Below are 45,513 nucleotides of genomic sequence, written 5' to 3' on the forward strand. Positions count from 1 at the left end.
GACCGCCAGTCGACATTCACGGCGCCACGCGGTGCAAGTCTCGTTGGGGTGATCTGGATGGAAAGCTGATCGTTGTCTGCGGCGCGTGAGTTGCGGCCAGACACGAAAACTACGCGGGTTAGTTGACTTCGGCGATGCGAGGCAGCATGCAGATGTGGGCGCACCTGGCGGCGACGCACGAAGTGCGGAGTCGGATGAATGAGCCCTGTGTCACGAGCGGTGCTGCGCGAGAGATCGGATCGTGCGCGGACCCATGCCGTGTGAAGCGCGGGGGCGACCCTTCATGGGGTGCCATTCCCCGGCAGCGACACACTCCGGAACGGACGAGTTTTCGGCGCCTTTCTTTTGCCTACTTTTCTTTGGCAAGGACAAAGAAAAGTAGGTGCCGCCCCGCACAGGGGCGACGCCAATAGACCGACATGAATACAAGGAAAGGCCAAAGAGAAAGGCCAACGAGAAAGGCCAAAGAGAAAGCCCAACAAGAAAAGGCAAAAAAAACCAACCCTCACTCGCGACTAGCGAGCGCCCCCTTCTCGTCAGAATCAGAAGACCCAGAAGCCGTCTGCGACCCGGCAGGGTCCTTCCAGACAACGGCATCATTCACAGCATAAAGCCGGCAAGCATCGGCACTATGCTTCTGACAGTTTGCGACTGCCACCGACATAGGATCATCGCCACCCTCGGCCCACGACCACGATCCGGAATCCGAAACAGCAAACGCCCGGCTTGGATACTGGTGCAAAAAGTTCCGATACCCAGTCCGTCCCGCTTCATCGAGAAACGGCACAGCGTCCACTGCATCGATAGCAGCAAAACCCGTCGGCTTCGGCGGCGCCGGATCCGCGACCCGATACTGGATGCCCGTCGGCATCCCGACCCGTGCAAGGAACGCCTCGACCGCCGGCCACCACACCCGCACGCCGTCGCGATCGCCCACCAGTCGGTGCGCGTCATTCTTGTACGCGCCGAAATCGATCATCTTCGCGCTCGCGCCATGCTCCACGTACGCGGTGTACATCTTCCCGACCAGCGCCGACGGCCAGATCGAATCGTTGTCACCATACAGCCACAGCGAAGGCACACGCGTCTTCTCCGCGTAATCGCCGAACGCCTGCGTGAGGTTGCCCTGCCAGTCGGTGCACGAATCCTGCCGCAATCCACCCGAAAAATTGATCAGCGCCCGCACACCGGACGCCGCTTCCGGCCCGTATGCAATCGTCGCCAGCCCGCCGTGCGATGTGCCGGACACCGCAATATGCGTCGCGTCGACGTACGGCATCTTCGACATGAAGCTCACGGTCGCCGCGACGTCGGCTGCCTGACCGAGCCCATTGCGCGCGACGTCGCAGCCGTCCTGCTCGTAGGTGCCGCCCGATCCGGCAAAACCGCGGCGGTTCGGCGCCACGACGACATAGCCGCGTCGCACGAATTCGCGGGCGAGCGGCAGCGGATCGCTGCGCTCCTGGGTGCGCGGATCGCCGTGGATCTTGCCGTGGTTGAAGACGATCATCGGGAACGGGCCCGCGCCGTCCGGCTTGTAGATCGTCGTTTCGAGTGCGATCGAGCCCGATGCATCCGCTGGAATGCTGATGATCTGCTCATTCAGACTGGCGGGAACCGTGGGAAGGTATGCGTCATCGAGGGCAATGCGCGGCACGTGAGCGCTTGCAAGCGGTCCAGCCGGGGTGTCGTGAAGCGGATCGGCGCAGACCGGCGATGCGGCAAGCGTCGCACACGCCATGACGATCCATCCGGTCAAAATGTTCCTGAACACCATCCGCTCTGCCCACCTGCCTTAGACGCCACCTGAGAACTGCCACGCTTGCGGCCCGACCTGACGAATCCATTTCAACGCCCTTTTGAGCGCAAAAGAGTCTCACGTATGTGGCGCAAAGGCGCTCGCACACGGTTTGATTTCGTACGGGATGAACCGAAAGCCGGCCGGCGCGCAGACCGCTCACGCCGTTATTCAAGCGCCAGCGAAAAGCCGACGCTGCAAGATCCACAGGGGCATCCTGGCACGACAAATTATCTTTGTGCAATGCAGGAGAACCCCCGGACCAGGGTGGTACATCCGCCCAGGCAGGTCACGCAAATGCGGAAAACGAGGAGGGGCGCGGCCCGCAGCCGCTCTGGCCCCGCCAGATGATGTGGTGCGGGGCCCACAGGAAATATCGGCGAATTTGAGGGCCACGAAGGAATGCGCCAACCTCGTCAGAAATATCCGTAAGCTGACCGAAATCAGCGTTCGCTTACATCGCCGTCGACATAGCGCCACCGGCCATCGTCGCCACGCAGAAAGCGGCTGAGTTCGTGCAACCGGTGCGCCCTTCCGCCAACCTTGTAACGCGCGATAAATTCGACCTCCGCGTGATCGGCGTCGATGGGCGCGAAACGTTTGATCTGCAGTCCGAGCCAGCGGGGCGCATCGGCGGCGTCGGGGTTGGCGTCGAGGTCCGCGGGGCAGGTTTGCGGTGCCCACGTCGCGCGCAGATACGCCGTTTCGCCGAGCACGTACGCGCTATAGCGCGAGCGCATCAGTTCGAGCGCGGTCGGTGCGGTTTCGCCGCCGTCGATGAAACGGCCGCAACACTGAGTAAAACGCGGCGGCTTCGCGTCGCTGCGCGCATTGGGTGCGGCGCCGCCGCAAGGGCAATCTGACGGTCTTTCAGTCGTCGAGGCAGGGAGCGTCATCGAAGGATCAGGTCAGCCCGCGCGCGATCAGGATCTTCTGGATATCGCTCGTGCCTTCGTAGATCTGGCACACGCGTACGTCACGATAGATCCGCTCGACAGGGAAGTCGCTCAGGTAACCGTAGCCGCCATGAATCTGCAACGCGGCGGAACAGATGCGCTCCGCGGCTTCCGAAGCGAACAGCTTCGCCATCGCCGCTTCGGTGAGGCACGGCTGGCCGGCGTCCTTCAACGCGGCCGCGTGCCAGATCAGTTGCCGCGCGGCTTCGAGTTGCGTCGCCATGTCGGCGAGGCGAAACTGCACCGCCTGGTGCGAAAAGAGCGGCTGGCCGAAGCTCTCGCGCTCCTTCGCATACGCGAGCGCCGCTTCGAACGCCGCGCGTGCCATGCCGACGCTTTGCGCAGCGATGCCGATGCGTCCGCCTTCGAGGCCCGATAGCGCGATCCGGTAGCCTTCACCTTCGGCGCCGATGAGGTTCGCAGCCGGCACGCGGCAGTTCTCGAAGATGATCTGTGCAGTGTCCGACGAGTGTTGCCCGAGCTTCTCCTCGATGCGCGCAACTACGTAGCCCGGCGTCGATGTCGGCACGATAAACGCGCTGATGCCGCGCTTGCCCGCGTTTTTATCGGTGACGGCCATCACGATCGCGACGTCGCCATGCTTCCCGCTCGTAATGAACTGTTTGACGCCGTTCAGCACGTACGCGTCGCCGTCGCGCGTGGCCGTGGTGCGCAGTGCCGAAGCATCCGAGCCGGCCTGCGGCTCCGTCAGGCAGAACGCGCCGAGCATCTCGCCGCGCGCGAGCGGCGTGAGCCAGTCACGTTTCTGCGTGTCGTTGCCGTACGTGAGCAGGATGCTGCAGACCGGGCAGTTGTTGACCGAGATCGCCGTCGATGTGCCCCCGTCGCCCGCCGCGATCTCTTCGAGGATCACCGCGAGCGCGAGTGCGTCGAGCCCCGCGCCACCGTATTCCTCCGGCACGAGCACGCCGTATGCGCCCAGCCCCGCGAGCTGGCGATGCACGTCCTTCGGAAACGTGCGGTCGCGATCCCATTGCGCGGCGTGCGGTGTCACGGCTTCGCGCACGAAGGTACGAACCGCGTCGCGGATCATCTGATGGTCCTGATCAAGCACCATGGTTGTTTCGTCTCCTCACCACTCGAGTGGCGTGCCGTCGTACTGGTAGAAGCGGCCATTGAACGCAGCGCGTGCGCCGGCGGCCTGCGCCAGCACGTCGCGCATGCCGGCGACGCTGCGTTCCGGATCGATCGCCGCCTGCGCGCCGCCCATGTCGGTGCGCACCCAGCCAGGATGCAGCGCCAGACACGTGGCGCGGGTGGTTTCGAGCGAGGCGATCTTGAGCGCGTCGTTAAGTGCCGCCTTGCTCGCGCGATACAGCCAGCCCGTCGTGCCGCTCGCGTCGCTGATGCTGCCCATCTTGCTCGACAGCACCGCGAGCACGCCGCCCGCATCCTCCACGAGCGGCAGCAGGATCGGGATCAGCTGCATCGGTCCGCGCACGTTGGTGGTCATCACGTGATTGAAATCTTCGGCGGTGAACGTTTCGACGCCTTCCGTACGCGGACCGTACACCCCCGCGACGATCACCGCCGCGTTGAGCGGTTCGCCATCGAGCTTCCAGCCGAGTGCGGCGATCTCTTCAGGCTCGGTGATGTCGAGCGGGAAGGTCTGCGCGCCCAGGCCGGCCAGCGCGTCGAGCGCGGCATCGTCGCGTGCGGTGGCCAGCACGCGCCAGCCCGCACGTTTGTACTGCCGGGCGAACTCGCGACCGATGCCGCGCGACGCACCCACGATCAACGCTGTTTTCATCTGCTGACCTCTTTCGCGTTTGCGTTTCCAGTTTCAGTCCCACGCGGGTCCGTGCCGACGTCGCCATCACGTTGCACGCGCAACGACCCTTACACCAGTTCGACGCCCATCGCTGTCGCTTCGCCACCGCCGATGCACAGGCTCGCGACGCCGCGCTTCAGCCCGCGCTGCTTCAGCGCGCCGATCAGCGTGACGAGAATGCGTGCGCCCGACGCGCCGATCGGATGACCCAGCGCGCACGCCCCGCCGTTCACGTTGACCTTGTCGTGCGGCAGGTTGTGTTCCTTCATCGCGGCCATCGTGACGACCGCGAACGCTTCGTTGATCTCGTACAGATCGACGTCGTCCGCGCGCCAGCCGTTCTTCTCGAACAGTTTGCGGATCGCGCCGACGGGCGCCGTCGTGAACTTCGCCGGCTCCTGCGCAAACGTCGTATGACCGACGACGCGCGCAAGCGGCGTCACGCCCAGCTGTTTCGCGGTCGATTCGCGCATCATCACGAGCGCCGCCGCGCCGTCCGAGATCGACGATGAATTCGCCGCCGTCACCGTGCCGGTTTTGCTGAACGCGGGCTTGAGCGTCGGAATCTTGTCGAGGTTGGCCTTGAATGGCTGCTCGTCGCGCCCGATTGTCACGTCGCCTTTGCGGCTTTCCACTTTGACCGGCGCGATTTCCCATGCGAACGAGCCGTCTTCATTCGCACGCTTCGCGCGTTGCAGCGATTCGATCGCGAACGCGTCCTGCTTCTCGCGCGAAAAGTCGAACGAGCCCGCGCATTCCTCGGCGAAGGTGCCCATCAGACGGCCCTTTTCGTAGGCGTCTTCGAGGCCGTCGAGGAACATGTGATCGAGCACCTGACCGTGGCCCATGCGCATGCCGCCGCGCGCCTTCGGTAGCAGATACGGCGCGTTCGTCATGCTCTCCATGCCGCCCGCGACGATGACGTCGACCGAACCTGCCGCCAGCATGTCATGCGCGAACATCGCCGCGCGCATGCCGGAGCCGCACATCTTGTTGACGGTCGTGCTGCCGGTGGCGAGTGGCAGGCCCGCGCCGAGCGCGGCCTGCCGCGCCGGCGCCTGACCCTGGCCCGCGGGCAGCACGCAGCCCATCACCACTTCCTCGACCTGCCCGGGCTTCAATCCGGCGCGTTCGACGGCGGCCCTGATCGCGACCGCGCCGAGCTGCGGCGCCGTCAACGCGGCGAAATCGCCCTGAAATGCGGCCATCGGCGTACGCGCCACCGAAACGATCACGACCGGATCGCGTTGTGTCTCACTCATGTTTCAGCTCCTTGATCACGCCTTCGACGATCGCCGGCACATCGCCGAGCTTCGCAGCATCGGCGGCGACGACGTCGTTGTCGGCTTCGTGCGCGCGGCTCGCCGATACAGCGGCCACGCAATGTTCGTACGTTGCAGCGAGCGTTTCCGGCGCGCTGGTCGTCATGCCGAGATTGCGCACGCGACCATCGTGCACGCCGTACGCCCAGCCGTGTACGGTGAGTTCCTGACCGCGCGCCCACGCGTCGTTGACGATCGTCGTGCGGCATACGTTGACGACCTGCTCGATGGTGTTCAATTCGACGAGGCGCCGGTGACGCGCTTCACCCATCGGCCATTCCTCGAGCAGCGCCGCGTGTTTGGCACGCACGTCCTGCACGTGATGCAGCCAGTTGTCGGCGAGGCCGATGCGTCGTCCGTGCAGTGCCGCGCCGACGCCCGAGCATCCGTAGTGACCGACGACCATGATGTGCTTGACCTTCAGCAGATCGACGGCAAACTGGATCACCGACAGACAGTTCAGGTCCGTATGCACGACGACGTTCGCAATATTCCGATGCACGAACACTTCGCCCGGCGGCAGGCCGATGATCTGGTTCGCCGGCACGCGCGAATCGGAGCAGCCGATCCACAGGTATTCAGGCGTCTGCTGATGCGCGAGTCGCGAGAAATATTCCGGATCCTCGGAGAGCTTGCGTGCAACCCACACCTCGTTGTTGTCGAACAGATGCGAGAGCGGGTTGGCAGGAGGTTGTACGGTCGTATTCATATGCGTCGGGTCAGGTTCAGGGCAGCTCAGGCGCCCAGTGTCATAACAGCATGGACGGGCGAAGCGGATTGCGCGTGAAGTTCATGCGACACGCGCGACTCGCTCGCCGTCAGCGTTCTGCAGCTTTGTGTCCGGGACGCAGAAGCGGTCCGGATAGCGGTTGCAGAATCGCATGCTCGGGTCATAAGGGAAGAAGTCGGGCAGTTCGCCCGCGAGCAGATGCTCCTTGTGGGTTTGCCATAGCGCAGGGTCGAAGAAATCGGCGTGGTGCTTCATGAAGCTCTCGCGCACGCGCAGATCGCCGAGCAGGAACGTGCCGTACGTCTCCGGGAAAATGTCGTGCGGGCCGACGGAGTACCACGGCTCGGCCGACAGTTCGTCTTCCTCGTTGCGCGGCGCCGGCACGGCGCGCACGTTGCAGTCCGTCAGATATTCGATTTCATCGTAGTCGTAAAACACGACGCGCCCGTGGCGCGTCACGCCGAAGTTCTTGTACAGCATATCGCCAGGGAAGATGTTCGCCTGCATCAGTTCCTTCACCGCGTTGCCGTATTCCTTGATGCCGTGATCGACGTCGGCATCCGTGCCGTTCTGCAAGTAAAGGTTTAGCGGCACCATCCGGCGCTCGATATACAGATGCTTGATGACGAGATTGCCGTCTTCGTATTCGAGCATCGACGGCACTTCCTTTTCGAGCTCACGGATCAGCGCGTCGTCGAGACGCGACAGCGGCAGTGCGACGCTCGAATATTCGAGCGTGTCGGCCATGCGACCCACCCGGTCGTGTCGTTTGACGAGCTGATACTTCTGCTGGATCTTCTCGCGCGTGGTTTCCTTGGGCGGCGGAAAATTGTCCTTGATCAGCTTGAACACGTAGGGAAACGACTGCAGCGTGAACACCAGCATCACGAGCCCCTTGATACCGGGCGCGATGATGAACCGGTCGCTCGAATGCTTCAGGTGATGCAGCAGGTCGCGATAGAACAGGTTCTTGCCCTGCTTCTGCAAACCGACCGACGTATAGATTTCGGCTTTCGGCTTGCCTTGCATGATCGTGCGGAGAAAGGCCACGTACGCCGACGGCACTTCCATATCGACGAGAAAGTACGAGTGCGAAAAGCTGAAGATGATCAGCAGCTGGTCGCGCTTGAGCAGGACTGTGTCGAGCGCCAGCACGCCTGGCTGTGTATGACGTATCGGCAACGCGAACGGCAGCACCGCCTCGCCGTTGATGATGCGCCCCACGATATACGCCGCCTTGTTACGGAAAAACAGCGACGACAGCACATGAATCTGGAAGTTGGCCGCTTCTTCGAAGTTGCCGAACGCGTCGCGAATGGCCTGCATCACGCAGCTGACGTCGCGTGTCAGATCCTCGAACGGCGGCTCCAGCTGGAAGTTCGTGACGATGCGTTCGAGCGTCGCGTGGAGGCCATCCTTGCCCGGGTAATACGCGCGATACGTCGGCTTTGCGGCGGGTTCGTCGTTCTCGAGATATTCGGTCGAGATGGCCGGCCGCACAAAGATGAAATCGTTGTTGAAATACGAGCGATGCAGGATCTTGCAGCACACGGAATTGAAGAACGTCTCCGCGCACTCGGGCTGACGATGCCGCGTCAACAGGCCGATGAAATGCAGCTTGATCTGCTGCCAGACTTCATCGTCGATGTTTTCGGCGTCGTATTCGTCTTCGAGCAGGACGACGCATTCCTCGACGCGTTCGTCATACGACGTGATGCGCTCGCGGGCGAGCTTCTGCAGCCCGAGCCAGTCGCCGGCCTCGAACAGCGTTTTTGCGTGGATGGCCGCCTCGCGAAAGATCCGGTAATGACGATCAAATCCCTCGAGCATGGTCTGCGCGACATCGAAGCCGATCTGCGACGAAAGCAGTTTGGGAAATTGATTCATACCGACTGTGCGTGCGTTTTAATGTCGTGGAGACACCTGTAATTGTATCGTTCGGGCAGCGTCGCCGAAGCTAGTGCGCCGCTTTCTGGCCGGATTGCCGGGCCGCCGGATACCCGGCGGTGTCCGCTTCCCGGGCAACCGGACGTGCGCCGCCTTCCAGCAGCGCGCGCGCCTGCGCTTCGTACTGCGCGAGATCTTCGAGCGTCGCGTTCAGGTCTTCCAGCTGGCGTTCGAGCACTTCGCGATGGCTTGTCACCGTCGCGAGAAACGCGTTCAGTTGCGGCACGGTATCGGTCGGCGATTCGTACAGATCGAGCAGGGCGCGGATTTCCGACAGCGTGAAGCCGAGCCGCTTGCCGCGCAACGTGAGCTTCAGACGCGTGCGGTCGCGCCCGGAATAGACGCGGCGCAGGCCGCCCGAACCTTCACGGCTCGGCGAGAGTAAACCCTGGTCTTCGTAGAAGCGGATCGCGCGCGGTGTGACGTCGAATTCGCGCGCCAGTTCAGTGATGGTGTATTGCGTGTTCATCGTGGCTGTTCCGTGAGTGACCGGCCTAAAGCGAAAAGCGGATTGGACGTAAGCTGGACGTTTACGTTATCGTCAACCTCGACAAAGCGCAACACCGCCGCGAACGGCGAGCGCGCCATCACGTATGACACCCAGGAAAGCCCCAGGACAGATACCCACGATGAACGCTCTCGAACACCAGCTCGACTATCCCTTCCGCGACACGCTTCCCGAACCCGGCCACGCCCTCGACGTCGCGCCTGGCGTGCGCTGGTTGCGCATGCCACTGCCGTTCGCGCTCGACCACATCAATCTGTGGCTGCTGCGCGATGAAATCGACGGTCGTGAGGGCTGGACGGTCGTCGATTGCGGCGTCGCCAGCGAGACGATCAAGGCGAACTGGGAAAAGGTGTTCGACACAGCGCTGGAAGGCCTGCCCGTGCTCCGCGTGATCGTCACGCATTGCCATCCGGATCACCTTGGGCTTGCCAACTGGATCTGCACAGGCGGCGACCAGAAACGCTGGGACGTGCGGCTGTGGATCTCGCTCGGCGAATACATGCTCGGCCGTGTGATGGCGGCCGGCGACGGCTCGAACGCCGGTGGCGAGCGCGCGGCTGCGCATTTCGCGCGCCACGGTCTGACGGACGAAGCGTCGATCGACCAGTTGCGCAATCGCACGAGCTATTACTCGAATCTGGTGCCTTCCATGCCGGCGCAATATCGACGGATGCGCGAAGGCGATGCGCTGGCGATCGGTGGCCGCACGTGGCGCGTCGTGACCGGTTTGGGGCATTCGCCGGAACATTGCGCGCTGCATTGCGAGGAAACCGGCGCGCTGATTTCCGGCGACATGGTGTTGCCGCGTATTTCGACGAACGTGTCGGTGTTCGACATCGAGCCGGAAGGCAATCCGCTTGCGCTGTATCTGGAATCGCTCGGCCGCTACGAGACGATGGCGCCCGATACGCTCGTACTGCCGTCGCACGGCAAGCCGTTTCGCGGCGTGCACACGCGGATTGGACAGCTGCGTGACCATCACGACGCGCGGCTTGCCGAAGTGCGCGCCGCCTGCGCAGAAAAGCCGCACAGCGCGGCGGATATCGTGCCGTTGATGTTCAGGCGTCAACTCGACATCCATCAGCTCACGTTCGCGATGGGCGAGGCGCTCGCGCATCTGCATTTGCTGTGGCTTGCGGGTGAACTGAAGCGACAGCACGATCAGGATGGTGTGATCCGTTTTTCGGCTTAACGCCATGACGCCGTGACAAATAGCAGCCCATAAAAAAACCAGGCCCAACGACGGGCCTGGTTTTTTTGCGCCTTGCTAAAGCGTTCTTGCAGGATTACTGCACGACGACCGTCGCAAAGTTCTGCCGGCCAAACGGACTCACGCTATAACCGCTCACGTTCGTGCGCGTCAGCGCAGCTGCGGTTGGATACCCGAGCGGAATCCACAGCGCCTGATCGTGGATGATCTTCTGCGCGGCTTCATACGCCTTCGCGCGCTTCACCTGATCTGGCGTCGCTTTGCCTTCCTCGATCAGCTTGTCGAGTTGCGGATCGCAATAGCGCGCGAAGTTGATCCCCGATTTCACCGCGTCGCAGCTGAAGAGCGGCGACAGGTAATTGTCCGGGTCGCCGTTGTCGCCGGCCCAGCCCATGAAGAGCGTATCGTGCTGGCCCTGCTTCGCCTGCTTGATCAGCTCGCCCCATTCGATCACCTTCACGTCCGCCTTCACGCCGATCTTCGCGAAGTCGGCCTGCAACAGTTCCGCCCCCGCCTTCGGATTCGGGTTCAGCACGCTGCCGTTCGGGCGCACCCAGATCGTCGTCTCGAAGCCGTTCGCGACACCTGCATCGGCGAGCAGCTTCTTCGCTTTCGCGACGTCGTACGGATAGGGCTGGATCGCCTTGTCGTAGCTCCACGTGTTCGGCGGATACGGATTCACGGCGGGCAATGCCGTGTTGTCGAACACAGTCTTCAGATACGTCGTGCGATCGAACGCCATGTTCAGCGCCTGACGCACCTTCGGATTGTCGAGCGGCTTCTTCTGCGTGTTCAGCGCGACGAACGCCGTCATGAAGGCGGGCGTCTGCACGACCTTCAACGACTTGTCGGTCTTCGCATCGGCGACGTCCTGCGGCTTCGGCGACAGCGCGATCTGGCATTCACCCGCCTTGATCTTCTGTGCACGCACGGAGGCGTCCGGCGTGATCGCGTAGATCAGGCGATCGACTTTCGGTTTCGCGCCCCAGTACGACGGGTTCACGTCATAGCGGATCACGGCGTCTTTCGTGTAGCTCTTCAGCACGAACGGGCCCGTGCCGATCGGCTTCGCGTTCAGGTCGACCTGCTTGTCGGACTTCAGCAACTGGTCGGCGTATTCGGCGGAATAGATCGACGCGAAACCCATCGAGAGAATCGGCACGAAAGTCGCGTTCGGCTCATTGAGCTCGAACTTGACTGTGTTGTCATCGACCTTCGTGACGGCTTTCACCAGCTTCACGAGACCCATCGACTGCGCATGCGGGAAGCCACTTGCGCCCGCCACCTTGTGCCACGGATTGTTGTCGTCGAGCATGCGCCCGAACGTGAAGACGACGTCGTCGGCGTTCAGTGCGTGCGACGGCTTGAAGTAGTCGGTGGTCTGGAACTGGACGTTCGGGCGCAGATGGAACGTATAGGTGAGGCCGTCGGCGCTCACATCCCACCTGTCGGCGAGCGCGGGCACGATTTTCTTCGCGGCTTCGTCGTACGACACGAGCGTGTTGAAGATCACATCGGCCGACGCGTTGGTCGTCACGAGCGAGTTGAACTGGACGACGTCGAAGCCGTCCGGGCTCGATTCCGTGCAGACAGTCAGCGGCTTCGCGAGGACGAGCGCGGGCGCTGTAGCGAGCAGGGCGGCAGCGAGCAGTTTGAAGCGCATAGGATCTCCGATAACAAACGTGGTCAGGCAGTGCGTCTGATTCGTTGCAATGGCGCTGCGATGAAATAGATGGCAGCTGATGCAGGCCGCTTTATTGTGAATCTTTTTCGCTGCGGGCGCGTGGTGCGACTGGGTGCGACGAGGCGTGCCCGCCTGGGAGAAAGCTTAAACGTTGGGTGGTTGTGCCGACAACAACTTAATCGGCATACCGATATGAGGCCGCCCCGCGCTTGACGCCCGATGCTCGATGTCTAACGCCCCGGCGGCGCAGATGCGAGCGTCGCCAGATACACGATGCCATGAATGGCACGAGCGCCGTACCACGACACGAGCTCACCATCGATCAGCTCGATGCGTTTACCCGCCAGAGCCGGGTCACTTTCAAGTGCGCGCCGATGCGCTTCGGTGAAACGATAAGGTTCGCTGGAAAGCAGCACGCGGTCGACATCGGCGATCCACGGCGCTGTCAGGTCAAACGTCGGGTACCGGTCTGCGCCAGCGTTTCCGCCTTTCATGGCTGGCAGTGTCTGCCAGTTGACCGCGTCGAGCATCGCCGAAATATAAGTGTCGCGCGCGACCGTCATCCATGGACCACGCCAGATCACATAGAGCACGCGCTGCGCCGGCCACGTGCGCTGTTCGATATCCCGTAGCTGCGTTTCGAGCGCCTGTGACAGTCGCTGCGCTTCCTCTTCGCGATCGAACACCGCGCCGAGCAGCGCGTAAAGCGTGAGGTTATCGCGCGGCGTCAAAGGATGCGTCACGACGACATGCGGCACGAACGTGCGCAACAGATCAACCGTACCGGCTTCGTTTTCGTCGATATTGACGATCAGATGGGTGGGTTGCAGCGCGCGTATCGCATCGATATTGACGGCCTTTGTGCCGCCGACTTTCGGCACATTGCGCACGCGTTCGCGCGGATGCACGCAAAAGCCGGTACGCCCGACGATCTGCCGGTCAAGCCCCAGGGCAAACAGCGTTTCGGTGATGCTCGGCACGAGCGAGACAATCCGGGCATCGGGGGAGGCCCGTTCGTGCGCGACACCGGCTGCATCGACCGCACGCGTGTTCATCGGCTACTCCGACGAGCGGGGTTTGCGCGGCGCCTTCTCGAAGGCGAAGTCGTACAGCCAGCGTGGCAGCACGTGCAGCATGGCGCCTGCGACACGCATCTGCCATGGAAAAGTAGCGAATGCTGTCTTCCGAGCAATCGCATTCGCGACCTTCACGGCGAAGCGGTCCGCATCCATCAGGAACGGCATCGGATACGGATTGCGCTCGGTCATTGGCGTGCGGATATAGCCGGGCGCGATCGTCACGACGGAGACGCCCAGCGGCCGCATCTCGACGCGCAGCGCTTCGAGATACTTCTGCGCCGCCGACTTCGACGCGCTATACGCGCCGGAACCCGGCAGCCCGCGCACGCCAGCGACGCTCGCCACGCCGACCAGCGTGCCTGTGCGTGCAGCGATCATCGCGCGCGCGAACGGCTCGAACGTCGCGACCATGCCGAAGTAGTTCACGTCCATTACGTCGCGAAAGGCGCGCAGATCGCCGTGCCCGGTCACCGCGCCGCGGCTGATGCCCGCATTCGCGATCACGACATCGGGACAGCCATACTGCGCGATGAACGCTTCGGCGGCGGACGCAAGCGCGTCGGCATCGCGAACGTCGACGGGATAAATGGAGATGGGGTGCTGCGGATGGGCTTGCGCGAACGCGGCGAGTGCTTCGCCACGCCGGGCGACGAGCCCGAGAATCGCACCGCGCCGCGCGTATTCGGCGGCGAGTGCCTGACCAATACCGCTCGATGCGCCGGTAATGAAAACCTTCAACGGTGAATTCATACCGGCGCCCAGGCGTTACATCTTCTTCGCGCGGACCTGTGCGACGAGGTAATCCAGCACCTGGATCGTGCCCGGCAGGCTGTCGGTCGCGGCGGGGCCGGTTTCATACTTGCCCTGCACGGCGAGCGTCGGCACGCCTTCGATCTTGTACGCGTCGAGCAGCTTCTTGTCACGTTGCAGTTCGCTTTGCGTCGAGAACGAGTTGTACGCGTCCATGAACTTCTTCGGATCGACGCCGTTCTTCGCGAGGAATTTGGCCTGATCTTCCGGCGTCAGCAGGTAGTTCTTGTTGACGTGAATTTCGTTGAAGATCTTCGGCGTGAGTTGCTGCGCGAGGCCGAGTGCGTCGACGGCGTGATACAGCTTCGAATGCGGGATGAAGTCGTCGCGGAAGGCGACCGGCACGCGCTTGAAGACGACGTCCGGGCCCTGCTTCTTGACCCATGCTTCGAGGAACGGGTCGAATTCATTGCAGTGCGGGCAGCCGTACCAGAAGAATTCGGTGACTTCGATCTTGCCGGCCGGCACTTCAACCGGCTGCGCCGACGCGAGGACGGTGTAGTCCTTACCCGAGACCGGTGCGGTGGGCGTTGCCTGCGCCGCGCCTGCGACGAGACCGAGCGAGAGGAAAAGAATGCTTAGCAGCTTTTTCATGTTCTGTTGACCTGTTTAGGCGGAAAAACGTTGGCCTGTGGTTACTGTTTGGTGAAGCGGATCACGGCGGTGTCCACTCCTGCATCAGACAGCCGCTGGCGCGTTGTGTTCATATCCTCGAATTTCGAGAAAGGCCCGATGCGCACGCGATAGTACGTGACGCCGCCCGCATCGCGCTGCGTGACCTTCGATTCGAAGCCCTGGAAGCCCAGACGCGCGCGTTGCTGTTCGGCATCGGCAGCGGTCTTGTAGGCGCCGACCTGCAGGAAATAGCCCGTGTTGGCATCCGCGGCGGGAGGCGTGGCGGGCGCAGGCACGGAGCCCGGCCTCGCGTTCGCTTCAAGTACCGGTTTCGGCGCCGACGTCGCATTGCTCGCAGTTGCGCTGGAAGGCTGCGGCTTCTTCTCGGGCGTGGCGCTGCTGCCGTTATCGGTAGCGGCCTTCGGCGGCACGGCGACACCGTTCGCGTTCGACGGCGGCACTTCGACGATCTGCGGCTCTTCGAGCATGCCCGACGATTGCGTCTGACTGGTCGTCTGACCGGGCGCGGTGTTCGGCGGCGCGGGTTGCGCAGCCTGCGGCACGGGCTGACCCGGCGTCTTGCCTTGCAGCGGACGGTTTGGATCGTATTGCGGCTGGCTTGCGCCGGCATCCGACGCGGCGGGCGGCGCGACTTTCGAGACAAATGGCGTAGGCGCACGCGTGATATAGAGCGCCACCACCACCGCGATCGCGAGACCTACGATGAGGCCCAGCACGATACCGAGAAAAGTGCCCCCGGACTGTTTTGACTGCTTCGTTGTGCGGCGTGGTTTTGCCATCGTCTGAATCACCTGCCAGTTAATAAGAGTCTGGAACGACCGTCGATTATAACGACGGCCGCACGCAAGGCGCACCGCGGGAATTACATCTTTTCGGGAGCCGAAACGCCGATCGTCGCGAGACCGTTCGCCAGCACCTGACGGGTCGCCGCGAGGAGCGCCGCGCGCGCATTGCGGGCCGCTTCGTCATCGACCAGCACACGCTCAGCGCGGTCATTGTAGAACGAGTGAAATTCCCCGGCGAGGTCGCGCAGATAGAACGCGACCGCGTGCGGCGCGAGTTCATTGGCGGCGTGTTCGAGCATGTCCGGGTACTCGGCGATCTTTTGCAGCAGCGCGAGCGAGCGCTCCGTGACGAGCGGCGAGAGATCGGCCGTTGGCAGGACGGCTTCGTCGGCGTTGTAGCGCGACTTCCATTCGTTCAGCACCGAGCAGATCCGCGCATGCGCGTACTGCACGTAGTACACGGGGTTTTCGTCGCTCTGCTTCAGCGCGAGGTCGACGTCGAACACGAATTCCGTGTCGGCCTTGCGCGAGATCAGGAAGAAGCGAACGGCGTCGCGGCCGCGGCGGATCGTCTCTTCATCGAGCAGTTCCGGCGACACTTCCGTGCCCGGCGTCGCGCCGCCCGACCATTCGATCAGGTCGCGCACCGTCACATAGCTGCCCGCGCGCTTCGAGATCTTCACCTCGGCGCCGTCACGCATCACGGTGACCATCTTGTGCAGGATGTAGTCGGGATAGCCCTTCGGAATACCGATGCCGAGCCCCTGCAGGCCGGCGCGCACCCGCGCGATCGTGCCGTGGTGGTCCGAGCCCTGAACGTTGATGACCTTCGTGAAGCCGCGTTCCCACTTCGCGACGTGATAGGCAACGTCCGGCACGAAGTACGTGTACGTGCCGTCGGTCTTGCGCATCACGCGGTCCTTGTCGTCGCCGTCGTCGGTCGTGCGCAGCCACAGCGCGCCTTCCTGATCGTACGTCTTGCCGGCAGCGACGAGCGCCGCCACGGTCTTCTCGACGCGGCCTTCCTTGTACAGCGACGATTCCAGATAGTACTGGTCGAACTTCACACCGAACGCCTGCAGGTCCATGTCCTGCTCGTGGCGCAGATACGCCACTGCGAAGCGGCGGATCGCGTCGAGATTCTCGACGTCGCCTTCGCCCTTGACCGGCTCGCCATCTTTGGCGGCGACGGTTTCGCCCGCCAGATAATCGCGCGCGATATCGGCGATGTACTCGCCGTTGTATGCGGATTCCGGCCAGCCGGCGTCGCCGGGCTTGATGCCGCGGGCGCGCGCCTGGGTCGACAGCGCGAGCGTCTGGATCTGCACGCCGGCGTCGTTGTAGTAGAACTCGCGATGGACCGCATAGCCCTGCGAGGCCAGCACGTTCGACAACGCATCGCCGAGCGCCGCCTGACGGCCGTGGCCGACGTGCAGCGGACCCGTCGGATTCGCCGACACGAATTCGACCAGCACGCGCTTGCCCGCTTCGCGTGTCGAGCGGCCGAACGCGTCTTTTTCAGCGAACACGGCAGCAACCGCAGCCTGCTTCGACGTCGCGGCGAGACGCAGGTTGATGAATCCCGGGCCAGCCACTTCCGCACCTTCGACGAGCCCTTGCGCTTGCGGATGCGCGAGCACGACATCGACGATCTGCTGCGCGAGCTGGCGTGGATTCGCGCGCAGCGGCTTGGCAAGCTGCATGGCGACATTGCACGCGACGTCGCCATGCGCTGCGACCTTGGGTCGTTCGAGCGTGATCACCGGCTCGACGAAGGTGGCTTCGGACGCGCCCTGGGTCGTCTGGGTGACCTGCTTCACGGCATCGGCGAACAGGGTTTCGAGAGTTTGTTTATGTGCAGGCAGCATGCTTGTTGCGAGTCCAGTGAGACAGTCCGTGTGTTCGGGCGCGGCGCCGGCCTTGCGTGACGCGTGCGGCCGGTCCGTCGAATGAGGTGGAAAGCGGGCGCCGCGTCTGCGCAGGGACGGCCGCATCGGCGTCACCGGACATCGCGTTGCGTTGCCATGCCGGCCGCAGCGCTTCGTCGGGCGACACGCGTCGTTCTGGCAATGGCCTGTCCGGCGCACCAGCCGGCGCTTTTCCGTTCAGACGGATTTTAGCAGGTGCTAATATGTCCAATGAGTTACCCGGCTTGAGCCGGGCCGCCGGCACGCGCGAAAGCGCCGGTGGGACCAGCGCGGAAGCGTCCTGACCGGCGCCGCGCGCGCGGATCCAACATAACGAAAAGGGAACTGTCATGTTGATTACGTTCAAATGCCACGCCTGCCCGGACGTGGTGATGCTGGAGAATCTCGCCCAGTATCTCGTCGGTATCGTCGGCAAGCGGTTGGGTGAGCGCGGTGTCATTACGCACGATGAACTCGCCACCGCGATCACGAAACTCGAAGCCGCCATTCACGTCGACAAGAAGGAGCGTGCCGAGCACGACGGCCACTTCCACGAAGGGGAGGAAGGCCACGAGCACCACGAGATTCCGATCGGCCTCGCGCAACGCGCGTTCCCGTTCCTCGACATGCTGCGCGCAGCGCAGAAGGAAAACACGGACGTCCTCTGGGGCCTCTGACCTGATTGTCGGGGCGCGGCGGCGTCAGCGTAAGCGCCAGACGGGCGCATTTCAGCCTGCGCGCGGCGGCTCGTCGGCTCGCGCAGATCAACCCCCCGTCCGCAGATAAAAAAAGAGCCCGCTACGGGCTCTTTCTTTTCCTGCTGCCGGATGGCCGGTACGCTTACTGGCTGGCGGCGTCTGCCGGTGCGGCCGCGGGCGCCGAAGCACCCTTCTTCACCTTGGCCTTCTTCGGCTTCTTCACGTGCTTTTCCGTCGGCGGCGAGTACGAGCTGACCGCGCTCGACTGCGCCGGGGCCGCCGGCTGTTGCGCCAGCGTCACCGAGGCGCCGCAGGCAAGTGAAAGTCCAGTCAACATCAGCGTCAACTTCTTCATACGATTTTTCTCCGTGACGGTTGCAAGTCATTGAACCGACGCGTTTTTTGGCCGCGTCTGGTAGAGGTCAAGCTACCGCAGTCTACAAAGACGAAAAATAAGGTGCCTGAAATATTCAGTTTATATGCGCATCGATATAGTCCGCCGTCACGTGACCGTCCTCACAGTTGTGGCGCCAGCGCCCGCTGGGCGTCCGCCTTCGACAGGCTGGCGCGCCGCGCGTAGTCCTCCAGCTGGTCTTCGCCAATCTTGCCGACCGAGAAATACGTGCTGTCCGGGTGGGCCAGATAGAAGCCCGACACGCTCGCCGCCGGCAGCATCGCGAGCGATTCGGTCACGCTCATGCCTACGTCGCCGGCTTGCAGGTAGTTGAACATGTCGCGCTTCACCAGGTGATCCGGGCAGGCCGGATAGCCTGGCGCCGGACGGATACCCTTGTACTTTTCACCGATGAGGTCGTCGTTCGACAGCGTTTCACTCGCCGCGTAGCCCCACAGGTCGCGGCGCACACGGGCGTGCATCGCTTCGGCGAACGCTTCCGCGAAGCGGTCGGCCAGCGCCTTCAGCATGATCGCGCTGTAGTCGTCGAGATCCTTCTCGAACTGCTTTTCCTTCACGTCGACGCCAATGCCCGCCGTGACCGCGAACATGCCGATGTAGTCGGCGACGCCCGAATCCTTCGGCGCGATGAAGTCGGCCAGCGACCGGTTCGGCCGCATCACGCCGTCGACGACCGGACGCACGCTCTGCTGGCGCAGATTGCGCCAGGTCAACGCGACTTCCGAGCGCGAATCATCGGTGTAGATCTCGATGTCGTCGTCGTTTACCGTGTTGGCCGGCAGCAACGCGATGACGCCGTTGGCCTGCAACCATCGGCCCTGGATCAGGCGCGCGAGCATCGACTTGCCGTCTGAGAACACCTTGCGCGCCGATTCACCGACGATCTCGTCATTCAGGATCGCGGGATACGGACCGGCGAGATCCCATGTCTGGAAGAACGGGCCCCAGTCGATGTAGTTCGCCAGATCGTTCAGATCGAAGTTCTTGAAGATGCGCCGGCCAATGAACTTCGGCTTCACGGGTTGATAGCCGCTCCAGTCGATCTTCGTCTTGTTCGCGCGCGCTTCGGCGAGCGTGACCATCGGCAGCGCCTTCCTGTTGGCGTGCTGGTCGCGGATGCGGTCGTAGTCGGTCTTGAGCTCTTCGAGGTATCTGGCCGCGCCCTGATCCGACAGCAGGCTCGACGCCACCGATACCGAACGCGAAGCATCGGGCACATAAACGACCGGCCCTTCGTAATGCGGTGCGATCTTCACGGCCGTGTGTACGCGCGAAGTCGTCGCGCCGCCGATCAGGAGCGGAATCTTCTTCACGCGGAAGTAGTCGTCGCGCTGCATTTCAGACGCGACGTAGGCCATCTCTTCGAGGCTCGGCGTAATGAGGCCCGACAAACCGATGATGTCCGCGCCCTCGACCTTTGCTTTTGCGAGGATGTCGTTGCACGACACCATCACGCCCATGTTGACCACTTCGAAGTTATTGCACTGAAGCACCACCGACACGATGTTCTTGCCGATATCGTGCACGTCGCCCTTCACGGTCGCGATGACGATCTTGCCCTTCGCGCGCACGTCGGCGCCGGCTTCGGCGAGCAGCTTCTTTTCTTCTTCGATGAACGGGATCAGATGCGCAACGGCCTGCTTCATCACGCGCGCCGATTTCACGACCTGCGGCAGGAACATCTTGCCCTGACCGAACAGGTCGCCGACGATGTTCATGCCGTCCATCAACGGGCCTTCGATCACGTTGATCGGACGGCCACCTTCGGCGGCGATCTTCGCGCGCGCTTCTTCGGTGTCTTCGACGATGAAGTTCGTGATGCCAAGCACGAGCGCGTGAGCCAGACGTTTCTCGACCGGCTGGTTACGCCATTCGAGGTTCTCTTCCTTCTTCGCGGCGCCGGTTTTGAACCGGTCGGCGATTTCGAGCAGACGGTCGGTGCCATCTTCGCGACGATTCAGCACGACGTCCTCGACGCGCTCACGCAGTTCCGGATCGAGGTCGGCGTACACGCCGAGCTGGCCGGCGTTGACGATGCCCATGTCCATGCCCGCCTGAATCGCGTAATACAGGAACACGGTGTGAATCGCCTCGCGCACCGGATCGTTGCCGCGGAACGAGAACGACACGTTCGACACGCCGCCGCTCACCTTCGCAAACGGCAGGTTTTCCTTGATCCAGCGCGTCGCGTTGATGAAGTCGACCGCGTAGTTGTTGTGCTCTTCGATGCCGGTCGCGATCGCGAAGATGTTCGGATCGAAGATGATGTCTTCCGGCGGGAAGCCGACTTCGTTCACGAGGAAGTCGTACGAGCGCTTGCAGATCTGTGTCTTGCGCTCGAACGTATCGGCCTGCCCCTGCTCGTCGAACGCCATCACGACAGCCGCCGCGCCATAACGGCGAATCAGGTTCGCGTGATGGCGGAACGCTTCTTCGCCTTCCTTCAGCGAGATCGAGTTGACGATCGCCTTGCCCTGCACGCACTTCAGGCCGGCTTCGATCACTTCCCACTTCGACGAGTCGATCATGATCGGCACGCGCGCGATGTCCGGCTCGGATGCGATCAGATTCATGAAGCGGACCATCGCCGCTTTCGAATCGAGCATCGCTTCGTCCATGTTGACGTCGATGACCTGCGCGCCGTTCTCGACCTGGTGCCGCGCAACGGCGAGCGCTTCGTCGAACTGGCCGTTGAGAATCATGCGGGCAAACGCCTTCGAGCCCGTCACGTTGGCCCGTTCGCCGACGTTGATGAAGAGCGAGCCAGAAGTGACGTTGAACGGCTCGAGGCCGGAGAGGCGCATGGTGTGATCGGTCATGTCTTGTGCCTGATTCGGTTGCGTGCTGCGGTTGCCTGCATCAGATGCGTGCCGCTGATGCTGTATTGAAGAGGAACGGCGGGCGCGGCCGTTCAGGCCGCGTCGCGGTATTGCGTCGGCCACTTGCGCGGCTTGATGTCGGCCAGCGCCTTCGCGATCGCGGCGATGTGATCCGGCGTCGTGCCGCAGCAGCCTCCCGCGATGTTCACGAGCCCCGCCTGCGCAAATTCCTTCAGCAGGCCCGACGTATCGGCGGGCAGTTCGTCGAAGCCGGTGTCGCTCATCGGATTCGGCAAGCCGGCGTTCGGATAGCACGACACATACGTATCGCAGAGCCTCGACAGCTCCGCGATGTACGGACGCATCAGCGCCGCGCCGAGTGCGCAGTTCAGGCCAAACGTGAGCGGCTTCGCGTGACGCAGCGAATTCCAGAACGCCTCGACCGTCTGACCCGACAGAATGCGGCCCGAGGCATCGGTCACCGTGCCGGAAATCATGATCGGCAGGCGTTCGCCGGTGTTCTCGAACAGTTCGTCGAGTGCGAAGAGCGCCGCCTTTGCATTCAGCGTATCGAAGATCGTCTCGACGAGGAACAGGTCGACGCCACCGTCCAGCAGCGCTTTCGCCTGATCGTAATACGCGGTGCGCAACTCGTCGAACGTGACGTTGCGCGCACCTGGGTCGTTTACGTCTGGAGAAATACTGGCGGTCTTCGGCGTCGGTCCAATGGCGCCGGCGACGAAGCGCGGCTTGTCGGGTGTCGAATATTTATCGCAGGCTGCGCGCGCGAGCTTCGCCGATTCGAGATTCATCTCGACGGCAAGGCTCTCCATGCCGTAGTCGGCCTGCGCAACACGGGTCGCGCCGAATGTGTTGGTTTCCAGAATGTCCGCGCCCGCTGCGAGGTACTGCTCGTGAATCTCGCTGATGACCTGCGGCTGCGTGATCGACAGCAACTCGTTGTTGCCCTTGATGTCGCGACCATAGTCTTTGAAGCGCTCACCGCGATAACCCGCTTCATCGAGTTTGTAGCGCTGGATCATCGTGCCCATCGCGCCGTCCAGGATCAGGATGCGGGACTTCAGGAGATCGGGCAGCGCGGTGCCGCGCGTATAGGCAACGGCGGTGCGTTCTGGAGCGACGGTTTGAGCAGGCTGGTTCATGACGGGCAAGGCTTGCGCCTGAATTTGCGGTAAACGCATCATTGTAGCCGGAGCGGCACGGCTTCGCCCTTGAGGGACTTGCGCCGCGTGGCTTGACGGGGGATTTCGCGCCGGGAAAAGAAAAACCCCGTCCGGCATGCCGGACGGGGTTTTAAGAGGGTGTCGCCCGAGCGACGTTTCAGTGGAGGATCACCGGCTGATGCATCAGGCTGTCGAACTGGCCGAGGAATTCGTCCACTTCGTCGAGCGACGGTTCTTCTTCGATCAGTTTCTGTACGTGTTCACGAAAGCGTGCCGCCATTGCACCATCAATGTAGATTTCGCGCTGCATCGTCTTGTCAACAATCTCGTAGCCACCTGAACGCATGGCGAGATGGCCGTCTTCCGGCGGGAACTCGACAACACAATAGTTGGGGCTGTTGTAGATCATCTGCATGGCGACACTCCTTATATTTCCGTTGGCTCCAGGCCGTTCCTGCGCTGTAAATGGAGCATATGGTGTGGAATTCAAGGGGTGGACCCGGAGTAACGCGCGTGAAAGGTCCGGATCTACAGTTTAGACCCGGGTTGCCAGAAACGTTTCAAGTAACGCCGCAAATCGGTGCGATTGTTCGACCGGCGCAAGATGGGCGGCCTCCAGCAGCTCAAAACGGCAACCGGGAATGGCATTTGCGCGTGGCCTGCGTCGCGGCCGGTGGTGTGCCCGTAGCGCAGCGCCCAGCAACGGTCAGCGCCGGTTTGTCGATGCGTTTTACCGGCGGCGCGCACATCGAAATCGCGCAAGGCTGCGCACGCGAGCGCATATTCCTCAGTGTGTGTGCGCAACAACACTTCGTTGATCTGTTCGACATGCCGACGCGATGCGTATGCGGCGCATCGAACACTTCGCCGGCGTCAGGGCTTTTCGATGGCGCCGCCGGGGTCGGCAGAAGGCTCGGGCGAATCGCTTGTGCCGTCGTTGCTGCTGGCGGGCGAGGTGTCGCTGTTTGAATCAGGCGCTGCGAGCTTGCCGCGCCAGACGAGTTCGATCTGCGTGCCGTTCGGTTCGGTCTGCACGAGTCGCGCCGGTAACCATCCGAGCGATGGCGCAAGCCATACGTCGATGCGCCGGCGATCGCCTTCGCGTCGTGGCAGGCGCATGAAGTGGCGTGCTTCGACGAAGCCGCCCGGTATGCGCACGCCTTCGTCACCGATTGTCTCGATGGGCCAGATTTCGCCGCTGTCGCTGTCGGCAACGTAGAACTCGCGCGTGACCCCCGGTGTGTACGCCGCGGGATCGCCGCGCACGAGGCTCGCCAGTTGCATGACCATGCTGAAACGATCCTGCGCGCCGTCGGGCAGCGCGAGCGTCGTGGGTGTGCGCGTGAACGCGATCTGTTTCGCTTCGCGGTTGAAGATCGTCATGTCTTCGGGACGACGGCCGCGCTTTTCGATGTACTGGTCGGGCGCGATGCCGAATGCGTCTACATGACCGTGACTCGAATAGCTGAACGTGCCGACGAACGGTAGCGGCACGGAGACGACCATTTCGTATGTGCGTCCGTCGGTGGTCCAGTGGATCGTGCCCGGCTGGTTGCGCACGCCGTTGTAGAACGTGTCGTACTTAAGATCGCTCGAAGGCGGCACCGCGAACTTCACGCCGGGCGATGACTGTGCGGCGCCGGTATTCGACGTCGCGCTGCCAGCCGCTGCGCTGGCACCGGAACCTGATTCAGCCGATGTCGTTTCAGATGAAGCGGATGCTGCCGATGCGCCATCTGCTGGCGTCGTATGCGTGGCTTCGGGACGCGCGATGGTCAGCACACGCTCGCTCTGCTTCTGCGCATGGCTGGGGGGAGCGGGTGTTGCGGAATGCGTCGGCGCCACGCTTGCAGGCGCCTGTTCGACGCGCTCAGGCTTGAGCAGGGCGACCTGCACCGGCGCGTGCGCAGCGTCGACCGGTTGGGATGCATCGCGATGACGCTCGAGCCACTGCGCCGCGATCCAGTGCAGTACGACGACGACAATGAGGACGCAACCCCAGCGCATCGCGCGTACGCGCCGGCGTGCGGACGGTGCAGGCGGTGCAGACGCTGCATTACGCGGCGAGCGATCGGGGCGGGAAGCGGCAGAGTGAGACAACATCGATACGCGTTGGTCCGGTGGTTCTTCGGTCAGCTGATCAGCGCGCTGCCGCGCTGTACCCGAGTTCGTATGAGAGCTTGCGCGCGCACTCGCGCATCGCCGTATCGACCGTTCCGTTCCAGCGGATATCGAACGCGCCTTCGTGTCCCAGCGCGATCAGACCCAGCGCGAGATCGCCCGTCGAATCGAACACCGGCATGCAGAACGCGTGGATGGTCGGCAGCAACATACCTTCGACACGTGCCGCTTCATGTTCGCGCACAGTTGCAAGTGCGGCTTCAACGTCATCGAGCGTGCGCAGTGTGTGCGCATACGATGAACGTCGCGAGTCGGCAAGCTCACGTTCGATCATCGCGCCCGTCTTGCTGCGCGGCAGATACGCGGCGAACAGCAATCCGGTCGCTGAACCGAGCAGCGGCATCACATCGCCGAGCTTCAGCGATGCTTTCGCCGGGTGGCTCGATTCCATCCAGTGCACGACCGTCGGCCCCTGATTGCCCCACACCGCGATGCCGACGGTGAGATCGAGCTGGTCACGCAGTTCAGCAAGCGCGATGCGCGCGAGCTTCACGCCGTCGACGCGCGCCAGCCGCGCGAGGCCAAGCTGCAGCGCAAAGCCGCCGAGTTCATAGCGTCCGGAGAGCGGATCCTGCGCGACGACGCCGAGACGCAGAAAGCTCACCAGATAGCGATGCGCCTTCGCCGGGCTCATGCTCGCGCGTTGCGCGAGATCGCGCAGCATCATCGCGCGCGGCTCGCTGGTCAGCACTTCCAGCAGGCGAAACCCGACCTCGATCGACTGGATGCCCGAACGCAGCTTTTCTTCGCCGCCTTCGTGCGCTTCGGCCGCGTCGTCGTCGCCGGGATCGAGGTCGGCGGGTTCGGACGCATCAGCGGTGATGTCGGGGCGGTTAGTGCCTGGACGGGCAAGTGAAGGCATGGACAATGCGCGTGGCGCGCGAATGGTGAAGCGTGAACAATAGCAACCGGCGTGAGCAACCACCTGCCGGATGCGCGAGACTGCAGCCCGATGCGTAATCGGGTATGAGGCGTGCACGAAGCGTGCATCAATCGCGCATACGAAAACACCGACCGAAAAACACGCGTTTGGGCTGCGACGATTCACCATCGTAGAATAGATTCCCTCTATCGTCATCCACACTGCTTAAATCGCCTATGAAACTTGCCACGCTGAAGGACGGCACGCGCGACGGTCAACTGATCGTCGTGTCCCGCGACCTGCACACCGCGGCGATCGCGGACGCGATCGCGCCGACGCTCCAGCGCGTCCTCGACGACTGGACCTTCTACGCGCCGCAACTCATTGATCTGTACGACTCGCTCAACCAGGGCCGCGCCCGCAATACGTTTTCGTTCGATGCCAAGGCGTGCATGGCGCCGCTGCCGCGCGCGTTCCAGTGGGCGGACGGGTCGTCGTATGTGAATCACGTCGAACTGGTGCGCCGCGCGCGCGGCGCTGAAATGCCGCCGGAATTCTGGACCGACCCGCTGATGTACCAGGGCGGCAGCGACGACTTCATCGGCCCGAGAGAGGACATCGTCTGCGCATCGGAAGAATCCGGCATCGACTTCGAAGCCGAAGTGGCGGTCATCACGGGCGACGTGCGCATGGGCGCAACGCCCGAGCAGGCGCTCAAGGGCGTGCGCCTCGTGACGCTCGTGAACGACGTCTCGCTGCGCAACCTGATTCCCGCCGAACTGGCGAAAGGTTTTGGCTTTTTCCAGAGCAAGCCGGCGACATCGTTCGCACCCGTCGCCGTCACGCCGGACGAACTCGGTGAGCACTGGCGTGAAGGCCGCGTGCATCGTCCGATGATCGTTCACTGGAACGGCAGGAAGGTCGGTCAGCCGGACGCCGGCACCGATATGGTGTTTCACTTCGGTCAGCTGATTGCGCACGCGGCGAAGACGCGCAACCTGGGCGCAGGCGCCATCGTCGGTTCAGGGACGGTCTCGAACAAGGATGCGAAGCGCGGCTACTGCTGCATCGCTGAAAAGCGTTGCCTCGAAACGATCGAGCACGGCGCGCCGCAGACGGAATTCATGAAGTACGGCGACACGGTCAGGATCGAGATGTTCGACGAAGCCGGCAAGTCGATTTTTGGCTCGATCGATCAGGCGGTCGCGCCCGTAGACGGCGCGCATTGATCCGCGAGGAAATCCCCGGTTTGTACGTGATTCACGTTCGGGGCGACCTTTCAGGAGGGTTTCGCCCGATTACGCCGCATGCAGGCATCGCTACACTGACTCACGCGCGACCCGCACCGCCTGTGCAGGTTGCGCACGAGGCGCAAAAATCCCCGCCGAAAAAGGGGATGGCAGGACAAAAACACGTTGCCACGGTGAGGAGACTTGCATGCGAAGCCGGTCGTTCATTCCCCGATTCGGGCGTCCCCGGACGCGGTCGCCATTCTGGCCGCTGGCCGCCCTGAAACACATCCCGCGCCGGCTCGCACTATGGCTGGCCATCGCGTTCAGCGCGGCGCTGCCAGGCGTTACGCAGGCTCAGGTGAAGATCGGACTGGTGCTGTCACTGACGGGGCCGGCGGCGTCGCTGGGCATTCCGGCGCGCGATACGGTCGCGCTGTTTCCGAAAGAACTCGCCGGCCAGAAGGTCGAGTACCTGGTGTTCGATGACGCGTCCGACACCACCCAGGCCGTCCAGAACACGAAGAAGCTGATCTCCGAGGAACACGTCGACGCGATCATTGGTTCGTCGACCACGCCGAATACGCTCGCGATGATCGATGTAATCGCAGAAGGGCAGACGCCAACGATCTCGCTGGCTTCATCGGCGAAGATCATCGCGCCGGTCGATGTAAAGCGTCACTGGATGTTCAAAACGCCCCAGACCGACGCGATGATGGCATCGGCGATCGCGGAACACGCCAGCGAACACGGCGTGAAGACGATTGCGTACATCGGCCAGGCCGACGCGCTCGGCGAAACCTTTTACGCCGAAGTCGCGAAGTTCGCGCAACTGCGCAAGATCAACATCGTCGCTAACGAGCGCTTCAATCGCACCGATCCGGGTGTGACCGGGCAGATTCTCAAGATCATGGCGGCGAATCCCGATGCGGTTGTTGTCGGCGCGGCCGGCACGCCGGCCGCGCTGCCACCGAAGACGCTGAGGTCGCGCGGCTACAAAGGCGTGATCTATCACAACCACGGCGTGGGCAGTAACGACTTCCTGCGCGTGTGCGGTGCGGATTGCAACGGCACGTTCCTGCCCGCGAGCCCGGTGCTCGTCGCTGCGCAACTGCCGGTCGATCATCCTGCCAGGCGGCTCGCGCTCGATTACATCGCGCGCTTCGAGGCGCAGCACGGCGCGGGTAGCGTGTCGGCATTCGGCTCGTACGCGTGGGACGCGGGCCTGCTGCTGGGCGACGCCGTGCCGGTTGCGCTGAAGACGGCCGCGCCGGGTACCCCCGAGTTTCGTCAGGCGCTGCGCGATGCGCTCGAGTCCACCCGCGGTTTCGCGGACTCGAATGGTATTGTCAACATGAGCACGACCGACCACCTCGGGCTCGATCAGCGCGCCCGTGTCATGGTGGAGATTCTCGACGGCAAATGGGTGTATCAGGCGCGCTGACGCTCGCGAGCCGTTCCGCATCGCACCGCGTCGCGGATTTTCGAAACGAACCGTTCTACTGGATTGATCGTCATGTCTCACGAATCGCCTGGCCAAAGCACTCCCAATCCTGACGTCTACGCTGGCTATCATGCGTTGCGACTGCGGCGTCACCCGCACGGCATCCTCGAAATCGTGATGAGCGGCGAAGGAGCGAACAAAAGCGGCCTTGCGACCGCCGACGCGCACATGCATCGCGAACTCGCGGATATCTGGCGCGATGTCGACCACGATCCGCATACGCGCGTCGCAGTGATCCGCGGCGAAGGAAAAGGCTTCTCGGCCGGTGGCGATCTGGGTCTCGTCGAACAGATGGCCACCGATTTCGACGTGCGCACGCGTGTATGGCGCGAAGCACGCGATCTCGTCTACAACGTGATCAACTGCAGCAAGCCGGTCGTCTCGGCGATGCACGGGCCGGCGGTCGGCGCGGGGCTCGTCGCCGGCCTGCTCGCCGATATTTCGATCGCGGCGAAGAGCGCGCGCATCATCGACGGTCATACGCGCCTCGGCGTCGCCGCAGGCGACCACGCGGCGATCGTGTGGCCGCTCCTGTGCGGCATGGCGAAGGCGAAGTACTACCTGATGCTGTGCGAGCCGGTGAGCGGCGAAGAGGCGGAACGCATCGGGCTCGTTTCGCTGGCGGTCGACGAAAACGACCTGCTGCCGAAGGCCTTCGAAGTCGCGCAGAAACTCGCGAGCGGCTCACAGACGGCGATTCGCTGGACCAAGTACGCGCTGAACAACTGGCTGCGCTCGGCGGGGCCGACCTTCGATGCGTCGCTTGCGCTCGAATTCATGGGCTTTGCCGGTCCCGACGTGCGCGAAGGCGTGAGCTCGTTTCGCGAGCGTCGCGCGCCCGATTTCAAGGGCGGCAGTTCGTTCTGAGCGCGGTGACGAGGCGCGGCCGGTTGCGCGTCTTATTTGCGGCAGGAACGCGCACGCCACATGACTCGCCTGATGCCATCAGGCGCGCGGTATGATCGGATGAATCGGACGCAGCGCTTTGGACGCAACGTCCCGCCATTTCCAGGAGCGAGGAGAAAACCATGACCGATACAACCGGCGCCACGCCGCCCTTTCCTGGCTTCCCAGGTTTTCCGCCGGCTGAAATGCTCGACCGGATGTGGGACATGATGCGGATGACGCCGTTCGGCTCCGCGTTTCCTGGCCCGCAAGCCGGCGCGGCGCAGGGGCTGGGGCCGTCGCTGTCGATGATGTCCGACATGATGGCGCCGCTCACCAACGTCGAGGAACTCGACAAACGCATTACCGACATGCGCGCCGTCGAGCAATGGCTGAAGCTGAACCTGAACATGCTGCAGTCGGCGATCCAGGCGCTCGAAGTGCAGCGCGCGACGCTCGCCACCTTGCGTGCGTTCGGCGCGTTCGCGCAGTCGTCGATGAAGCCGGCGGCTTCTGCGTCGACGTCGTCGCCTTCGTCTTCGACTTCCATGCCGTCGTGGATGTCGCATCCGGCGACGTCGGAGCCGGAAAAGCCGGTAGCTGCCGAACCGAAGTCGAGCGAGTCCGACGAAGCCAGCGACGCGGAGCAGTCGCCGCCATTCGACCCGTCGGCGTGGTGGAGCCTGCTGCAATCGCAGTTCAACCAGCTGGCGCAATTCGCGATGGCGCAGCCCGCTGCCGCACCTGGCGCGACCGCGACCGCGGAGGACATGGCCGAAGCTGCCGAAGCTTCGGGTGCGCCGAACGCGCCGGACACGGTGGGTACCGCTGAAGCAACCCGCGACGCCGCGTCGAAGGAATCTGCGGCGGTGAAGCGTCCGGCTGCGAAGCGGCCCTCGTCGACGAAAAGCGCTGCAAGCAGCCGCGGCGCGAAGAAACCACCGCCTTCAGGGGCCTGATCGGGCGCTGACGACCGGAACGGCGCTCGTGCGAAGCGGGGCGCCGCCCTATCCTGCCAGCCGGACACCCGGAACTGTCACATCGCCGTGCTATCATCCCGTAAGCTTTTGGGCCCGTTTGCGCGCACTGAAAACAATGACTCGAGCAGCTCGAACCGCCGCTGGCTGGGCCAGCAGGAGGTTCGACGGTGCAGCCGGCGCGGGCCGGTTCGACCCAGGCACGGTTTTTCTTCACCCACGGTCGGCCGATTCAAGAACTCCGGTTTTCGCAAGTGCACATTTTGCCGCAGGCTTCTTTGCCAGGCGGTGCATCTGGACGCCCGATTACCGCGTAAAATTGAATGATTTTCAGGCCGCGAAGGCGGGCTCTGGCTCGCTCGCAGCAAACAGATACAAACAGACGTCGCAATGCGCAGAACAGGGGTGGGACTATGAACACCATGCTTTACCCGGAACTTTACAAATCGCTCGAATCCGTTCGATGGGACATGGAAAAAGACATTCCCTGGGCCAACTTCGACGCATCGCTGCTCACCGATGAGCAGGCCGAAACGATCAAGATGAACGCGATCACCGAGTGGTCCGCGTTGCCCGCCACGGAAATGTTCCTGCGCGACAACCATCACGACAGCGATTTTTCGGCATTCATGAGTGTCTGGTTCTTCGAGGAACAGAAGCACTCGCTCGTGCTGATGGAATACCTGCGTCGCTTCAAGCCGGAAATGTGCCCGACCGAAGAAGAACTGCACGCCGTGCGCTTCGAATTCGATCCGGCGCCGCCGCTCGAAACGCTGATGCTGCACTTCTGCGGCGAAATCCGCCTGAACCACTGGTATCGCCGCGCGGCTGAATGGCATACCGAGCCGGTGATCAAGCACATCTACGAAACCATTTCGCGCGACGAAGCGCGTCATGGCGGCGCGTATCTGCGCTACATGAAAAAGGCGATGGCGCAAACGGGCGATATTGCACGCGCGGCATTCGCCAAGATCGGCGTGCTGATGGCGTCGGCGCGTCGCACGGAAAAGCCGCTGCATCCGACGAATCTGCACGTGAACCAGGCGCTTTTCCCGCGCGACACGATTCAATCGCGTCTGCCTGATCCGGAATGGCTCGAACGCTGGCTCGACGAACAGATCCGCTTCGATGACGGCTGGGAAAAGAAGGTCGTCGAGCGCATTCTGCACAACCTGTCGATCCTGTTCGAGCGCACGTTCACCACGGCGCAGGAACTGAACCGCTATCGCAAGGAAGTGGTCACGCGTCTGCAGGCAGAGCAGGGCGCCGCGCCGCAGCAGCAACCGGCCTGACGCGCGCCGCGCCGGCTCGACGCGTTCTTTTCGTTACGAACGCAGCAGGTGCGGCATGGAATCGAAACGGCCCGGCAGGCGCAAGCTTCCCGGGCCGTTGCTTTAACCGCGGCTTGAGTTGCGGCTTCGCTTTCAGCGTGAGCGGTATTCACTCTTTTCACCGAACCGCTGCACAAGCGAAACGCAAACCGCGATCGCAATCGTGCCCGGTTCATCTTTCTACTTTTCTCGCCATGTCCGCCATTTTCGAACGCAAGATCATGACCCGCGAGGCACTCGCGCAGCTTCGTCCTTCGCTGACGGGCCCGGTGGTGTTCACGAACGGCGTGTTCGATATCCTGCACCGCGGACACGTCACGTATCTTGCGGACGCAAAGGCGCTCGGCGCCTCCCTGATTGTCGGGGTGAACAGCGACGCGTCGGTACGCCTGCTCGGCAAGGGCGACGATCGTCCGATCAACAATGAGTCCGACCGCATGGCGTTGCTTGCCGCGCTGGAGAGCGTCGACTGGGTGGTGCGCTTCGAAGAACAGACGCCGGTCGCGCTGATCGAAGCGCTGCGTCCGGATATCCTGGTGAAGGGCGGCGACTACGACATGGACGTGCTGCCCGAGTCCGCGCGGGTGCGCAGCTGGGGTGGCCGCGCACTCGCGATCCCGTTCGAGCACGATCGCTCGACGACGGCGCTGCTCAAGAAGGTGCGCACGCAGGGGTGATGCCGACGCAGCGCCTGAAGCGGCCAGCCATTACTGCGTCAACGAAGACGCAGCAATGGGCGCAGCGGGCGCCGGTTCGCCAACAACGGCCTGATCGGCGGCTTCGGCGGCTGTCATTGGCCGCACCTGCAGCGAATCGGCGTGAATCTGGCGACTCACGTGGTTCGGCTCGCGTAGCCCGGCGGCCGGCAGCGGACCGAAGACGCCGCGTACTGCGACAAACGCGAGCATGTTGGCGAGAAACAGGATGGCGATCAGCCAGCGCAGCATCGTCGGGTTCTCCGTCAAATAGATAGTGTGGCCAGTGTCATTGGGTTAGGGCCAGGCGAGCAGTTCGATACTGCGTCGCCCGGCGCACACGCAGGTCTGCGCCACGGCGGCACCGCGCCGCGCGGACCGCACGTCAGCCCTGTTCAACGCCGCTACCTTCGGCGGCAATCAATGCAAGGCCGGACAGCACCAGCGAATCGTGGCGAGTATGCGGCACCTTCAGCGCCGCTGTCACCTCATCTGCTGCACCGCCGCTGGTCACAAGGCGCACCGGCACCTGCCACGCGTCGCCCAGATCGTTCCACATGCGCTCAATCAATCCCGCCTGCGCGAGTGCACATCCGGCCGACAGCGAGCGCGGCGTATCGGTCGCAAACGACGGCCCGCGGCGCGTGCCGTCAGCCAGCAGACCGCGGGCCGAGGCGGTGTCGAGCGTCGGCAGTTGTGCGGTGTGTTCGCCAAGCGAGCGCATCATCAACGACCAGCCAGGCGCGATCAGGCCACCGACAAACGTGCCGTCGGCCCGTAATGCTTCGAGCGTGGTCGCGGTGCCGAACGTGGCGATGAGCAACGGCTCGCCGGGAAACGCCGCATGCGCGCCGATCAGCCCGGCCCACCGGTCGCTGCCCAGCGATGACGGCGTCGTGTAGCCGTTCGTGACGCCGCATTGCTGCGCGACCGCACGGATCGTCGTACGCGGCACTGTGGGCCAGCAAGCATCGAGCAGCCGTCCGATACGCCGCGCGACCGTTTCGCCCGCGACGTTCGAAATCCACACGCTGTCTGGCACGGGCAACGTCGACCAGTCAGGATCGTCAGCGCAAGAAGTCTCTGCGGGAACGGCCACCTCTGTGGACGCCGAACCGTGCGTAAACGCGCCGGTCCGCACTGGCGCGCCGTCGCGTTGCACCAGCGCCCACTTGATCCGGCTGTTGCCCGCGTCGATCAGCAAAAAGGGCTTGCCGCTCATGCGACCCCGTCGGCGAGGCGCAGCGATACGTCGCCGGTCGAGATGGCTTCGCGGCCGGACGCGGTGTCCAGCAGCAACTGGCCGCTATCATCGACGCCAGCCGCTACCCCGCGCGCCACCTCGACGCCCTGTTCGACGAGCACGACTTCGCGCCCTGCATAACCATGGCAGGCGTTCCAGCGCTGGCGGAACGGCGCAAAGCCCTCGGCCGCGAAGCGCTGCAACGCGGGCTCGAGCGCGTTCAGCTCAGCGGCGAGCGTATCGGTGAGATTCGCGTTGGGCAGCGCGCGCGAGAGCGCCGTCGGCGCCGCGCCGCGTGTCTGCGCGGACGCCCCCTTGTTTAGCGCGTCAACCTTCGCCGCCAGTTCCTCGGCGCCCTTCACGTTCGTGCCGATACCGATCACGACAGCGCTTGCATCCGCCGTGCTCCAGGCCGTCTCGATCAGGATGCCGGCGAGCTTGTCGCCTTCAAAAAGCACGTCGTTCGGCCACTTCAGCGAGATCTGGCCCGGCGCCGCGAGCGGCAGCGACCGCAATCCGTCGACCAGTGCCACACCGACCGCAAGGCTTAACCCGGCCAGCCCTTCCAGCGGGCGCGGCAGCACGCAGGCCACCGAGAACAGCAGCGCGTTGCCGGGCTCGGCGTACCAGGGGCGTCCGCGCCGACCGCGACCGGCGGTCTGCAGATAGGCCACGCGGACCATCGGTCGCGTCAGCGCACCGCGTTCGCGCGGCAGCGACTTCAGATGCGCCATCAGGTCGGCGTTGGTCGAGCCGGTTTCTTCGACGATGTCGATCGGCCAGTCGTGCGCCGCGGGTCCGAACAGCGTGACGGCGCGCGCCCGGTCGATACGCCAGTCGCCGGCTGGCGTGGCGTCGGGGGAGGTGGTCGGAGGATTCATGAAGCGTATTGTAGTTGTCCGCCGCCACAAGCGGACAGGAGTGAGCGCTTCGAGACCGCCCAAACGCAGCGCCTTCGTTACAATGGCCGCTGAATCCATCAAGCGAATCCGCGATCCTTGAACTACGATACTCCGCCCGGCCTTGAAGTCGCGGCCGGCAGCCAGGGAAAGATCGTCCGGCTATCCGGCCAGTGGACGGCGCTCGCGCTCGCGCGTGACCGCCATCGCAGCGGCGCCGTGCTGAAGCTGCGCGCGCTCGCGACTGAGAAGATCGGCCAGTGGGACCTGTCGCATGTCGACCGGATGGATCACGTTGGCGGCCAGGCGCTGTGGCGCGTGTGGGGCCACCGGATGCCGGCCGATCTGGTCGAGCTGAGCGACACGCAGCGCGAGATCTTCCACCGTATCGCGCTGCTCGACGCGGCCCGCGAAAATCCCGAGGCGGTCCAGCGCTTCGATCCGTTCACGCGGCTTGGGCTTGGGATTTTCTCGTTCTTCGAGCATCTGTACGGCGGCATCGCGATGTTCGGGCGCGTCGTGCTCGATCTGCTTGCGATCGTGCGCAATCCGAAGCTGATCCCGTGGACCGAGATTTCAGCCAACGTCTTCAACGCCGGCACGAAGGCGCTGGCGATTACCGCGCTCGTCGCGTTCCTGATCGGCATCGTGCTGAGTTACCTGTCGGCGCAGCAGTTGCGGCTCTTCGGCGCAAACCAGTTCATCGTCAATATTCTCGGGCTTTCGGTGATCCGCGAACTCGGGCCGGTGCTGTCGGCGATTCTGGTCGCGGGGCGCTCCGGGTCGGCGATTACCGCGCAGATCGGCGTGATGCGCGTGACCGAAGAACTCGACGCGATGCGCGTGATGGGCATTCCGCACGGCCTGCGGCTGATCCTGCCGCGCGTGCTGGCGCTCGGCATCGCGATGCCGCTACTCGTGATGTGGACCGACATCATCGCGCTGACAGGCGGCGCGCTCGCGGCGAAGATCGTGCTCGGCATCGACATGAGCTACTTTGCGCGGGCGCTGCCAGGCGTCGTCCCGGTCGCGAACCTGTGGATCGGACTAGGCAAGGGCGTGGCGTTCGGCATGCTGATCGCGATCGTCGGCTGTCACTTCGGGTTTCGCATCAAGGCGAATTCGCAGAGTCTCGGTGAAGGCACGACCACGTCAGTGGTAACGTCGATCACGATCGTGATTCTCGCGGACGCCGTGTTCGCGATTCTCTTCCAGAACGTGGGGCTCGGATGACCGCACCGCTCGCCACTGCCGTCCGTGACCAGCCGTTGCCGGAGATTGCCGAACCGGTCATCGAGGTCCGCAATCTGAGCAAACGCTACGGACGCAATATCGTCCACCAGCATCTCGACTTTGAGGTGCGGCGCGGCGAGATCGTGTCGATTGTCGGCGGCTCGGGTTCGGGCAAGACGACGCTCGTGCGGCAGATTCTCGGCCTCGAACGGCCTTCGTCGGGCACGATCAAGGTGTTCGGCGAAGACACGTCGAAGATCGACCCGGAGGAAGCGCGGCTCATGCGCAGCCGCTACGGCATGCTGTTCCAGCAGGGCGCGCTGTTTTCATCGCTATCGGTGTTCGACAACATCGCGCAGCCGCTGCGTGAACTCGGCGAAATCCCCGAAGACCTGCTGCGCGACATCGTGATGCTGAAGCTCGAAATGGTCGGGTTGCCGTGCAAGCATGCGTCGAAAATGCCGGCGGCACTGTCGGGCGGCATGATCAAGCGCGTCGGCATCGCGCGGGCCATCGCGCTCGAGCCGGAACTGCTGTTCCTGGATGAACCGACCGCCGGTCTCGATCCGCAGGCGTCGGAAGAGTTCGTCGAGCTGATCAGCACGCTGCACCGCGCGCTCGGGCTCACGGTGGTGATGGTGACGCACGACCTCGACACGATGGTCGCGCTCTCCACACGAGTCGCCGTGCTGGCTGACCGCAAGGTGCTGGTCGCCGCGCCCGTCGAGGAAGCCGCGGGCGTCGATCATCCGTTTATTCGCGAGTTTTTCCTCGGCCTGCGCGGCCGCCGCGCGCTGCAGGCGCTGCCGCCGGAACGTCGCGCGAAGCTGCCGCCGGCGGCGCTCGAACCGGCATCGGCCGAAGTCCAGTTGTGAATCCGGGAACCTGACCATGGAAAACAAATCACACGCCTTCTGGGCCGGGCTCTTCACCGTCGTGATGGTCGTCGCGATCGGGATCGCGGCGTTCCTGTTCAACGTCGACCGGTCGGTGCGCCAGCCGTATGACCTGATCGCGCGCACGAACGTGACGGGGCTCTTTACCGATGCGGCCGTGCGCTATCGCGGGCTCGATGTCGGCAAGGTGCAGTCGATCAAGTTCGATCGCACTCATCCGGGGCAGATCGTGATCCGCATCATGGTCGACAGGAACGCGCCGATCACGCATTCCACTTACGGCAGCCTCGGCTTCCAGGGCGTGACCGGCATCGCGTTCATCCAGCTCGACGACACGGGCAAGGACCCGTCGCCGTTAGCGTCGACGCCGAAGCAGATTGCGCAGATTCCGATGCATCCGGGTCTGCTCGACCAGTTGCAGCAGCGCGGCGACATCCTGCTGCGCAAGCTGGAAAAAGTCGCCGGTGACGTCGACGAACTGCTGTCGCCGGAGATGCGCGCGCAGTTGCTGGCGACCACCGCGAGTTTGCAGCACGCAGCGGACGGCGTTTCGACGCTCACGCAGCAGATGGCGCCCGCAGTCAGTAAACTGCCGTCGACGTTGAGCCAGCTGGATCGGACGCTGCTCTCGACGAACCAGCTGATCACCAGCCTGAACCGGCCGGATGGCCCGTTCGAAGCCAACCTGAACAAGGTCGGTACGGCGGCGCAGCAGGCCGGCGTCGCGCTGACGTCGATCAATGAGACAGTGCAGGAAATGTCGGCACGCGTCGGCTACGACACGCTGCCGCACGTGAATACCCTCGCCGACGACGTGCGCAGTGCCGCGCGCTCGGTCGACCGTGCCGCCGACACGTTCAGCAACAACCCGCGCAGCGTGCTGTTCGGCGCTGCGCCGGCCGCGCCGGGTCCCGGCGAGCCAGGCTTCGCCTGGCCCGTGGCCCGTGCCACGAAATGACTGAAAAGGAACATAGCAATGCCACGCCCGCTTAACCGCCTTCATCGCTTCTTTTCGCCCGGTGCCGCGCTGGCCGTCCTGCTCGCTCTCGGCGTGCTGTCGGGATGCGCCGGCAATCCGGCGGCGATTTCCGATATCCGCTACGACTTCGGACCACCTGTGCCGAGCGCCTCGGTGGGTCCGATGCCGGCGATCAAGGTGCTGGAAGTCGACGCGCCCGAAACGCTCGGCTCCGACAAACTGACGTACCGGTTGAGCTACAGCGACGCGCAGCAACTCGCCGCGTACGCGAACAGCCACTGGACGATGCCGCCCGCGCAACTCCTGACGCAACGTCTGCGCACGGCGCTCAGTTCGCGCGGCGCGGTGCTGACCGGCGCCGACGGCGTGCGCGCGCCGGTGCTGAAGGTCGAGTTGCAGGAGTTCGAGCAGGTATTCGACGGCCAGACCGAAAGCCATGGCGCCGTCACGGCGCGTGCGACGCTGTTCCAGGATGGCAAGGTGGTCGGCCAGCGCAGCTTCGTCTCGCGTGCGCCGTCGACTTCGCCCGATGCGGCGGGCGGCGCGCGCGCGCTCGCCGCCGCCAGCGACGAGATCGTGTCGCAGATCGGCGCATGGCTCGGCGTACAGCCGCTCGTCGCCGCGCAATGACGGATTCGCGGCGCACGCTCCGGAGCGCTGCATGACTGTGAAATCCTGGCAGCGCCGCCCGTCGGCGTTCGCGAGACAGGCGCTGGCGGTGTACGCGGCACTGATCGTCTACGGCTCGCTGTATCCGTTCACCGGCTGGCGCTCGCTCGGCCTCGGGCCGTTCGATTACCTGTTCGAGCCGCTTCCGCAGTACCTCACCGCTTTCGACGTCGTCACCAATGTGCTCGGCTATATGCCGTTCGGCGCGCTGGTTGTGCTGGCGGCGTATCCGCGCTGCCGCGGCGCGCTGGCTGTTGGCGTCGCGTTCGTGCTGGGCGCGCTGCTGTCGGGCGCGATGGAAGCCATCCAGACGTACCTGCCGACGCGGGTCGCGTCGAATCTCGATCTCGCCGCCAATGCGCTGGGCGCGCTCCTCGGCGCGGCGCTGATGTCGCCGGCGACGGGGCCGCTGCTCGATCGTGGCGCGCTGCGGCGGGTGCGTTTCCTGTGGTTCCATCGCGACGCGGCGGCATTGCTGGGGCTCGCGCTTCTCTGGCCGTTCGCGACCATGTACCCGGCGCCGCGCCTCTTCGGCATCGGCGACTGGCCGCGTGAACTGTGGCTGCGTTTCGATTCGACGATGCAGGATGCGCTGCTCGCGTGGACGCCGGAACAATGGCACGTGCCGTCGTGGCCCGCGTACGTTGCCGCATGGCTGCCCGACGATGCGTGGGAAGCCGTGATCACGGCGTTCAGCCTGTTCGCCGCGTGCGCGCTGGCGTCGCTGCCGGTGCGTGAGCGGGCACCGCGGATCCGGCTGCTGCTGACCTTTGTCGCGATGACGCTTTTCGTGAAAGTCGGCGCGACGTTTCTTCAATCGCAGACGGGCCTCGCCTTCAACTGGGCGACGCCCGGCGCGCTCGTGGGTCTGCTCTGCGGCATGGTTGCGGCGCTGCTCGCACTGGCGCTGCCGTCGGCGTGGCGCGGGGCGCTTGCGGCGCTCGCGCTCGTCCTGATGCTCGTGTTCGGTAATGTGCTGCCGGTGAATCCGTATTTCGATGTCGTGCTCGCCGACTGGCGTCAGGGCCGCTACCTGCATTTCAACGGGCTCGCGCACTGGCTCGCGTGGATGTGGCCGTACGCGGCGCTCGTCTGGCTTGCGTTCTCGGCCGAGCGGGCATGGGTCTCGCGGGGCCGCGTCAGCGGCTGACGGTCCCGCTCGCTATAATCGACCGGACCTGCAGACTTCATATAGCGGATCCCGTACGTGCGATCCGTGTCACGCGACCCACCACTTTTCAGCCCTTTCTCGCCGGACGCCATGGACTCCTTCTACAAGTACCACGTGTTTTTCTGTCTTAACCAGCGCGAGCCCGGCGCGGATCGGCCCAGCTGCGCGAACTGCAACGCGCAAGCGATGCAGGAATACGCCAAGAAACGCGTGAAGCAGCTGGGTCTCGCGGGGCCGGGGCAGGTCCGCATCAACAAGGCGGGCTGCCTCGAACGCTGCGAGGAGGGCCCGACGATTGTCGTCTATCCCGAAGGGACCTGGTACACCTACATCGACGAAACCGATATCGACGAAATCGTCGATTCGCATCTCGTGAATGGCAAGGTCGTCGAACGCCTGAAAATCTGATCCGCCCATGAACGTTCATACGAAAAAATTCCTGATCGACGGCCCGGCCGGCAAGATCGAAGTCGCCGTCGATATGCCCGACGAAGCGCGCGACGGCGGCGCTTCTCCGCGCGGCATTGCGCTCGTTGCGCATCCGCATCCGCTCTTCGGCGGCACGATGGACAACAAGGTCGCGCAGACGCTCGCGCGCACGCTCGTGCAGCTGAACTACGTGACGTATCGCTCGAATTTCCGCGGTGTCGGCGAAACGCAGGGCGAGCACGACAAGGGCGTCGGTGAGCGCGACGATCTGCGCGCCGTGATCGATTTCATGCGCGCACAGGAGGGGCAGGCCGATCTGCCGCTCGTGCTGGCGGGCTTTTCATTCGGCACGTTCGTGCTGTCGCATGTCGCCGCGCGGCTGAAGGAAGAAGGCCGCGCCATCGAGCGCATCGTGTTTGTCGGCACGGCGGCGAGCAACTGGGATGTGGCGCCGGTGCCGGAAAACACGCTCCTGATTCACGGCGAAATTGACGAAACGGTGCCCATCCAGTCGGTCTACGACTGGGCAGCGCCGCAGGAACTACCCATTGTGGTGATTCCGGGCGCCGAGCATTTCCTGCACCGCAAGTTGCATATCCTGAAACGGATCATCGTCGACGCCTGGCGTTAACGTCACCCGCGGGCCGCCCGGCAACCACGCCGCGCGCGATTCCGGGGTACAGGTATGCACAAAATGTGAATGAATCGGCGGTCCCGTCGGCGGATTGTCGGATTGCGGCGCGTATAATGAGCGCTCTTTTTTGGGCGCAGCGCCGTCCATCTGTCCGGCTGGATGCCCGCTCGCATCGCTGGATGGCAGATAGCGCTGCGCGAACCGATCGCGTGGCCGGGAGTCCAACGGGCGCCGCACCGCCGAACTGCATATGCAGGCGGCGAGCGCCCGCCGACCGGCTCTTCCCATCTGCGTGCCCCCGCGCGCGAAGCATATTTCTGCCCGAACCGATCCTATGCGCTTTTCCTCCTCCGGCTTTTCGTCCCTGACGTCTCTCGCGTCCCTCGCTCCTTCTTCGATCCGTCGCACTGTTGCGCTCGGCGTGTTGCTGCCCGCAGCGCTCGTCGCGAGCACTGCGTTCGCGCAGGTCGCGCCCCCGGGTGTGAATGCGCGCTCGTGGGTGCTCGTCGACGCCACCAGCAATCAGGTGCTCGCATCGGGCAATCCTGACGAGCGCGTCGAACCGGCGTCGCTCACGAAGCTGATGACCGCGTATCTCGTCTTCGACGCGCTGCAAAAGAAGAAGATCACGATGGATCAGACGATCATGCCGAGCGAAGCCGTGCGCCGCGTGCGCACCGACGAATCGCGCATGTTCATCGAGGCGAACAAGCCCGTCACGGTGCACGATCTCGTGTACGGCATGATCGTGCAGTCCGGTAACGACGCGGCGATTGCGCTGGCCGAACTGGTCGGCGGCAGCGAGTCGCAGTTCGTGCCGCTGATGAACGCCGAAGCGCAGCGCCTCGGCATGAAGAACACGCACTATGCCGACGTGAACGGCATGCCCGATCCGCAGCACTACACTACGGCTGGCGACCTCGCGATTCTCTCGACGCGCCTGATCCGCGATTTCCCGGACTACTACAACATTTTCTCGGTCCGCGACTTCACGTACAACAAGATCAAGCAGCCGAACCGCAACCGTCTGCTGTGGCTCGATTCGACCGTCGACGGCCTGAAGACCGGTCACACGCAGGCCGCGGGCTACTGCCTGATCGCGACGGCGAAGCGTCCGCTGGCGGGAACGCCCGACGCGACGCGCCGTCTTGTCACGGTGATGATGGGCGAACCGAAGGAACATGACCGCGTGCAGGACAGCCTGAAGATGCTGAGCTACGGCTACACCGCGTATGACACGGTGCGTCTGTACAAGGCGGGTCAGGTGATCGAGACGCCGCACATCTACAAGGGTGCGGCTGATTCCGTGAAGATCGGCGTGAAGAACGACCAGTTCATCACAGTGCCGAAGGGCGTGGGCGACAAGGCGAAGCCGCAGGTCGAGCGCACGGATCCGTTGATCGCCCCGATCGCGGACGGCCAACAGGTCGGCACGGCGAAGATCGTCGCCGATGGCAAGACACTGGCGGAGTTCCCGGTCGTTGCGCTGCAGACAGTGCCGCAGGCAGGCATCGTCGGTCGCGTGTGGGATTCGATGATGCTGATGTTCAACAAGAAGAAGTAAGGTTGCGAAGGTCGATGCGGCGCGTGGCGGTGGTGTTTGCCGCAGCACGCGCGCCGCATCGAAAGCAGATATGACGGCGCGCGCGAGGGCTGAAGGACGTGGCGCTGGAAGGAGTGAATGATGGAACCGGCGAAAGAATCACTGATTGAGTTTCCCTGCGATTTTCCGATCAAGGTGATGGGTAAATCGCATCCGGACTTCCACGACACGATCGTGACGGTGATCCGGCAGTTCGACAATGAATTCGACGCCACGCGTGTTGAAATCCGTCCGTCGAGCGGCGGTAACTACACAGGCCTGACGGTGACGGTGCGCGCCGTCAGCCGCGAGCATCTCGACGATATCTATCGCGCGCTCACCGGGCATCCGATGGTGAAAGTCGTGCTTTGATGGTTTTTCGTCCGCGGAGCCTCGCGCGTGGGCTTCGCGGTTGTGTTCAAGACTGGACGTGCAATGCGTCCGGTGTTTTTCTCGCGCAAGATCCTTCGGCGCAGGCGCGATCGAAAAGCTGTCTGAAACGCGCCACCTCCGCGAATACCCAGTCCCTGAAGGCTTTGACTCGCGGCGCCTGAAGCATTTGTGGCGGGCAGATGAAGTAGTACTGCCACGGGCTCGGGCCGTCAATGTCGAACAGGCGCACGAGGCGCCCCGCTGCGATCTCGTGCATCGCGAGTGAACGCCGCGTGAGCGCGACGCCCTGGCCGTCGATGGCCGCCTGCAGCAGATTCGACGAATCCTGATACAGCACGCCACGTTTTGGCTCCGGCCGGTCGGTGAGCCCGGCGGCGTCGAACCACGGACGCCACAGCTCGTCATCGGAGCGCAGCAGCGGCACGTTCGCCAGATCGGCCGGCGTTTTCGGGAGGTCGCCACCGTTGAAGTTCGGCGAGCAGGCCGGGAAGAAAATCTCATCGAGCAGCAATTCCGAGTGCAATCCCGGATAGCTGCCGAAGCCGAAACGGATCGCGGCGTCGATGTCGTCGCGCGCGAAGTCGGCAAGTACGTTGGTGGACAGCAGTTCGAGGTCCCACTGCGGATTGGCCTCGATAAAGCTGCCGATGCGCGGCGTCACCCAGCGCGCCGCAAACGACGACAACATCGACACGACCAGCCGCCGCTCACGATCGCCGGCGCGGATCTGGCGCGTGGCGTCGGCGAGCGCCATGAGCGCGGCGCGCACCTGCGTCGCATAGCGGCCGCCGACTTCGGTGAGCCGCACGCGCTTGCCGTCGCGGGCGAAAAGCGCGACGCCGAGTTCGGCCTCGAGCGCGCGGATCTGGTGGCTGACGGCGCCATGCGTGACGAAGAGTTCGTCGGCGGCCCGCGAAAAGCTCTCGTGCCGGGCGGCGGCTTCGAACGATTTGATGGCGTTCAGGGCGGGGAGTTGTCGAAGGTCCATCGCAATTTTTCTCACATAGACGTGAAAATTGATCGTTTTGCTCAATCCCTTGCTACGCCTAGGATTGTAGTCATCAGAATGACTTTGGCGGAGTGGAACATGCGAGAAATTTCCTCTAGCATAACCTTTGAAATTCGGGCCGGTGAAACGGTTCCGATGATGGTGATGCGCAGCACGCGTCTGAAGGTGAGCGGCGGCGCAGTGTGGGTCACGCGCAGCGACGACGTCGAGGATTACTGGCTGGAGCCCGGCCACACGCTGCGGCTGCGTCGTGGCGAGCGTCTGTGGCTGAGCGTCGAAGGTAGCCAATCCGCGCGCCTTGCGTTTGCAGTGCCGACGCGCGCCAACGAACGGGCGATGAACTGGTTCGCGCGTGTGACCGACAGGCTGGGCTGCTGGGTGCGGCAAGGCTGGCGCACCGTTTGAGAGCGTGTCTATTCGCGCCTGGGGCCGGTAGTGAAACCGGGCGCTGTCCGGCGGGACGCGCAGGATTTCGGTAAACTGACGAAATCATGTGCGCCACGCCGGTTTTCCCGTCTACGTTGTTCCCCGGTTCAACTCCGTCCGATCTGGCTGCTCCGGCTGACAGTGGCGTCAGCGCCGCGCCCGCCGCGCGGCCTGTAACGTTGCGCTGGCGCGGGGTCGAGTCGTATGAAACCAGCTTCGACGCAATGCGCGCCTTCACTGACGCGCGCACCGCCGACACGGTCGACGAAGTCTGGCTGGTCGAACATCCCCCGGTCTTCACGCTAGGACAAGCCGGCGATCCCGCCCATCTGCTGGCCGCCGACAGCGGTATTCCGCTCGTCAAGGTCGATCGCGGGGGGCAGATTACGTATCACGGGCCCGGGCAGGTGGTCGCGTATCTGCTGTTCGATTTGCGTCGACGCAAGCTGATGGTGCGCGAACTGGTCACGCGGATCGAGCAGGCCGTGATCGAAACGCTCGCGGCGTATAATCTCGCCGGAGAACGCAAGGCGGGCGCGCCTGGTATTTACGTGGCGCCTGGTCCGGATGCAGGTCTGCATGCCGGCGCCAAGATTGCCGCGCTCGGCCTGAAAATCCGCAACGGCTGCAGCTATCACGGCGTCAGTCTGAACGTGAATATGGATCTGCAGCCGTTTCTGGCGATCAATCCATGCGGCTACGCAGGACTCGAAACAGTCGACATGGCGACGCTTGGCATCGCCGCCGGCTGGGACGACGTGGCCCGGACGCTCGCAGCACGCCTCACCGCAAACATCGACGGCACACCCGCGGCCGTCGCCCAACCGCAGGCCGGTGTGCTTACCGCCTGACTGGATCGAACGAATGACTGACGTTACCGCGAACCTCGCCGGCACTCCCGCCACTGACGCCGTCCCGGCGCCCGCAGCCTACGATGCAACCGCGAAGCAGAAGGCGCAGGCCAAGACCGCGCGCATTCCGATCAAGATCGTTCCGATCGAAAAGCTGAAGAAGCCGGACTGGATTCGCGTGAAAGCGGCCACCGGCAATTCGCGCTTCTACGAGATCAAGCAGATTCTGCGCGAGCACAACCTGCACACCGTGTGCGAAGAGGCGAGCTGCCCGAATATCGGCGAATGCTTTGGCAAGGGCACCGCGACGTTCATGATCATGGGTGACAAGTGCACCCGCCGCTGCCCGTTCTGCGACGTCGGCCACGGCCGTCCTGATCCGCTCGACACAGAAGAACCTGGCAACCTGGCGCGCACGATTGCCGCGCTGAAGCTGAAGTACGTGGTGATCACCAGCGTCGACCGTGACGATCTGCGCGACGGCGGCGCGGCGCATTTCGTCGAATGTATCCGTCAGACGCGCGAGTTGTCGCCGGAGACGCGCATTGAAATCCTGACGCCGGATTTCCGTGGCCGTCTGGATCGCGCAATCGGTATCCTCAACGCCGCGCCGCCCGACGTGATGAATCACAACCTCGAAACGGTGCCGCGTTTGTACAAGGAAGCGCGTCCGGGTTCGGACTACGCGCACTCGCTGAAGCTGCTCAAGGACTTCAAGGCGCTGCATCCCAACGTCGCGACGAAGTCCGGCTTGATGGTGGGTCTGGGCGAGACCGAAGAGGAAATTCTTCAGGTGATGCGCGACCTGCGCGCGCACGACGTTGACATGCTGACGATCGGCCAGTATCTGCAGCCGTCTGAACATCACCTGCCGGTGCGCTCGTACGTGCATCCCGATACGTTCAGGATGTACGAAGAAGAAGCGTACAAGATGGGCTTCACGCATGCGGCGGTTGGCGCGATGGTGCGGTCGAGCTATCACGCGGACCTGCAGGCGCACGGGGCCGGTGTGGTCTGAGCGGTATGCGCTTCCAGCTGTTAAAAAGCCCCGCAGATGCGGTAATGCCGTTCAGTTAAGATCCTTCTTCAAGAAACGAACGGTATAACGGTGAGGTCGAGATTTGACGACCCGGTCGCATGCGCGGCCGGGTCGTT

Annotated in this window: 44 protein-coding genes and 1 pseudogene; 20 read left to right on the forward strand and 25 right to left on the reverse strand. The window is 63.7% G+C overall.

Annotated features, from left to right (window positions below):
* Nucleotides 1-505: 505 nt before the first annotated feature.
* From P3T16_RS02370 to P3T16_RS02405, 8 genes are all read right to left on the reverse strand, one after another.
* Nucleotides 506-1,777, reverse strand: a complete 1,272-nt coding sequence (locus P3T16_RS02370; protein WP_429341025.1) for a dienelactone hydrolase family protein — start codon at nt 1,775-1,777, stop codon at nt 506-508.
* 464 nt (nt 1,778-2,241) lie between these two features.
* Nucleotides 2,242-2,694 (reverse strand): YchJ family protein, encoded by a 453-nt coding sequence (locus P3T16_RS02375; RefSeq protein ID WP_429341026.1) that lies wholly within the window; start codon nt 2,692-2,694, stop codon nt 2,242-2,244.
* 7 nt (nt 2,695-2,701) lie between these two features.
* A complete protein-coding gene (locus tag P3T16_RS02380) occupies nt 2,702-3,832 on the reverse strand; it encodes an acyl-CoA dehydrogenase family protein (RefSeq protein ID WP_429341027.1) in 1,131 nt (376 codons plus the stop codon).
* 15 nt (nt 3,833-3,847) lie between these two features.
* A complete protein-coding gene (locus P3T16_RS02385; protein ID WP_429341028.1) occupies nt 3,848-4,525 on the reverse strand; it encodes an SDR family oxidoreductase in 678 nt (225 codons plus the stop codon).
* 89 nt (nt 4,526-4,614) lie between these two features.
* Nucleotides 4,615-5,808: an acetyl-CoA C-acetyltransferase gene (locus P3T16_RS02390; protein ID WP_429254950.1), complete on the reverse strand. Its 1,194-nt coding sequence runs from the start codon at nt 5,806-5,808 to the stop codon at nt 4,615-4,617.
* On the reverse strand, nt 5,801-6,577 hold the full coding sequence (gene can, locus P3T16_RS02395; RefSeq protein WP_429254949.1) for a carbonate dehydratase: 777 nt from the start codon (nt 6,575-6,577) through the stop codon (nt 5,801-5,803). Before can ends, P3T16_RS02390 begins: the two co-directional genes overlap by 8 nt.
* Before the next feature lie 81 nt (nt 6,578-6,658).
* Nucleotides 6,659-8,485 (reverse strand): bifunctional isocitrate dehydrogenase kinase/phosphatase, encoded by a 1,827-nt coding sequence (aceK, locus tag P3T16_RS02400; RefSeq protein ID WP_429341029.1) that lies wholly within the window; start codon nt 8,483-8,485, stop codon nt 6,659-6,661.
* Between the two features lie 70 nt (nt 8,486-8,555).
* Entirely contained in the window at nt 8,556-9,014 is a 459-nt protein-coding gene (locus tag P3T16_RS02405; protein ID WP_429341030.1) for a MerR family transcriptional regulator, read from the reverse strand.
* A 160-nt stretch (nt 9,015-9,174) separates the two neighbouring features.
* Between P3T16_RS02405 and P3T16_RS02410 the strand changes: the two genes are divergently transcribed.
* Nucleotides 9,175-10,245, forward strand: a complete 1,071-nt coding sequence (locus tag P3T16_RS02410; protein ID WP_429341031.1) for an MBL fold metallo-hydrolase — start codon at nt 9,175-9,177, stop codon at nt 10,243-10,245.
* Between the two features lie 94 nt (nt 10,246-10,339).
* Here the strand turns inward: P3T16_RS02410 and P3T16_RS02415 are convergent, their stop codons facing one another.
* The 6 genes from P3T16_RS02415 to argS all read right to left on the reverse strand — a co-directional run bounded on the left by P3T16_RS02415 (nt 10,340) and on the right by argS (nt 17,125).
* Entirely contained in the window at nt 10,340-11,926 is a 1,587-nt protein-coding gene (locus tag P3T16_RS02415; protein ID WP_429341032.1) for an ABC transporter substrate-binding protein, read from the reverse strand.
* Nucleotides 11,927-12,177: 251 nt separating this feature from the next.
* A complete protein-coding gene (locus P3T16_RS02420) occupies nt 12,178-13,002 on the reverse strand; it encodes a helical backbone metal receptor (RefSeq protein ID WP_429341033.1) in 825 nt (274 codons plus the stop codon).
* A 3-nt stretch (nt 13,003-13,005) separates the two neighbouring features.
* Nucleotides 13,006-13,776: an SDR family oxidoreductase gene (locus P3T16_RS02425; RefSeq protein WP_429254943.1), complete on the reverse strand. Its 771-nt coding sequence runs from the start codon at nt 13,774-13,776 to the stop codon at nt 13,006-13,008.
* 15 nt (nt 13,777-13,791) lie between these two features.
* Nucleotides 13,792-14,430 (reverse strand): thiol:disulfide interchange protein DsbA/DsbL, encoded by a 639-nt coding sequence (locus P3T16_RS02430; protein ID WP_429254942.1) that lies wholly within the window; start codon nt 14,428-14,430, stop codon nt 13,792-13,794.
* Between the two features lie 41 nt (nt 14,431-14,471).
* On the reverse strand, nt 14,472-15,251 hold the full coding sequence (locus P3T16_RS02435; RefSeq protein WP_429341034.1) for an SPOR domain-containing protein: 780 nt from the start codon (nt 15,249-15,251) through the stop codon (nt 14,472-14,474).
* 83 nt (nt 15,252-15,334) lie between these two features.
* Complete coding sequence (gene argS / locus P3T16_RS02440) at nt 15,335-17,125, reverse strand: arginine--tRNA ligase (RefSeq protein ID WP_429341035.1); 1,791 nt, start codon at nt 17,123-17,125, stop codon at nt 15,335-15,337.
* Between the two features lie 389 nt (nt 17,126-17,514).
* Between argS and P3T16_RS02445 the strand changes: the two genes are divergently transcribed.
* Nucleotides 17,515-17,841 carry a DUF1840 domain-containing protein gene (locus P3T16_RS02445; protein ID WP_429254939.1) on the forward strand — a complete coding sequence of 109 codons (327 nt, stop codon included), beginning with the start codon at nt 17,515-17,517 and terminating at the stop codon, nt 17,839-17,841.
* A gap of 163 nt (nt 17,842-18,004) precedes the next feature.
* Here the strand turns inward: P3T16_RS02445 and P3T16_RS02450 are convergent, their stop codons facing one another.
* From P3T16_RS02450 to P3T16_RS02480, 7 genes and pseudogenes are all read right to left on the reverse strand, one after another.
* Nucleotides 18,005-18,217, reverse strand: coding sequence for an acid-shock protein (locus P3T16_RS02450; protein WP_429341036.1), 213 nt, complete (start codon nt 18,215-18,217; stop codon nt 18,005-18,007).
* A gap of 161 nt (nt 18,218-18,378) precedes the next feature.
* The gene (gene metH, locus P3T16_RS02455) at nt 18,379-21,162 is read right to left on the reverse strand and encodes a methionine synthase (protein WP_429341064.1); all 2,784 of its coding nucleotides are present in this window, start codon (nt 21,160-21,162) and stop codon (nt 18,379-18,381) included.
* Nucleotides 21,163-21,188: 26 nt separating this feature from the next.
* A complete protein-coding gene (locus P3T16_RS02460) occupies nt 21,189-22,259 on the reverse strand; it encodes a homocysteine S-methyltransferase family protein (protein ID WP_429341037.1) in 1,071 nt (356 codons plus the stop codon).
* Between the two features lie 178 nt (nt 22,260-22,437).
* Nucleotides 22,438-22,695, reverse strand: a complete 258-nt coding sequence (locus P3T16_RS02465) for a BTH_I0359 family protein (RefSeq protein ID WP_228875410.1) — start codon at nt 22,693-22,695, stop codon at nt 22,438-22,440.
* 120 nt (nt 22,696-22,815) lie between these two features.
* Nucleotides 22,816-23,108, reverse strand: a pseudogene (locus tag P3T16_RS02470) (3-oxoadipate enol-lactonase); the annotation flags it as partial.
* A gap of 45 nt (nt 23,109-23,153) precedes the next feature.
* Nucleotides 23,154-24,383 carry a DUF3108 domain-containing protein gene (locus P3T16_RS02475; protein WP_429341038.1) on the reverse strand — a complete coding sequence of 410 codons (1,230 nt, stop codon included), beginning with the start codon at nt 24,381-24,383 and terminating at the stop codon, nt 23,154-23,156.
* 37 nt (nt 24,384-24,420) lie between these two features.
* On the reverse strand, nt 24,421-25,323 hold the full coding sequence (locus P3T16_RS02480) for an IclR family transcriptional regulator (RefSeq protein WP_429341039.1): 903 nt from the start codon (nt 25,321-25,323) through the stop codon (nt 24,421-24,423).
* 236 nt (nt 25,324-25,559) lie between these two features.
* Between P3T16_RS02480 and P3T16_RS02485 the strand changes: the two genes are divergently transcribed.
* The 6 genes from P3T16_RS02485 to rfaE2 all read left to right on the forward strand — a co-directional run bounded on the left by P3T16_RS02485 (nt 25,560) and on the right by rfaE2 (nt 31,926).
* Entirely contained in the window at nt 25,560-26,552 is a 993-nt protein-coding gene (locus P3T16_RS02485) for a fumarylacetoacetate hydrolase family protein (RefSeq protein ID WP_429341040.1), read from the forward strand.
* 208 nt (nt 26,553-26,760) lie between these two features.
* Nucleotides 26,761-27,996: an ABC transporter substrate-binding protein gene (locus tag P3T16_RS02490; RefSeq protein WP_429341041.1), complete on the forward strand. Its 1,236-nt coding sequence runs from the start codon at nt 26,761-26,763 to the stop codon at nt 27,994-27,996.
* A gap of 72 nt (nt 27,997-28,068) precedes the next feature.
* Nucleotides 28,069-28,923, forward strand: coding sequence for an enoyl-CoA hydratase/isomerase family protein (locus P3T16_RS02495; protein WP_429254932.1), 855 nt, complete (start codon nt 28,069-28,071; stop codon nt 28,921-28,923).
* A gap of 161 nt (nt 28,924-29,084) precedes the next feature.
* The gene (locus tag P3T16_RS02500; protein ID WP_429341042.1) at nt 29,085-29,900 is read left to right on the forward strand and encodes a PhaM family polyhydroxyalkanoate granule multifunctional regulatory protein; all 816 of its coding nucleotides are present in this window, start codon (nt 29,085-29,087) and stop codon (nt 29,898-29,900) included.
* Between the two features lie 431 nt (nt 29,901-30,331).
* Complete coding sequence (locus tag P3T16_RS02505) at nt 30,332-31,210, forward strand: ferritin-like domain-containing protein (protein ID WP_429254930.1); 879 nt, start codon at nt 30,332-30,334, stop codon at nt 31,208-31,210.
* A 233-nt stretch (nt 31,211-31,443) separates the two neighbouring features.
* Entirely contained in the window at nt 31,444-31,926 is a 483-nt protein-coding gene (gene rfaE2, locus P3T16_RS02510) for a D-glycero-beta-D-manno-heptose 1-phosphate adenylyltransferase (protein ID WP_429341043.1), read from the forward strand.
* A 30-nt stretch (nt 31,927-31,956) separates the two neighbouring features.
* On the opposite strand, the gene P3T16_RS02515 is transcribed toward rfaE2, so the two are convergent.
* The 3 genes from P3T16_RS02515 to P3T16_RS02525 form a co-directional block, all read right to left on the reverse strand.
* The gene (locus P3T16_RS02515; protein WP_429254928.1) at nt 31,957-32,196 is read right to left on the reverse strand and encodes a hypothetical protein; all 240 of its coding nucleotides are present in this window, start codon (nt 32,194-32,196) and stop codon (nt 31,957-31,959) included.
* A 133-nt stretch (nt 32,197-32,329) separates the two neighbouring features.
* Complete coding sequence (locus tag P3T16_RS02520) at nt 32,330-33,166, reverse strand: type III pantothenate kinase (protein WP_429341044.1); 837 nt, start codon at nt 33,164-33,166, stop codon at nt 32,330-32,332.
* On the reverse strand, nt 33,163-34,068 hold the full coding sequence (locus P3T16_RS02525) for a biotin--[acetyl-CoA-carboxylase] ligase (protein WP_429341045.1): 906 nt from the start codon (nt 34,066-34,068) through the stop codon (nt 33,163-33,165). Before P3T16_RS02525 ends, P3T16_RS02520 begins: the two co-directional genes overlap by 4 nt.
* A gap of 117 nt (nt 34,069-34,185) precedes the next feature.
* On the opposite strand from P3T16_RS02525, the gene P3T16_RS02530 reads away from it, so the two are divergent.
* From P3T16_RS02530 to P3T16_RS02570, 9 genes are all read left to right on the forward strand, one after another.
* Nucleotides 34,186-35,319, forward strand: a complete 1,134-nt coding sequence (locus P3T16_RS02530) for an MlaE family ABC transporter permease (protein ID WP_429254925.1) — start codon at nt 34,186-34,188, stop codon at nt 35,317-35,319.
* Nucleotides 35,316-36,194 (forward strand): ABC transporter ATP-binding protein, encoded by an 879-nt coding sequence (locus tag P3T16_RS02535; RefSeq protein ID WP_429254924.1) that lies wholly within the window; start codon nt 35,316-35,318, stop codon nt 36,192-36,194. The genes P3T16_RS02530 and P3T16_RS02535 overlap by 4 nt, the downstream gene beginning before the upstream one ends.
* Nucleotides 36,195-36,210: 16 nt before the next feature.
* Nucleotides 36,211-37,173 carry an MlaD family protein gene (locus tag P3T16_RS02540; RefSeq protein ID WP_429341046.1) on the forward strand — a complete coding sequence of 321 codons (963 nt, stop codon included), beginning with the start codon at nt 36,211-36,213 and terminating at the stop codon, nt 37,171-37,173.
* 18 nt (nt 37,174-37,191) lie between these two features.
* A complete protein-coding gene (locus P3T16_RS02545) occupies nt 37,192-37,824 on the forward strand; it encodes an ABC-type transport auxiliary lipoprotein family protein (RefSeq protein WP_429341047.1) in 633 nt (210 codons plus the stop codon).
* A gap of 31 nt (nt 37,825-37,855) precedes the next feature.
* Complete coding sequence (locus tag P3T16_RS02550; protein ID WP_429341048.1) at nt 37,856-39,013, forward strand: VanZ family protein; 1,158 nt, start codon at nt 37,856-37,858, stop codon at nt 39,011-39,013.
* A 111-nt stretch (nt 39,014-39,124) separates the two neighbouring features.
* The gene (locus tag P3T16_RS02555; protein ID WP_429254920.1) at nt 39,125-39,442 is read left to right on the forward strand and encodes a (2Fe-2S) ferredoxin domain-containing protein; all 318 of its coding nucleotides are present in this window, start codon (nt 39,125-39,127) and stop codon (nt 39,440-39,442) included.
* A 7-nt stretch (nt 39,443-39,449) separates the two neighbouring features.
* Nucleotides 39,450-40,094: an alpha/beta hydrolase gene (locus tag P3T16_RS02560; RefSeq protein ID WP_429341049.1), complete on the forward strand. Its 645-nt coding sequence runs from the start codon at nt 39,450-39,452 to the stop codon at nt 40,092-40,094.
* A gap of 337 nt (nt 40,095-40,431) precedes the next feature.
* Nucleotides 40,432-41,661, forward strand: a complete 1,230-nt coding sequence (locus P3T16_RS02565) for a D-alanyl-D-alanine carboxypeptidase family protein (RefSeq protein ID WP_429254918.1) — start codon at nt 40,432-40,434, stop codon at nt 41,659-41,661.
* Between the two features lie 120 nt (nt 41,662-41,781).
* The gene (locus P3T16_RS02570; protein ID WP_429254917.1) at nt 41,782-42,051 is read left to right on the forward strand and encodes a DUF493 family protein; all 270 of its coding nucleotides are present in this window, start codon (nt 41,782-41,784) and stop codon (nt 42,049-42,051) included.
* A gap of 46 nt (nt 42,052-42,097) precedes the next feature.
* Here P3T16_RS02570 and P3T16_RS02575 read toward each other — a convergent pair whose 3' ends face one another.
* Nucleotides 42,098-43,060, reverse strand: coding sequence for a transcriptional regulator GcvA (locus P3T16_RS02575; protein ID WP_429254916.1), 963 nt, complete (start codon nt 43,058-43,060; stop codon nt 42,098-42,100).
* Between the two features lie 99 nt (nt 43,061-43,159).
* Between P3T16_RS02575 and P3T16_RS02580 the strand changes: the two genes are divergently transcribed.
* The 3 genes from P3T16_RS02580 to lipA all read left to right on the forward strand — a co-directional run bounded on the left by P3T16_RS02580 (nt 43,160) and on the right by lipA (nt 45,376).
* Nucleotides 43,160-43,486, forward strand: a complete 327-nt coding sequence (locus P3T16_RS02580; protein ID WP_429341050.1) for a DUF2917 domain-containing protein — start codon at nt 43,160-43,162, stop codon at nt 43,484-43,486.
* A gap of 86 nt (nt 43,487-43,572) precedes the next feature.
* On the forward strand, nt 43,573-44,358 hold the full coding sequence (gene lipB, locus P3T16_RS02585) for a lipoyl(octanoyl) transferase LipB (protein WP_429254915.1): 786 nt from the start codon (nt 43,573-43,575) through the stop codon (nt 44,356-44,358).
* 13 nt (nt 44,359-44,371) lie between these two features.
* Nucleotides 44,372-45,376, forward strand: coding sequence for a lipoyl synthase (lipA, locus tag P3T16_RS02590; protein ID WP_429254914.1), 1,005 nt, complete (start codon nt 44,372-44,374; stop codon nt 45,374-45,376).
* Nucleotides 45,377-45,513: the final 137 nt, after the last annotated feature.

It is taken from the genome of Paraburkholderia sp. GAS42, from assembly GCF_050436565.1.
Lineage (GTDB): Bacteria > Pseudomonadota > Gammaproteobacteria > Burkholderiales > Burkholderiaceae > Paraburkholderia.

Coding starts and splice junctions, on each gene's coding strand:
- P3T16_RS02370 (WP_429341025.1), bottom strand. CDS start 1,777: ATGGTGTTCAGGAACATTTTGACCGGATGGATCGTCATGGCGTGTGCG.
- P3T16_RS02375 (WP_429341026.1), bottom strand. CDS start 2,694: ATGACGCTCCCTGCCTCGACGACTGAAAGACCGTCAGATTGCCCTTGC.
- P3T16_RS02380 (WP_429341027.1), bottom strand. CDS start 3,832: ATGGTGCTTGATCAGGACCATCAGATGATCCGCGACGCGGTTCGTACC.
- P3T16_RS02385 (WP_429341028.1), bottom strand. CDS start 4,525: ATGAAAACAGCGTTGATCGTGGGTGCGTCGCGCGGCATCGGTCGCGAG.
- P3T16_RS02390 (WP_429254950.1), bottom strand. CDS start 5,808: ATGAGTGAGACACAACGCGATCCGGTCGTGATCGTTTCGGTGGCGCGT.
- can (WP_429254949.1), bottom strand. CDS start 6,577: ATGAATACGACCGTACAACCTCCTGCCAACCCGCTCTCGCATCTGTTC.
- aceK (WP_429341029.1), bottom strand. CDS start 8,485: ATGAATCAATTTCCCAAACTGCTTTCGTCGCAGATCGGCTTCGATGTC.
- P3T16_RS02405 (WP_429341030.1), bottom strand. CDS start 9,014: ATGAACACGCAATACACCATCACTGAACTGGCGCGCGAATTCGACGTC.
- P3T16_RS02410 (WP_429341031.1), top strand. CDS start 9,175: ATGAACGCTCTCGAACACCAGCTCGACTATCCCTTCCGCGACACGCTT.
- P3T16_RS02415 (WP_429341032.1), bottom strand. CDS start 11,926: ATGCGCTTCAAACTGCTCGCTGCCGCCCTGCTCGCTACAGCGCCCGCG.
- P3T16_RS02420 (WP_429341033.1), bottom strand. CDS start 13,002: ATGAACACGCGTGCGGTCGATGCAGCCGGTGTCGCGCACGAACGGGCC.
- P3T16_RS02425 (WP_429254943.1), bottom strand. CDS start 13,776: ATGAATTCACCGTTGAAGGTTTTCATTACCGGCGCATCGAGCGGTATT.
- P3T16_RS02430 (WP_429254942.1), bottom strand. CDS start 14,430: ATGAAAAAGCTGCTAAGCATTCTTTTCCTCTCGCTCGGTCTCGTCGCA.
- P3T16_RS02435 (WP_429341034.1), bottom strand. CDS start 15,251: ATGGCAAAACCACGCCGCACAACGAAGCAGTCAAAACAGTCCGGGGGC.
- argS (WP_429341035.1), bottom strand. CDS start 17,125: ATGCTGCCTGCACATAAACAAACTCTCGAAACCCTGTTCGCCGATGCC.
- P3T16_RS02445 (WP_429254939.1), top strand. CDS start 17,515: ATGTTGATTACGTTCAAATGCCACGCCTGCCCGGACGTGGTGATGCTG.
- P3T16_RS02450 (WP_429341036.1), bottom strand. CDS start 18,217: ATGAAGAAGTTGACGCTGATGTTGACTGGACTTTCACTTGCCTGCGGC.
- P3T16_RS02460 (WP_429341037.1), bottom strand. CDS start 22,259: ATGAACCAGCCTGCTCAAACCGTCGCTCCAGAACGCACCGCCGTTGCC.
- P3T16_RS02465 (WP_228875410.1), bottom strand. CDS start 22,695: ATGCAGATGATCTACAACAGCCCCAACTATTGTGTTGTCGAGTTCCCG.
- P3T16_RS02475 (WP_429341038.1), bottom strand. CDS start 24,383: ATGTTGTCTCACTCTGCCGCTTCCCGCCCCGATCGCTCGCCGCGTAAT.
- P3T16_RS02480 (WP_429341039.1), bottom strand. CDS start 25,323: ATGCCTTCACTTGCCCGTCCAGGCACTAACCGCCCCGACATCACCGCT.
- P3T16_RS02485 (WP_429341040.1), top strand. CDS start 25,560: ATGAAACTTGCCACGCTGAAGGACGGCACGCGCGACGGTCAACTGATC.
- P3T16_RS02490 (WP_429341041.1), top strand. CDS start 26,761: ATGCGAAGCCGGTCGTTCATTCCCCGATTCGGGCGTCCCCGGACGCGG.
- P3T16_RS02495 (WP_429254932.1), top strand. CDS start 28,069: ATGTCTCACGAATCGCCTGGCCAAAGCACTCCCAATCCTGACGTCTAC.
- P3T16_RS02500 (WP_429341042.1), top strand. CDS start 29,085: ATGACCGATACAACCGGCGCCACGCCGCCCTTTCCTGGCTTCCCAGGT.
- P3T16_RS02505 (WP_429254930.1), top strand. CDS start 30,332: ATGAACACCATGCTTTACCCGGAACTTTACAAATCGCTCGAATCCGTT.
- rfaE2 (WP_429341043.1), top strand. CDS start 31,444: ATGTCCGCCATTTTCGAACGCAAGATCATGACCCGCGAGGCACTCGCG.
- P3T16_RS02515 (WP_429254928.1), bottom strand. CDS start 32,196: ATGCTGCGCTGGCTGATCGCCATCCTGTTTCTCGCCAACATGCTCGCG.
- P3T16_RS02520 (WP_429341044.1), bottom strand. CDS start 33,166: ATGAGCGGCAAGCCCTTTTTGCTGATCGACGCGGGCAACAGCCGGATC.
- P3T16_RS02525 (WP_429341045.1), bottom strand. CDS start 34,068: ATGAATCCTCCGACCACCTCCCCCGACGCCACGCCAGCCGGCGACTGG.
- P3T16_RS02535 (WP_429254924.1), top strand. CDS start 35,316: ATGACCGCACCGCTCGCCACTGCCGTCCGTGACCAGCCGTTGCCGGAG.
- P3T16_RS02540 (WP_429341046.1), top strand. CDS start 36,211: ATGGAAAACAAATCACACGCCTTCTGGGCCGGGCTCTTCACCGTCGTG.
- P3T16_RS02545 (WP_429341047.1), top strand. CDS start 37,192: ATGCCACGCCCGCTTAACCGCCTTCATCGCTTCTTTTCGCCCGGTGCC.
- P3T16_RS02550 (WP_429341048.1), top strand. CDS start 37,856: ATGACTGTGAAATCCTGGCAGCGCCGCCCGTCGGCGTTCGCGAGACAG.
- P3T16_RS02555 (WP_429254920.1), top strand. CDS start 39,125: ATGGACTCCTTCTACAAGTACCACGTGTTTTTCTGTCTTAACCAGCGC.
- P3T16_RS02560 (WP_429341049.1), top strand. CDS start 39,450: ATGAACGTTCATACGAAAAAATTCCTGATCGACGGCCCGGCCGGCAAG.
- P3T16_RS02565 (WP_429254918.1), top strand. CDS start 40,432: ATGCGCTTTTCCTCCTCCGGCTTTTCGTCCCTGACGTCTCTCGCGTCC.
- P3T16_RS02570 (WP_429254917.1), top strand. CDS start 41,782: ATGGAACCGGCGAAAGAATCACTGATTGAGTTTCCCTGCGATTTTCCG.
- P3T16_RS02575 (WP_429254916.1), bottom strand. CDS start 43,060: ATGGACCTTCGACAACTCCCCGCCCTGAACGCCATCAAATCGTTCGAA.
- P3T16_RS02580 (WP_429341050.1), top strand. CDS start 43,160: ATGCGAGAAATTTCCTCTAGCATAACCTTTGAAATTCGGGCCGGTGAA.
- lipB (WP_429254915.1), top strand. CDS start 43,573: ATGTGCGCCACGCCGGTTTTCCCGTCTACGTTGTTCCCCGGTTCAACT.
- lipA (WP_429254914.1), top strand. CDS start 44,372: ATGACTGACGTTACCGCGAACCTCGCCGGCACTCCCGCCACTGACGCC.